Source organism: Leucobacter iarius (assembly GCF_039530105.1).
Classification (GTDB): domain Bacteria; phylum Actinomycetota; class Actinomycetes; order Actinomycetales; family Microbacteriaceae; genus Leucobacter; species Leucobacter iarius.
The window spans coordinates 1477193-1532960 of record NZ_BAAAOB010000001.1 but is presented as its reverse complement, the minus strand read 5'-3'; the positions used below and the strand labels follow the sequence as shown (position 1 = coordinate 1532960).

Annotated in this window: 54 protein-coding genes (2 of these 54 cut by a window edge); 29 read left to right on the top strand and 25 right to left on the bottom strand. The window is 70.0% G+C overall.

Translation table 11 applies throughout. The annotated features are described in order from the left end of the window. On the top strand, positions 1-719 hold the 3' portion of the coding sequence (gene pdxT / locus ABD169_RS06780) for a pyridoxal 5'-phosphate synthase glutaminase subunit PdxT (RefSeq protein WP_344030852.1). 22 nt of this gene lie to the left of the window's left edge; 719 of the gene's 741 nt are visible here — the last part of the coding sequence; its start codon lies beyond the left edge, outside the window; it ends in the stop codon at positions 717-719. Here pdxT and ABD169_RS06775 read toward each other — a convergent pair. Then, positions 716-1651 carry a DNA-methyltransferase gene (locus ABD169_RS06775; RefSeq protein WP_046455272.1) on the bottom strand — a complete coding sequence of 312 codons (936 nt, stop codon included), beginning with the start codon at positions 1649-1651 and terminating at the stop codon, positions 716-718. The two genes, pdxT and ABD169_RS06775, sit on opposite strands and share 4 nt — an antisense overlap. A gap of 109 nt (positions 1652-1760) precedes the next feature. Between ABD169_RS06775 and ABD169_RS06770 the strand changes: the two genes are divergently transcribed. Then, positions 1761-2114, top strand: coding sequence for a VOC family protein (locus ABD169_RS06770; protein ID WP_046455271.1), 354 nt, complete (start codon positions 1761-1763; stop codon positions 2112-2114). Between the two features lie 51 nt (positions 2115-2165). Here the strand turns inward: ABD169_RS06770 and ABD169_RS06765 are convergent, their stop codons facing one another. From ABD169_RS06765 to ABD169_RS06750, 4 genes are read right to left on the bottom strand one after another with little or no spacing between them, the layout of a single operon-like run. Then, on the bottom strand, positions 2166-3074 hold the full coding sequence (locus ABD169_RS06765) for an ABC transporter substrate-binding protein (RefSeq protein ID WP_344030850.1): 909 nt from the start codon (positions 3072-3074) through the stop codon (positions 2166-2168). 59 nt (positions 3075-3133) lie between these two features. Continuing rightward, entirely contained in the window at positions 3134-3880 is a 747-nt protein-coding gene (locus tag ABD169_RS06760) for an ABC transporter permease (RefSeq protein WP_344030848.1), read from the bottom strand. After that, a complete protein-coding gene (locus tag ABD169_RS06755; protein ID WP_344030846.1) occupies positions 3877-4524 on the bottom strand; it encodes an ABC transporter permease in 648 nt (215 codons plus the stop codon). The genes ABD169_RS06760 and ABD169_RS06755 overlap by 4 nt, the downstream gene beginning before the upstream one ends. Next, positions 4521-5624: an ABC transporter ATP-binding protein gene (locus ABD169_RS06750; protein WP_344030844.1), complete on the bottom strand. Its 1104-nt coding sequence runs from the start codon at positions 5622-5624 to the stop codon at positions 4521-4523. Before ABD169_RS06750 ends, ABD169_RS06755 begins: the two co-directional genes overlap by 4 nt. Before the next feature lie 162 nt (positions 5625-5786). Between ABD169_RS06750 and ABD169_RS06745 the strand changes: the two genes are divergently transcribed. Further along, entirely contained in the window at positions 5787-7190 is a 1404-nt protein-coding gene (locus tag ABD169_RS06745; protein ID WP_344030842.1) for an aromatic amino acid lyase, read from the top strand. Next, complete coding sequence (locus tag ABD169_RS06740; RefSeq protein ID WP_344030840.1) at positions 7187-7897, top strand: IclR family transcriptional regulator; 711 nt, start codon at positions 7187-7189, stop codon at positions 7895-7897. Before ABD169_RS06745 ends, ABD169_RS06740 begins: the two co-directional genes overlap by 4 nt. On the opposite strand, the gene ABD169_RS06735 is transcribed toward ABD169_RS06740, so the two are convergent. Both ABD169_RS06735 and ABD169_RS06730 read right to left on the bottom strand, forming a co-directional pair. Next, positions 7894-9039 (bottom strand): enoyl-CoA hydratase/isomerase family protein, encoded by a 1146-nt coding sequence (locus tag ABD169_RS06735; RefSeq protein WP_344030838.1) that lies wholly within the window; start codon positions 9037-9039, stop codon positions 7894-7896. The genes ABD169_RS06740 and ABD169_RS06735 overlap by 4 nt on opposite strands. 49 nt (positions 9040-9088) lie before the next feature. Further along, a complete protein-coding gene (locus tag ABD169_RS06730; protein WP_344030837.1) occupies positions 9089-10417 on the bottom strand; it encodes an MFS transporter in 1329 nt (442 codons plus the stop codon). A 241-nt stretch (positions 10418-10658) separates the two neighbouring features. Here ABD169_RS06730 and ABD169_RS06725 point away from each other — a divergent pair, with 241 nt between their 5' ends. Together ABD169_RS06725 and ABD169_RS06720 are read left to right on the top strand one after the other, a co-directional pair. Continuing rightward, positions 10659-11192, top strand: a complete 534-nt coding sequence (locus ABD169_RS06725; protein WP_344030835.1) for a carboxymuconolactone decarboxylase family protein — start codon at positions 10659-10661, stop codon at positions 11190-11192. Between the two features lie 17 nt (positions 11193-11209). After that, positions 11210-12049: a sigma-70 family RNA polymerase sigma factor gene (locus ABD169_RS06720; protein WP_344030833.1), complete on the top strand. Its 840-nt coding sequence runs from the start codon at positions 11210-11212 to the stop codon at positions 12047-12049. A gap of 55 nt (positions 12050-12104) precedes the next feature. Here ABD169_RS06720 and ABD169_RS06715 read toward each other — a convergent pair whose 3' ends face one another. From ABD169_RS06715 to ABD169_RS06680, 8 genes are all read right to left on the bottom strand, one after another. Next, the gene (locus ABD169_RS06715) at positions 12105-12683 is read right to left on the bottom strand and encodes a DUF805 domain-containing protein (RefSeq protein ID WP_344030831.1); all 579 of its coding nucleotides are present in this window, start codon (positions 12681-12683) and stop codon (positions 12105-12107) included. A gap of 200 nt (positions 12684-12883) precedes the next feature. Beyond that, entirely contained in the window at positions 12884-13294 is a 411-nt protein-coding gene (locus ABD169_RS06710) for a hypothetical protein (protein WP_344030829.1), read from the bottom strand. 205 nt (positions 13295-13499) lie between these two features. Next, complete coding sequence (locus tag ABD169_RS06705) at positions 13500-13883, bottom strand: hypothetical protein (RefSeq protein ID WP_344030827.1); 384 nt, start codon at positions 13881-13883, stop codon at positions 13500-13502. Between the two features lie 11 nt (positions 13884-13894). Further along, on the bottom strand, positions 13895-14233 hold the full coding sequence (locus ABD169_RS06700) for a hypothetical protein (RefSeq protein ID WP_344030825.1): 339 nt from the start codon (positions 14231-14233) through the stop codon (positions 13895-13897). 597 nt (positions 14234-14830) lie between these two features. Further along, positions 14831-15403, bottom strand: coding sequence for a hypothetical protein (locus tag ABD169_RS06695; RefSeq protein WP_344030823.1), 573 nt, complete (start codon positions 15401-15403; stop codon positions 14831-14833). Between the two features lie 113 nt (positions 15404-15516). Then, complete coding sequence (locus ABD169_RS06690; RefSeq protein WP_344030821.1) at positions 15517-17217, bottom strand: alpha/beta hydrolase; 1701 nt, start codon at positions 17215-17217, stop codon at positions 15517-15519. A gap of 80 nt (positions 17218-17297) precedes the next feature. Then, on the bottom strand, positions 17298-17573 hold the full coding sequence (locus ABD169_RS06685; protein WP_344030819.1) for a hypothetical protein: 276 nt from the start codon (positions 17571-17573) through the stop codon (positions 17298-17300). Positions 17574-17586: 13 nt separating this feature from the next. Beyond that, entirely contained in the window at positions 17587-17880 is a 294-nt protein-coding gene (locus ABD169_RS06680; protein WP_344030817.1) for a WXG100 family type VII secretion target, read from the bottom strand. Positions 17881-18117: 237 nt separating this feature from the next. On the opposite strand from ABD169_RS06680, the gene ABD169_RS06675 reads away from it, so the two are divergent. The 10 genes from ABD169_RS06675 (at position 18118) to ABD169_RS06630 (ending at position 31145) form a co-directional block, all read left to right on the top strand. Continuing rightward, positions 18118-22713: a type VII secretion EssC family protein gene (locus ABD169_RS06675; protein WP_344030815.1), complete on the top strand. Its 4596-nt coding sequence runs from the start codon at positions 18118-18120 to the stop codon at positions 22711-22713. A 10-nt stretch (positions 22714-22723) separates the two neighbouring features. Next, positions 22724-23569, top strand: a complete 846-nt coding sequence (locus ABD169_RS06670; RefSeq protein WP_344030813.1) for a DUF3097 domain-containing protein — start codon at positions 22724-22726, stop codon at positions 23567-23569. A gap of 149 nt (positions 23570-23718) precedes the next feature. Continuing rightward, positions 23719-24615 (top strand): arginase family protein, encoded by an 897-nt coding sequence (locus ABD169_RS06665; RefSeq protein ID WP_344030811.1) that lies wholly within the window; start codon positions 23719-23721, stop codon positions 24613-24615. Further along, positions 24612-24962, top strand: a complete 351-nt coding sequence (locus ABD169_RS06660) for a Fe-S oxidoreductase (protein WP_231580839.1) — start codon at positions 24612-24614, stop codon at positions 24960-24962. Before ABD169_RS06665 ends, ABD169_RS06660 begins: the two co-directional genes overlap by 4 nt. A gap of 48 nt (positions 24963-25010) precedes the next feature. After that, the gene (locus ABD169_RS06655) at positions 25011-25973 is read left to right on the top strand and encodes an alpha/beta fold hydrolase (RefSeq protein ID WP_344030809.1); all 963 of its coding nucleotides are present in this window, start codon (positions 25011-25013) and stop codon (positions 25971-25973) included. 235 nt (positions 25974-26208) lie between these two features. After that, a complete protein-coding gene (locus ABD169_RS06650; protein WP_344030807.1) occupies positions 26209-27744 on the top strand; it encodes an ABC transporter substrate-binding protein in 1536 nt (511 codons plus the stop codon). Beyond that, positions 27741-28694 carry an ABC transporter permease gene (locus ABD169_RS06645; RefSeq protein WP_344030805.1) on the top strand — a complete coding sequence of 318 codons (954 nt, stop codon included), beginning with the start codon at positions 27741-27743 and terminating at the stop codon, positions 28692-28694. The genes ABD169_RS06650 and ABD169_RS06645 overlap by 4 nt, the downstream gene beginning before the upstream one ends. Continuing rightward, complete coding sequence (locus tag ABD169_RS06640) at positions 28691-29563, top strand: ABC transporter permease (RefSeq protein ID WP_344030803.1); 873 nt, start codon at positions 28691-28693, stop codon at positions 29561-29563. Before ABD169_RS06645 ends, ABD169_RS06640 begins: the two co-directional genes overlap by 4 nt. After that, a complete protein-coding gene (locus ABD169_RS06635; RefSeq protein WP_344030801.1) occupies positions 29560-30342 on the top strand; it encodes an ATP-binding cassette domain-containing protein in 783 nt (260 codons plus the stop codon). The genes ABD169_RS06640 and ABD169_RS06635 overlap by 4 nt, the downstream gene beginning before the upstream one ends. Continuing rightward, entirely contained in the window at positions 30339-31145 is an 807-nt protein-coding gene (locus tag ABD169_RS06630; protein WP_344030800.1) for an ABC transporter ATP-binding protein, read from the top strand. The genes ABD169_RS06635 and ABD169_RS06630 overlap by 4 nt, the downstream gene beginning before the upstream one ends. A gap of 65 nt (positions 31146-31210) precedes the next feature. On the opposite strand, the gene ABD169_RS06625 is transcribed toward ABD169_RS06630, so the two are convergent. Then, positions 31211-31453, bottom strand: a complete 243-nt coding sequence (locus ABD169_RS06625; RefSeq protein WP_046455260.1) for a zf-HC2 domain-containing protein — start codon at positions 31451-31453, stop codon at positions 31211-31213. Beyond that, positions 31450-32067, bottom strand: coding sequence for a sigma-70 family RNA polymerase sigma factor (locus ABD169_RS06620; protein ID WP_344030797.1), 618 nt, complete (start codon positions 32065-32067; stop codon positions 31450-31452). Before ABD169_RS06620 ends, ABD169_RS06625 begins: the two co-directional genes overlap by 4 nt. A gap of 250 nt (positions 32068-32317) precedes the next feature. Here ABD169_RS06620 and aroA point away from each other — a divergent pair, with 250 nt between their 5' ends. Genes aroA through bcp form a run of 3 tightly spaced genes read left to right on the top strand, consistent with a single transcriptional unit; the run spans position 32318 to position 35365 of the window. Further along, positions 32318-33802: a 3-phosphoshikimate 1-carboxyvinyltransferase gene (gene aroA / locus ABD169_RS06615; protein WP_344030796.1), complete on the top strand. Its 1485-nt coding sequence runs from the start codon at positions 32318-32320 to the stop codon at positions 33800-33802. Beyond that, a complete protein-coding gene (rsgA, locus tag ABD169_RS06610) occupies positions 33799-34881 on the top strand; it encodes a ribosome small subunit-dependent GTPase A (protein ID WP_344030795.1) in 1083 nt (360 codons plus the stop codon). The genes aroA and rsgA overlap by 4 nt, the downstream gene beginning before the upstream one ends. Positions 34882-34891: 10 nt before the next feature. Then, positions 34892-35365: a thioredoxin-dependent thiol peroxidase gene (gene bcp / locus ABD169_RS06605; protein ID WP_046455257.1), complete on the top strand. Its 474-nt coding sequence runs from the start codon at positions 34892-34894 to the stop codon at positions 35363-35365. A 60-nt stretch (positions 35366-35425) separates the two neighbouring features. Here the strand turns inward: bcp and ABD169_RS06600 are convergent, their stop codons facing one another. Next, positions 35426-35842 carry a hypothetical protein gene (locus ABD169_RS06600; protein ID WP_344030793.1) on the bottom strand — a complete coding sequence of 139 codons (417 nt, stop codon included), beginning with the start codon at positions 35840-35842 and terminating at the stop codon, positions 35426-35428. Positions 35843-36033: 191 nt separating this feature from the next. Between ABD169_RS06600 and ABD169_RS06595 the strand changes: the two genes are divergently transcribed. Continuing rightward, positions 36034-36282 (top strand): WhiB family transcriptional regulator, encoded by a 249-nt coding sequence (locus ABD169_RS06595; RefSeq protein ID WP_046455255.1) that lies wholly within the window; start codon positions 36034-36036, stop codon positions 36280-36282. 148 nt (positions 36283-36430) lie between these two features. Here the strand turns inward: ABD169_RS06595 and argG are convergent, their stop codons facing one another. Genes argG through ABD169_RS06580 form a run of 3 tightly spaced genes read right to left on the bottom strand, consistent with a single transcriptional unit; the run spans position 36431 to position 39750 of the window. Further along, positions 36431-37852 carry an argininosuccinate synthase gene (gene argG / locus ABD169_RS06590; RefSeq protein WP_046455254.1) on the bottom strand — a complete coding sequence of 474 codons (1422 nt, stop codon included), beginning with the start codon at positions 37850-37852 and terminating at the stop codon, positions 36431-36433. Positions 37853-37905: 53 nt separating this feature from the next. Beyond that, positions 37906-38889 carry a malate dehydrogenase gene (locus tag ABD169_RS06585; protein ID WP_344030790.1) on the bottom strand — a complete coding sequence of 328 codons (984 nt, stop codon included), beginning with the start codon at positions 38887-38889 and terminating at the stop codon, positions 37906-37908. A 24-nt stretch (positions 38890-38913) separates the two neighbouring features. Further along, a complete protein-coding gene (locus ABD169_RS06580; protein WP_344030789.1) occupies positions 38914-39750 on the bottom strand; it encodes an aldo/keto reductase in 837 nt (278 codons plus the stop codon). A 217-nt stretch (positions 39751-39967) separates the two neighbouring features. Here ABD169_RS06580 and ABD169_RS06575 point away from each other — a divergent pair, with 217 nt between their 5' ends. Continuing rightward, complete coding sequence (locus ABD169_RS06575) at positions 39968-40594, top strand: ankyrin repeat domain-containing protein (RefSeq protein ID WP_344030787.1); 627 nt, start codon at positions 39968-39970, stop codon at positions 40592-40594. Positions 40595-40648: 54 nt separating this feature from the next. Then, positions 40649-44701 carry an ATP-dependent RNA helicase HrpA gene (gene hrpA / locus ABD169_RS06570; RefSeq protein WP_344030785.1) on the top strand — a complete coding sequence of 1351 codons (4053 nt, stop codon included), beginning with the start codon at positions 40649-40651 and terminating at the stop codon, positions 44699-44701. Positions 44702-44720: 19 nt separating this feature from the next. On the opposite strand, the gene ABD169_RS06565 is transcribed toward hrpA, so the two are convergent. Then, positions 44721-45770: a hypothetical protein gene (locus ABD169_RS06565; protein ID WP_344030783.1), complete on the bottom strand. Its 1050-nt coding sequence runs from the start codon at positions 45768-45770 to the stop codon at positions 44721-44723. Positions 45771-46161: 391 nt separating this feature from the next. Between ABD169_RS06565 and ppgK the strand changes: the two genes are divergently transcribed. Together ppgK and ABD169_RS06555 are read left to right on the top strand one after the other, a co-directional pair. Continuing rightward, a complete protein-coding gene (ppgK, locus tag ABD169_RS06560) occupies positions 46162-46947 on the top strand; it encodes a polyphosphate--glucose phosphotransferase (RefSeq protein ID WP_344030781.1) in 786 nt (261 codons plus the stop codon). 62 nt (positions 46948-47009) lie between these two features. Continuing rightward, on the top strand, positions 47010-48221 hold the full coding sequence (locus tag ABD169_RS06555) for an MFS transporter (protein WP_156174976.1): 1212 nt from the start codon (positions 47010-47012) through the stop codon (positions 48219-48221). A gap of 69 nt (positions 48222-48290) precedes the next feature. Here ABD169_RS06555 and ABD169_RS06550 read toward each other — a convergent pair whose 3' ends face one another. Next, the gene (locus tag ABD169_RS06550; RefSeq protein ID WP_046455248.1) at positions 48291-48872 is read right to left on the bottom strand and encodes a helix-turn-helix domain-containing protein; all 582 of its coding nucleotides are present in this window, start codon (positions 48870-48872) and stop codon (positions 48291-48293) included. A gap of 147 nt (positions 48873-49019) precedes the next feature. Here ABD169_RS06550 and speB point away from each other — a divergent pair, with 147 nt between their 5' ends. From speB to ABD169_RS06525, 5 genes are all read left to right on the top strand, one after another. Further along, positions 49020-49970, top strand: coding sequence for an agmatinase (gene speB / locus ABD169_RS06545; protein ID WP_344030778.1), 951 nt, complete (start codon positions 49020-49022; stop codon positions 49968-49970). Positions 49971-50070: 100 nt separating this feature from the next. After that, positions 50071-50481 (top strand): YybH family protein, encoded by a 411-nt coding sequence (locus tag ABD169_RS06540; protein ID WP_046455246.1) that lies wholly within the window; start codon positions 50071-50073, stop codon positions 50479-50481. Next, positions 50478-51932 (top strand): purine-cytosine permease family protein, encoded by a 1455-nt coding sequence (locus tag ABD169_RS06535; protein WP_344030776.1) that lies wholly within the window; start codon positions 50478-50480, stop codon positions 51930-51932. The genes ABD169_RS06540 and ABD169_RS06535 overlap by 4 nt, the downstream gene beginning before the upstream one ends. A gap of 4 nt (positions 51933-51936) precedes the next feature. Further along, on the top strand, positions 51937-52617 hold the full coding sequence (locus ABD169_RS06530) for a cyclase family protein (protein ID WP_344030774.1): 681 nt from the start codon (positions 51937-51939) through the stop codon (positions 52615-52617). 108 nt (positions 52618-52725) lie between these two features. Further along, positions 52726-54081: an NAD-dependent succinate-semialdehyde dehydrogenase gene (locus tag ABD169_RS06525; RefSeq protein ID WP_344030772.1), complete on the top strand. Its 1356-nt coding sequence runs from the start codon at positions 52726-52728 to the stop codon at positions 54079-54081. A 77-nt stretch (positions 54082-54158) separates the two neighbouring features. On the opposite strand, the gene ABD169_RS06520 is transcribed toward ABD169_RS06525, so the two are convergent. Next, on the bottom strand, positions 54159-55289 hold the full coding sequence (locus ABD169_RS06520) for a bifunctional 2-methylcitrate synthase/citrate synthase (protein WP_344030770.1): 1131 nt from the start codon (positions 55287-55289) through the stop codon (positions 54159-54161). Between the two features lie 108 nt (positions 55290-55397). Further along, positions 55398-55768: the 3' end of a methylisocitrate lyase gene (gene prpB / locus ABD169_RS06515; protein WP_344030768.1), read on the bottom strand. It continues 541 nt past the right edge of the window; only the last 371 of its 912 coding nucleotides appear in the window; its start codon lies off the right edge, out of view — the gene reads right to left on this strand; it ends in the stop codon at positions 55398-55400.

The following is a 55768-nucleotide window of genomic DNA, read 5'->3' as shown; positions in this document are numbered from 1 at the left end:
TGCTCGCGCTCCAGGGCGGCGTCGCCGAGCACGCGCGCGTGCTCGAGCGGCTCGGCGCCGAGGTGACCCTCGTCCGCCGCGAGCGCGACCTCGCGGGGCCCGACGGCCCGCGGCTCGACGCGCTCGTGCTGCCCGGAGGCGAGTCGAGCACGCAGGATCGTCTGCTGCGCCTGCTCGACCTCGCGAGCCCCCTGCGCGCCGCGATCTCGGCGGGACTCCCGACGCTCGGCACCTGCGCCGGCCTGATCCTGCTCGCGCGCGAGGTGCTCGATCCCGCTCCGGGCCAGCGATCCCTCGGGTTCCTCGACGTCGCCGTGCGCCGCAACGCCTTCGGCGCGCAGCTGGCCTCGACGGAGGCCGAGTTCGCGGTGGACGTCGCGGGCGTCTCGGGAACCGGCGCGGAGGGGGCCGTGCGCGGAGCGCTGATCCGGGCTCCCGAGATCGTGTCAGTCGGCCCGGGCGCTCGCCCGATCGCCCGGGTCGGCGGCCGCGTGCTCGGCGCGACCTCGGCGACCGCGGGCGCATCCGGCACCGGCGCGGACGCGTCCGACGCCGGCGCCGCGGGCATCGGATCCGCGCTCAGGCTCGGCACGGTCACCGGGATCTCGTTCCATCCCGAGCTCTCGGGCGATCCCGCGGTGCACCGCGCGCTCCTCGAGCTCGCCGCCGATCCCGATCGAGCCGACGCGGACGCGGACGCGCGGCTCGCCGCGGGCTAGAGGCCGACGACCGCCCCGGTGGAGGCGAGGCGCTGCGCCATGACCGCGATCGACTCCGGATTGTCGTCCATGAGCACGAACTTGCGCTTCAGCTCCGCCGCCGCGGCGCCGGCGGTGCCGCTGCCCGCAAACGGATCGATGATCCAGTCACCCGGGCGGCTCGAGGCCTGGATCATGCGGCGCACCACGCCGACGGGCTTCTGCGTCGGATAGCCGACGCGCTCCTTGCCCGTGGGCGAGACGATCGTGTGCCACCAGGTGTCGGTGGGCAGCTTGCCCTTCGCGGCCTTCTCGGCGGTCACGAGGCCGGGAGCCATGTAGGGCTCGCGGTCGACGGCCTCGGCGTCGAAGTAGTAGCGGTCCGGATCCTTCACGTACATGAGGATCGTGTCGTGCTTCGTCGGCCAGCGCCGCTTGGTGCGGGCGCCGAAGTCGTAGGCCCAGATGATCTCGTTGATGAAGCAGTCGCGCCCGAACAGCCCGTCGAGCAGCACCTTCGCGTAGTGCGCCTCGCGATAGTCGAGGTGGAGGTAGAGTGTGCCGTCGGGCGCGAGCAGGCGCCAGGTCTCGGCGAGGCGGGGTTCGAGGAACTCCCAGTACTCGACGAAGCGGTCGTCGAAGCGCAGCGTGCGCTCCCGGACCACCTCGTAGGAGAGCCCGCGGAAGCCCAGGCGACCGCCCTCCTCCGCTTCGGGGCTCTCGCCCGCGTTCGCACCCGCGGCGTCGGGATCGGCCTTCGGCTCGATGCGCGTGCCGCGCACCCGCTCGTACTGGCGCGCACGCCCGGTGTTGAAGGGCGGGTCGCAGTAGGCCACGGTGAAGGACTCGCGGGGCAGCGCCCGCATCAGCGGCAGATTGTCGCCCGCGAGCACGAGATCGGGACTCGCAGGGGTCCAGTCGATCACCTGGCGCATGCTGTTCCCGATCTCCATCCGGATCAGCCTACCGGCGTCCGCGCGCGAATGCCGCGGCGGCAACCCGGATGTCGGCGGCACCCGCTAGCGTGAGCCCCATCGCATCCCCGACGAACGGAGTACGAAGATGACCTCTCTCGGCATGGTGACCATCGACACCGGCAGGCCCCGCGAACTGGCCGCGTGGTGGGCCGAACGCCTCGGCGGCGAGATCGTGCAGGACCACGAGGGCTACTTCTGCGTCGTGCGGGCCCCCGAGGTCCCCGTGGCGCTCGGTTTCCAGCTGGTCGAAGATCCGACGCCGGGCAAGAACCGCCTGCACCTCGACTTCGACCGGGGCACCGCGAGCCGCGATGAGGTCATCACGGCCTACGTCTCGGGGGGCGCCGAGCACCTCGGCACCCGCGGCGAGGCCGGGTTCCAGTGGGACACCTTCGCCGACATCGACGGCAACGAGTTCTGCATCGGCGACCCGCACTAGGCAGCCGGGTTCCGGGGCCGTGCCGTTCATCGGCGCGGCCCCGGAATCCGACTAGAGGGAATCGACGAATGCCCTCGCGACCTTCTGCGGGTCCTGCTTCTCGATCTCGATCTTGGCGTTCATCTCGATCAGCTTCTCGGTGGTGAGTGCCGCCGAGACCGTGTCGAGCGCCTTCACGAGCTTGGGGTCCTCGCGGTCCGAACGCAGCACCGGCACGATGTTCTCGGCGAGCGCCATGTGTTCGGGATCCTCGAGAGCGACGAAGCCGTTCTCCGAGATCGCCGATTGCGTGGTGAACATGAACGCCACGTCGAGGTCGCCGTTCTTGAGACCCGCGATGGTCAGCGGTCCGCCGAGATCCACCGCTTTGAACTCCTTGAAGTCGAGCCCGTAGAGCTCCTTCAAACCGGTCACCCCGGCACGGCGATCCTTGTTCTCGGGCGGCCCGCCGAGCACCATGCCGCTCGCGATCGACTTCAGATCACCGATCGCGGAGAGACCGTGCTTCTTCGCGGTCTCCTTCGTCACGACGAGGGTGTCCTTGTCCTCGGCCGGGGACGCGGTGAGCATCGCCAGATCCTTCGGCAGCGCCTGCTGTAGCGCCGCAGTGACGTCTTCCGACGAGAACACCTGCGACTTCGGATCCAGATACGAGAGCAGGGCTCCGCTGTACTCGGGTACGAGGTCGATCGAGCCGTCCTTGAGCGCCGGGATCACGACCTCGCGGCTGCCGATGTTCGGCTTCACCGTGGCCGAGAACCCCGCGTCCGAGAGCGCCTCGGCATAGATGTTCGCCAGCAGCACGTTCTCCGAGAAGTTCGCCGAGCCCACGGTGATGGAGTTCGAGTCGGTCGAACCGCCGGAACTCCCGGAGCCGCCGAGCGAGTCCCCGCTCGCGCACCCGCTGAGGGCGAGGAGCGCCGCTGCTCCCGCCGCGAGGATGAGGTGTCGTTTCTTCATCGCTTTCCCTTTCTTCGCCGCCAGAGGCGGTCGTTCGGTCCGTTCGCGCAAGCACCGCTTCACGAGTCCTCCTCCGTGACGCCGACCCGGATCACCCGGGTCGTCGTCACGTCCGCCGCGGCCGCCTGCCGCACCGACCGCCGCGGTACCGCGCGCCGCTGATGCCGTCCGACGAACCGACCGGCGACGGCGAAGATCCCGTCCGCGACGAGCGCGAGCAGCGCCACGAGGATCGCACCGGCGGCCATCTGGCCGTAGTCGCGCAGCGCCAGGCCGTCGAGCAGGAACCGCCCGAGCCCGCCGAGCGCGATGTACGCCGCGACCGTGGCGGTCGCGATGATCTGCAGCACGGCCGAACGGAACCCGCCGAGGATCACCTTCGCAGCGATCGGCAGCTCGACGGTCAGGAGGATCCGCCACTCGGGCATCCCGATCCCACGCGCCGCGTCCACGACACCGGGGTCGACGCCCTTCACACCGGCGTAGGCCGCGGTGAGGATCGACGGGATCGCGAGGATGACGAGCACGATCGCGGCGGGCGTGAAGCCGAGCCCGAGCAGCAGCACCATCAGGGTCAGGAGACCCAGCGTCGGGAGCGCGCGCGATGCGTTCGCGATGTTGATGACGATCCAGGATCCCTTGCGGGTGTGCCCGATGATCGCGCCGGCCGGCAGCGCGATGACCGCCGCGATCGCGATGACGACGAGGGTGTAGAGCAGGTGCTCGCCGACGCGCACCGGGATCCCGTCGGGCCCCGACCAGTTGGCCGGGTCCGAGAAGAAGGCCAGGATCTGCTGGAAGATCATCGTCGTTCCCCCGCTCGGATCCAGGGCGTGGCGGCGCGTTCGCCCCACACGATGCAGAGATCGACGACGAGTGCGAGCAGCACGCTCAGTAGGATCCCCCAGACGATCGGCACGAGGTAGTTGCGCTGGAATCCCTCGGTGAAGAGATCGCCGAGTCCGCCGACCCCGATCAGCGCTCCGACCGAGACCAGGCTGACGTTCGATACAGCGGCGACGCGGAGCGTCGCACCGATCACGGGGATCGCGAGCGGGAGCTCGACCGTGAACAGCATGCGGACCCGGCCGATCCCCATCGCTTCGGCGGCCTGCCGAGTCTCGATCGGCACTGCCCGCAACGCCTCGACCACACCGCCGAAGATCAGTGCGAACGCATAGACCGAGAGCGCGATCACGATGTTCACCGGATCGAGGATCCTGGTGCCGAAGAGGATCGGGATGAAGATGAAGAGCGTCAGCGACGGGATCGTGAAGAGGATCCCGCTGATGGCGAGCGCCGGTCCGGAGACCCTCGGCGCCCGAGCCACGAGCATGCCCGCGAGCAGGGCGACGAGCAGGCCGAGCAGCGTGGATGCGAGCGCGAGCACCACGTGGAGCCCGGCGAGGCCGAGCACCCTCGTGCCGTTGTCGAGGAGCCAGTCGATCACGGTCGCGCTCCGGCTCCGCCGCGCTGCCCGCCGACGCCGGCCTCGGCGAGCTCGGCCAGTCCGATCGTCCCCAGCACCCGGTCGCCATCGCCCAGGACCGCCGCGCGCGCGGTCGGGCTCGTCAGCACCGCGTCCATCGCGCTGCGCATGCTGTCGCCCGGCCGGACGGCACCCGCACGGGAGCGGATCGAAGCCGCGTCGCCGCGACCGTCGTCGATCCAGCCGAGGAAGGCGCCGGCGGCATCGACGAGTCCGCTCCACCTGCCGGCGAGGCCCGGATCCCGGTCGCCGACCGCGACGAGATCGAGGGAGCCCAGCGCGTCGAAGGCGTCCACGTCGAACGTCTCGAAGGAGAGCGCCCGGTATCCTCGATCGCGTCCGACGAACTGGGCCACGAACTCGCTCGCCGGCGCCTCCAGCAGTTCTTCCGGTGCGGCGTACTGGGCGAGCACGCCGCCCGGTTCGAACACCGCGATGCGGTCGCCGAGACGGATCGCCTCGTCGATGTCGTGGGTCACGAACACGATCGTGGTGCCGAGCTCCGGCCCGAGCCGCGAGAACTCCTCCTGCAGTTCGGCGCGGACGACGGGGTCGAGCGCGGAGAAGGGCTCGTCCATGAGGATCACCCGGGGCTCTGCGGCGAGCGCCCGGGCGACGCCGACGCGCTGCTGCTGGCCGCCCGAGAGCTGCGAGGGGTACCGGCCCGCGAACTCCGCAGGGAGGCCGACGAGTTCGAGCAGCTGCATCGCGCGGTCGCGCGCCTTCGCCGCGGGAACACCGTTCAGCCGGGGCACGGTCGCGATGTTCTGCGCAACCGTGCGGTGCGGGAACAGGCCGGCGTTCTGGATCACGTAGCCGATGCCGCGCCGGAGCTCGGCCTTCGCGAGCGTGGCCGCGTCGATTCCATCGATGCTGATGCGGCCCGCGGTCGGCTCGATCATGCGGTTGATCATGCGCAGGCTGGTCGTCTTGCCGCAGCCGCTCGGGCCGACGAACACGGTGGTCTGCCCTTCGGCGACGTCGAGCGAGAGCGAGCGGACCGCGACGGTGCCGTCGGGGTAGCGCTTCTCGACGTCCCGGAATTCGATCATGTTGCTCATCGCGTCGCCACCTGGCGTTCGTCTTCGATTCGCCGTTCCATCCCGCGCTCCTTTGCCATAGAATGAAATTCAAGATGTTCATGCAATGAAACACGAGGAACATCGCACCTGTCAAGACCTGCACGGCCCCGGCGCAGAGGCGCGCCGCTTGGAGGGAGCCCCATGAACGACGCGCAGCCACTACTCCTCGGCGACCGCCCGATCACCATCGACGACATCGGGACCTTCGCGCGAGGCCGAGGCCGGATCGCGTATTCCTCGGCCGGGGTCCGAACCATCGCCGATGCGCACGAGACCCTGCTGCGCCTCGCCGCCGCACGTCCCGTATACGGGCTCTCCACCGGGGTGGGCGCCCGGCGCTCGGTCCCGGTCGAGCGCACCCGCGATTCGTGCCTCCGCCTCTGGCGCAGTCACGCACTGCAGCTCGGAGAGGAGGTCGACGCTGCGAGAGTCCGGGCGATGCTCCTCGTCCGCGCCCACCAGATCACCCGGGGAGGTTCCGGTGTGAGCCCGGCCCTGGCTGAAGCCCTGGTCCGGGCGAGCGAACCGGGTCGACTCCCCCGGGTCCGTTTCGGCGGGGCGCTGGGCACGGGCGATCTCGGAGCCCTCGCTTCGACCGCGCTGCAGCTCACCGGCGATGGGGCGTACGGCGGTTTCGCGCCTTCCGACGGCCTTCCGTTCATGAGCAGCAGCGCACTCACCCTCGCCGATGCGGCGCTCACCCTCGACGACCTCGATCGCGCCCTCGACGCCGCGACGGTGTTGGGGGCGGCGACCGCCCGCGCACTCGGGACCACGGTCGAGCACTTCGCCGCCGAGGCGTTCGCGCATCGCCAGCCCCCGGTCCGGAGAGCCGCGTCACGCCTCGCGCCGCCCGCTTCCGAGTCCGGTACGCGCGTGCAGGATCCGTTCTCCATGCGGTTGCTCCCGCAATCGCTCGGCGCACTGCGTCTCGTCTGGGAACGCTGCCGCGACGCGGTCCTGCAGGACGTGAACGGAGCTCACGAGAACCCGAGGGTCTTCATCGAAGAGCAGCGGATCGCGCACACCGGCAACTTCTATACCGTCGAGATCGAACTGGCCATCGGCACCATGATCCGGGCGCTCGCCCAGGACGCGAGTCTGCTGCTCGCCCGCCTCGGACTCCTCATGGATCCCCGATACACGGGAGCGGCCGAATTCCTCGGCGACGGCAGCGCCGATTCGACGGGGGCGATGATGCTCGAGTACGCGGCAGCCGATGCCCTCGCGCAGATCCGGGATCTCGCGAGCGCGCACGGCGGGCACGGTGTCCATCTTTCGCTGGGGGCCGAGGAACACGCCCCGTTCACCCCGCAGGCGGTGCGTCGGCTGGATCGCGCCGTCCGCAGCTATCGGACCATGCTCGCCTGCTTCGCGATCGCGCTCCGCAGGCTCCCCGGCGCGTTCGACGGCGTCGTCGGGCTTCCGTCGGCACGCGGAGGGCTCGAGGATCGAGACCTGAGCGTCGAACTGCTCGACGCCGTGGACGCTCTCGATAGGATTCGGTTCGAGCAGCCGCCGCAGAGCACGAAGGAGTCCCGATGACCCCGAGCACCCCCGAGACCTCCACCGAAGGGGCCGACGGGATCGACTCCGGAGCCGGACCCCGCGCGGTGCATCGGGCGCTGGAACTCCTCACGCTCATCGTCGACTCTGGCCCTCAACCGCTGAGCGATCTCGCCCGCTCGAGCGGCCTGCCGACCAGCACGACGCTCCGGTCGCTCCGCGCGCTCGAGCACTGGGGGTACATCGCGCGGACCGACGACGGCGGCTACGTGGCGGGGCACCGATTCGCCCGCTCACGCTTCGACGCCGAGCCGAGCTCCGCCGAGCATCTTTTCGAGCGATCTGCCGACGTCCTGCAGCGACTCACCGAGCTCAGCGGAGAGTCCAGCTATCTCGCGGTCCGCGGCCCTGGACGCACCTGCATCTACCTGCGCGAAGTGCAGAGCGACCAGCCCATCCGGCACGTCGGTTTCTCCGGCTGGGCCGGACGGACCGCGCCGATGGACGGTTCGGCGGTCGGGGCGGTGTTCGACGGGCGGACGCCGAGCTCCGGGTTCCTCGTGCTCGAAGCGCTGTCCGCCCCCGATGCCACGGTCGTCGCGGCTCCGGTGCTCGACCCCGCGGGCGACATCGTCGCCTCGATCAGCATCGTCGGGCCCAGCTTCCGCATGGGTTCCGAACACGTCGCTGAGCTCGGCCCGCTGGTCGCGAACGCCTCGATCGATCTCACTGCGGCGCTGCGCTAGTCGAGGTCGAGCGGGTCCTCGCCCTCCGCGTGCGGGGCGAGGATCCGGGCGATCTCGGCGCGGTCGAGCCCCTCGATCGAGTCCGGCGCCCATCGCGGGTCGCCGTCCTTGTCGATGAGCTGCGCCCGCACGCCCTCGGCGAAGTCGGGGCGCGCGAGCAGCCGCCCGAGCACGCGGTAGTCGTCCGCCAGCACCTCGGCGAGACCGAGCCCGTCGCGGCGGGTGCGCGCGAGCTGGGCCAGCGTCACGGCGACGGAGGTCGGGCAGAGCTCGCGCACCTCGGCTCCCAGCGCACGGGCGCGCGGGTGCTCCGAGGTCTCGAGGCCGCGCAGCAACCGCTCCGCGGCGCCCACGGGATCCGCGAGCACGCCGTCGGCGCCCGCGCGATCGGCCCGGCCCAGCGCGGCATCGGCGATCGGGTCGAACCAGACCCGGGCGTCGAGCACGGGGGTCTCCACGACGGGGGCGGCTCCGGTCGAACCGTCGAGGCTCTCGGCGGCGATCGCCCGGGCGGCTCCCTCGGGATCCTCGCCCGCGGCGATCCGCTCGGCGAGGTCGGCCAGCCGATCGCTCGGCACGAAGTGGTCGGCGAAGCCCAGCATCAGCGCGTCCCCCGCGCCCATCGATCCCGACGAGATCGCGAGCATCTCGCCGAGTCGACCCGGTGCCCGCGAAAGCAGGAGGTGCCCGCCCACGTCCGGCACGATCCCGATCCGCGTCTCGGGCATCGCCAGTCGGCTGCGCTCGGTCACGATCCGCAGCGCGCTGTGCCCCGTCAGGCCGATCCCGCCGCCCATCGTGATCCCGTCCATGACGCCGATCACCGGCAGTTCGGACCGCGCGGTCGCGAGATCCGCCCGGTACTCGGCCGCGAGGAACGCGAGCGCACCCGTGAGCCCGTCGCTCGACATCGCCTTCACGTCGCCGCCGCCGCAGAACCCGCGGTCGCCGGCGCCGTCGAGCCAGATCGCGGTGACACCGGGCGTCTCGGCCGCACCTCGGATCGCGGCGCGCACCAGTTCGGCCATCCGCCGGGTCAGCGCATTGATCGCCCGCGGCCGATTCAGGGTGATGCGCAGCAGGGCGCCGTCCTGCCGGACGATCACGAGCGGTTCGGCTTCGGTGCGGAGGTCCTCGGTCACGTGCGATCCCTTCGGGGCTCGATGCTGATCCGGCGCTCCGCGATCCCGGTCAGGGGGTCGGATGCACCGCGTCGTACTGCTGGAACCCACGGTACACGCGCAGGAAGGCCAGCATGATGGCCATGATCACGAGCCCGCCGACCAGGGCCGGCGCCCAGAGCGCGAGCGCGGTCGCGATCAGTCCCGCGACCAGGTCGCCGACACGGGGGCCGCCCGCGACGACCACCGAGAAGAGGCCCTGCATGCGCCCACGCACCTCGTCCGGTGCGGCGGCCTGCAGGATTGTGGTGCGGAACACCGCGCTGACGTTGTCGCTCGCCCCGGCCCCCGCCAGCGCGATCCCGCCGAGCACGATCGCCGGCACGATGGGCCCGCGCCCCGGCTCGGTGCCGTGCGTGATCGCCGTGACGAGCAGCACGACGCCGAAGAGCGCGGTGCTCGCCCCGAACGCGAGGATCGCGAGCGTGACCGCGCGGCCCTGGCGGCGCACCTGGCCGAGCGGGCCCGAGAGCAGCCCGCTGAGCAATGCCCCGACGGCGAAGGACGCCGTAAGCGCGCCCACCGTCACCGATCCCCCGCCCAGCAGCACGGCGCCCGCGGCCGGATAGACGACGCGCGGCGTGCCGAAGATCATCGCGACGAGGTCGAACACGAAGGTCGCGCGGATGTTCGGCGCGCGACGCAGGAACCGCAGGCTGTCCGCGACCGACGACAGGCCGAACCCGGTCACCGCGACGTCGGGGCGGAGCTGCGGCAGGCCGAAGATCCCCACGAACGCGGCGGTGAACAGCACCGCGTCGAGCAGGTAGGTCCACGGGTACCCCCACGCGGCGACGGTGATACCGGCGACCGCCGGACCGACGGTGACCGCGAGGCCCATGGTGATGCCGCCGAGCGCGGCGGCGGCCGGCAGCAGGTGGTTCGGCAGGAGCTTCGGCAGGATCGCGCCGCGCGCGGCGCCCATGATCGTCGCGGCAGCCGCGTTGCCCGCCGCGAGCGCGTAGTAGAGCCAGAGGGTCTCGACGTCGAGGAAGGCGATCGTGGTGAGCGCGCCGATGCAGATCCAGGCGATGATCGCGGTGACGAGCGCGACGAGCCTCCGGTCGTAGCGGTCGGCGAGGGCGCCGCCGAAGAGCCCCGCGAGGATCATGGGGCCGAGCGCCCAGACGGCGACCATGGAGACGGCGAGCGTCGAGTGGGTCAGCGCGTAGACGTGCAATCCGACGGCGACGATGGTGACCTGTGCCCCGATCTGGGCGACGGAGGTGCCGATCCAGAGCCGCGCGAAGGCGGGGCTCTCGCGCAGGGGCGAGATGTCGACGAGAAGGCCCCGCAACCGCCGGCTCGATCTGCTGCCGGGTTCGTCTGCGTCGCTCACTCGTGCACGCTATCACGCGGCTTCGGCGGCATCCGGACCGCTGATCCGAGCCGGTCACGCAGCGTCAGATAGTCCGCGTCCTCCGGCGATCGACGGCGCCGATCCGTGCGTTCGGGCACGCCCGTTCCCGGCGGGCGCGAGAAGTTTCGCCGATCCGGTCACACTCCCGGCCGCTCGTTCGTCTTCTCCATGCGGCCGATTTCCTCGGCCGCATGATCCGAATCCGAAGGAGCACCCCGACATGAGCATCGACAGCGTCACCGGCACCACTGCCGTCGCACCCGCACCCATTCCCGCGCCCGCTGCGGAGGAGCTCGTCACGCACAAGGCGCGGATGCCCCACCCCGGCTTCCTGCTCGAAGGCGGCATCGACGCGCTCGCCGGAGTGAACGGCATCGCGCACGCGTCCGGGCTGCCGGAATCGCTGCTGCACCTGGTCTCGCTGCGCGCGAGCCAGATCAACGGCTGCAGCTGGTGCGTCGTCGATCACTCGCGCCAGGTCGTCGAGGACGGCGGGCATCCGCAGCGCGTGTTCGCCGTCGCCGCGTGGCGCGAAGCACCGTACTTCACCGCCGCGGAGCGGGCGGCGCTCGAGTTCACCGAGGTCCTCACGCGCCTCGCCGACCACCACGATCCGGTGTCCGATGCGCTCTGGGCGGAACTGTTGCAGCACTTCACCCACCGCCAGATCTCGGGGCTGCTGTTCGAGATCAGCGCGATCAACGCGTGGAATCGCATCAACGCGGCGATCCGTCAGCCGGCCGGCGCACGCTGACCGCTAGGTTGCGGATCATGCAGACGACGCCGTTGAGCGAAGCGTTCGAGTCGCATCGGGCCTATCTGACGACCGTCGCGTATCGGATGCTCGGCTCGCACGCCGATGCCGAGGACGCGGTCCAGGAGGCCTGGTTGCGTGCGGCGCGCACCGATCCCGATGTCGAGGATCTCCGCGCCTGGTTGACGCGAGTCGTGAGCCGGATCTGCCTCGATCAGCTGCGCGGTCGCACCCGACGGCGCGAGAACCCCCTGGACCTGCTCCCCGACCCGGAACCGGTGCCGGAGCAGGACGGGCCGGTCGCGCGGGCGGAGACCGCCGATCGCGTGGGCTACGCGCTGATGCTGGTGCTGGAGCAGCTGTCCCCGGACGAGCGGCTCGCGTACGTGCTGCACGACGTGTTCGGGCTGTCGTTCGGCGAGATCGCACCGGTGGTGGATCGGACGGTCCCCGCGGCGCGCAAGCTCGCGAGCCGCGCACGGGACCGGGTGCGGGGCACCTCACCGGAGGACCCCCGACGTGCGGTCGCACGCGCGCAGGAGCGCGCGGTCGTCGAGGCGTTCCTCGCGGCCGCGCGGGGCGGCGACTTCGAGGGTCTGCTGGCGGTGCTGCATCCCGATGTCGAGTTCCGGCAGGATCTGGGTGCCGAGGGTGTGCGGATCGTCCGCGGCGCGGAGCGGGTCGCGAGCAGCGCTGCCGCGTACCACCGCTACGCGCGGGGGTTCGACTTCGAGATCGTCGAGCTGGGCGACGGCTTCGCGGTCGTGGCGATCGACGGCGGCGTCCCCGCATCGCTGCTCGCGTTCACCTCGGAAGCCGATCGGATCGTCGCGATGGAGACCCGCGAGATCGGGTGAGGCACGGAACGACCGGCGTGCGCCGCCCGACGGTGCGCGAGTCCCGGGTCCGCCGTCACCGGGTGGTTTGCACGGGCGGGGCACCCGCGAAGACCGCCCGGTCGAAGCGGCGACCGGCCGGATTCGATGACGTCAGCACCATGACGAGCACGGCGATCTGTCCGAGCACCGGGAGCAGCATGAGCAGCGCCAGCGGCCCAGCAAGGTTTGCATCCTGCAGGCGCCGCCAGGTGATCGAAAGCAGCGGGATCAGCGAACCGAGGGCGACGGCGAGCATGAGCAGGAATGCGTACATCGCAGCGATGTTCAGTCCGATGTTGACGGCTGGACTGACCGGGTCGTAGGGGTCGAGGCCGGACCCGATGAACACGATGGGGAGGAACAGCAGGTAGGGGAAGATGCGCAGGATGGCCAGCACCAGGATCCCCCACCAGAACTCGCTCGGAGAGGACCGCCCGGTGAAGCGGGCGAAACCGCGGAAGAGGCGGACGAAGGCCTGCCCGAACGTTGCACCGTAGAGCGGTCGGTCGAGCTGGTTCGGGGCCGCGGCTCCGTCGAGTCGGTCTCGTGCGTCGCCGAGGGGCAGGAGTCTGGTCGGCCCGGCCTCGGTGGTCGGAGACTGGGGGAAGGTCATCGAGAGCTTTCTTGGTCAGGTCGTTACAGCAGCGGGTTGTTCGGCTCGCACAGCTTGCCGGGATTGAGAGGCCGGCATCGGGGAGTACGGGTGTTTCGACCGCCCAACCTTGGGCCAGGCTGGAACATCCGGGATGGCTGGAGCAGCGGACAGCACGACCTGACTGAGTTGCGGAAGCAGGACAGGTGGCTGCACAGCAGTCAGGACCTTTTCGCAGCAAGTCTTTTCAAGCCGCGCGCAAAAGGAATGATCGCGGTCTGGTCGGTTTCGAAAGAGATCCAGGCACGATCTCCTTCGACGTTCCCCAGCCAGACGCTCACGTTGAAGTGCCCGATCAGATTCGTGCACTCGATAGAGATGGCGCCCTCGCCGTCGATGTCCCAAAGCGTAGCCTTGCTGCCGTTCTCGATCCCTTGCACGAACTCCTCAACGTGCACATCAGCCGCCGCAAAATTCCCTGATGCGGAGATCCTGGGTCCTGCCGCCCGAACCCAAAACCTCAGATAGCAAAACACGGCATCTCGATCTTCAGATTCGCGGAGAATCTCGAGAACCTTTTGATTATCATGCGTGTCCAGGGAGAGCACTCGCCCCGCATCGGCGTTGTCCAATGGGTACCTCCTACGAAAATTTGAGATCTTCGGTACACGCAGCTCCACATTTGACTCCCATCGACCTGTCGCCTTCTCGGCGCCTGCGCCCCAACGTGCGCTACCAATCAAGGAACTCCGATCCACTTCGCTGAGGGTCCAGCCACGCCAATCTCCTACCCGAGCGAGGCCCCGCTGCTGGCGTCAAAGAATCCCGGGAGCACGATCATCCTTGCCTACCCGCGCGGGCATACGCCTCCAGGAACTTGTCAGTGAGGCGAAGCCTGGAGTATTCATGGATCCGCTCGAGGGCGATCGAAAAATCCTCTTCTGGATTTTCAATGAACGCAAAATCCCTGCCAGCAAATTCGGTCACAGTCACACCTTCATTGATCTGCAAGAATTCTCCAATCGAAGAGTACGGTGCCCCAGAAAAGCCGAACCCGAAGACCACCGAGTCGTAGAACGCAAACCTCACATACCCGCCTTCCGGATCTCGCTCACGATCAAGACGGACTGTATCTACATACCGAGCTACACCCGGAAGCGCTCTTTCAATATACATTCTTACGCCAGCAAGCTTAAATAGGCCAGTTTCACTCAACCTCATAGCGCAACCTTTCAGTAGAGTTCGTCACACACTGCAAGATACTTTTCAGGAAGACGAAGCCTGCAATACCAGTCAACTACATTGAGGGCTTCTTCGACTCCGCGTTCGCTGTTCTCAATAAACACCAACTCTCTTCCCAGGAGAGAATTAGTAACTCGATTCGAGGCGAGCTCAAGAGCAACTTGAAGCGTATCATATGGCTCCTCGGATACGAAAAATCTAAATCCAAACACCCCATACAAATCAAACAACACGTAACCCTGGCTCAAGTAGCTGCACTGGTACTTTGCCCGTGCACCAAATTTCGACTGGACCCTCTGCCGAAACCCCTCCACACCATCTACATACACGCCGCGCCTCCTGCCATTTTGGGAAAACCATTAGGCTATCTGAATCAAATACACAATCGGCCTTGCCGAGAATCGCAAGCCCCCTTCAGTCTCCAGATGGGTGAGAACGAATTGCAGGGAGGACTCGTTTAGATCAGTTCGAACTTAGAAATCGCCGCCAAGATACAGATTCTCCAAAATTTGCCCTATCGACGCTTGTGGCGAGGTTGTGGTTTTCTAGGAGCGTTGAGAACATCTCGGGCGCCCCCTGATGAGCTTGTCGTTCGGTCCCTGATATGACGGCAGTGTCGTGAGCCCGGGATTGCTGCGCGGATTATTGCCCTTCCACACGCACCGCCGCGATCAAGACACCCCAGCTCCGTGTCGGGTGCGGACCTGCACGCCAAGCGTCCGTTCATGAAGTCGATGGTGACTGTCGATTTCACAATCGACTCGATCCCAGTACCAGGCTCCACCGTGATCATTGCAGCTCCCGCCCAAACGACAACGCCTTAAGGTCGTGGAGCACCTTCTCCGTTTGCGACGAGGTTGCGGTTCTCCAAGGGCGTCGAGAGCATATCTATCGGATTCCCTTCCGTGAACGGCGCCCGCTATTCCTCATTTCACCGCATCCCAGGCCGGGAACGGCCGGTACACACCCGGCAGCAGCGTCATTCGCCCCTCCACCATCGGGTGGTCCGAGTACCAGGCGAGACCGCCCTCCCGTTCGGCATCCCGACGGGCACCGATCGCCATACTGATCTTCAGCTCATCACCCCAATAGACCGGGGAGAACCCGGTCAGGCTGATTTCGCTCCCCTGCTCGGCAAGCTCGAACCAGTACCCCTCGGGAGTGGTCGTAGTGATCCGCTCCTCGCCGTTGTAGGACGACCTCTCCCGGCCGACGTCCCAACTCTTGGCTGACCAGTTATCCGCCACACGCGTCAGCAGCGTTTTCGCTTCCCTTTCTGCTTGATGCCAACGAGACACCGAGAAGTAGTAACTCTCGCCCCGCTCATCACCCTCGAGTTCCCCTCCATGGGTGTATCCAGATCCGGGTATCACCTCTGAGCTCGCGCCGCCATCCTTCCAGGCGTCCTCGAATACCTCGCGTTGTAGCGCCGCCACACGGTCGTTCAGACTCATGTACCGCTCGCCGGCTAGCACGTACTGCTCGTGCAAGCTCATCATCTGCGTCTCCTCCCGTGTCACACCTGATGCGTCTTTCGCGCTCTCGGAGGCCGCGCATCCGGCGAGCAATGCGACTAGAACGGCACTGACTGCCGCGACTCGTCCTGTTCGCCTCATCCGTGTCCTCGCATGATTTTCCCGAGCCCGTCGACCGTGCTGGACTTGTCATTGAGGTACCCGACCTCGTCCGCCGCGGCGGTCCCGTCAAAGGTGTCGGCCGCCCACTGCAGCGCGGGCCCGACCAACCAAGTGTCCTTCCAGTTGATCGGATTCACCAGGTTGTGCATGGTGACCCGTTTGCCGTCCGGCGTCTTCTCCGACGAGAAGGTCTTGGCCCCGTCGAGGTTTCTCGGATCGACCCGGGCCTCATAGAGACCACCACCGTCCTCGGCGATGAAACGGAAGTGGAAGCGCTGCCCGACGGCCTCGGCGATGTTGTCGCCGTTTGCATGGGTCGCGTGGATCTCGGGCACTCCCAAGTCTTTAGCCGTCGTGCCGTATTTGAGCCCGGCGGAGCCGAGCGTGACGAAGGCGTCGACCCTGGCGTTCGTGATCTTCAACGCTTCCGCGAGGACGTTCGTACCGTAGGAGTGCCCCATGGTCACGAAGCGCTCGATCGGGTTTCCGTTCCGCTGCACGGCAATGCCGTCGAGGAATCCGGCAAGCGCCGTGGCTCCGGCATCCGCGCGGTCTTGGAACGCTTCCTCGGCCAGGTTGGGTGAGCGATACCCGACCCAGGTCAGCATGGCAGTACTGACGTCGCCCGCCCGGATCTTCTGGAAGGCATCGAACGCGTCCGCAATACCGCGGACGTCGGAATTCATGCCGGAGACCAGCAGTCCGACCGTGCTGGCACGATCCAGATCCCCCATGGAGATTCCCGCAGTCACCACGCCGTCATGCCGACCGAACGCAACCAACTGCACCGTGCCGCCTTCGCCGATCTTCAGTTCGGCCTTCACAAGCGCCTCCTGGATCTTCTCCAGGTCGGTCTTGAACTCTTCGAGCGAGCGTTCCCCGTCGGTGAATCCCATCCGGGCGAACGCTTTCCGCAGCTGATCGGGGTACTTCGGGTCGAGCGCGTACTCAAGAGCGGTGCGCGCCGCCTGATTCATCACCGCGAACGGGAGGCCGTTCCGGCTCGCCAGTTCGAAGGCGTGCTCCTCGATGAACGCGTCGGCGTCGAAGTCTTCGCTCGCGATCAACTCCGCCCACGCCCTGGCAACCTCTTCGGGCGTCGCACCGCTCTTCAGCAGCACCCCGGTCAGCTTCCGCACGGCAGCGCTCGTATTCGCCCGCGCCCCGAACGACACTCCTGGCAGCTGCCCCAGCGCACCAAACCCCTCCGCGCTGCTCCCGGCGGGCAGTCCTTCCAGCACGGACGCGCACCCGTTCAGCATCGACGCGCACCGCGCATCCGCGGCCCGGCGCTCCTCGTCCAGCGCCGCGAGTTGTCGTTCGATCTCGCCCAGTTCGGTCTCCTCCCCGATGAGGCTTGACCGCACTTTCGACTGCAGGGCGTCCATTCCCGGCCCGGTCGAGGGGTTCGCGGCGAGCGTGTTCATCAGACTCACCCGGCGGGCCTCGGCTTCTCCCCGGCGCACCCTCAGTCGACGCGCCCGCTGCTGCAGCTCATCCACCCGACCCGCATACGAAGCGAGGGCCTGGCCGGCCTTCTGCCTCGACTGCGCGATCTGCTGGGCCTGCCGCTCGACCGGTCGACACGCAGCACGCAGCCGGGACAGTGCGACCGAATCGCCCGAGGCTTGCACCTGCGCGATTCCGGTACGCAACTGGTGCATCGCCTGCTGCATGCCACCCAGATCCGACAGCCTGCGGGCCGCGGACCGTACCGCGCTCATCTCGCCCCGCAGCACCGCATCGCCAGCACCCACTACGACACCGCCCGAGCAAGCCTCGCGTCCAGATTCTGGAAGGCCTGCTGCGTTTGAGCAGCGGTGCGGCCGTGCGCCTCGGTACGCTCGCCCGACACGCTCGCCGCGCGCCGAAGCGCGCGCCCGACCCGGTCGAGCGCGCTCGATACCGTGTCGGCCCCGGTATCGGGACCTGCCGGCACGTTCCCAGCGCTCTGAAACATGCGGCCAGCGGTCGATAGCGAGCCCGATGCCTGCACCAGCGCCGCACCGGTGACCCGCACCTGCCCGGTCATACCCGTTCCCGGACTAGTTGATCTTGGATGCGATCTGCGAATCCAGCTCACGCATCGCGTTCGCTGTCCCCGTCAGGAACTGCTGAATCTCGTTCAACTGCGCGATCAACGTGTTCGCGGACTGCGTGTACTTCGTGTACGCGTCGTTGAACTTGCCCGACGCCTGATCCGTGACGAACCCCGACGACACCAGGTTCGCGATCTGCGACTGCATGTTCTGCAGCTTCGACGTGATCTCCTCACGCCCCGAACCCAGCTGCGACGCAGCCTGCTCGATCTCCGCGTAACTGACCTTGATATTCGACATGTGAGAACCCGCTCTCGCTTCGCTCGCCTTGCTTCAGGGGGAGGCTCCGGGTCGCAAGGCGAACGCCGCCGGAACTGCGATTCACAGTACGATATGCGCATACCGAACGCAAATCCGGTATTGAAATACACGGATCCGCGGATATCACTCACCGAGAACCCGCGCCCGAACCGACTACCGATAGATCCGGCCCGCTGAACGGCCGCGATCCGAACTGCCCCGAGGACCCCTCCCCCCATGAAGCTCCGCGTCACGATCCCCCGTCATGTCGACGGCGCGCACCGCAGAACCCACGACGTCAGCCTGACCGTCGCGGTCACGGCGACGGTCGGCGAAGTCGCACGCGGCCTCGTCCGCGCCGGCGTCGGCGATCCGCGGCTCCTGCCGTTCGCCGAGCACCGGCAGGCCCCGCTCACGCTGCGCGTCGGCTATCCCGACGGATCCGCCCTGATCCTCGACGCGGGCCAGACGGTCGCCGAGTCGGGTCTGCTCTCGGGAAGCCTCGTCGAGCCGGTGTTCGAGGCGGCACCGGGTCCAGGCCCGCGCGCCAGGCGTCCGATCGCGAAGCTGACGGTGCTCGACGGAGCACAGAAGGGCGTCTCGTTCCTCGCTGTGCAGGGCGAGAACCTCATCGGCCGCGAGCGCGGCAGCCGCGTGGAGCTGCACGACCGGAGCGTCTCGCGCCAGCATGCGATCCTCCGGAGCACCGGGTCCGGGGTCGAGATCGCCGACCTGGGCTCGGCGAACGGCATCATCCTGATCGCCGAGGACGGCAAGCGGCGGGAGCTCCGCTCGGCTGCCAGCCCCCTACCGATGGCCTCCACCATCGAGGTCGGAACGGTGCCCATCCAGGTCGAGCTCGGGCCGCCGTCAGAACCCGACCCCGTCAGATCGAGCACGGTTCCGCACCCGCAGTCCCCCCGAGTCGATCCGGTGTTCGCGCCCGAACCGCTGGATCTCCCGGCGCCGCCCGACCGCGGCGAACCGGCCCGGTTCCCGCTCATCGCGTTGGTCGCGCCGCTGATCATGGGGACGGTGCTGTACCTGACGACCAAATCAATGATGAGCCTCATCTTCGTCGCGCTCTCCCCGCTCATCATGCTCGGCACCTGGCTCGATAGCCGTCTCTCGAAGCGTAAGAGCACCAAGCAGGCTCAGCGCGAGTTCGAGCAGGGCATCAAACAGGCCCGCGAAGAGCTCGTCGAGAACGCAGAGGCTGAGCGCCTCGCCCGCGCGGAGGAGACTCCGCCTCCCGAGAACCTGCTGGAGCTGCCCGCCAGCCGGTCCGCCGAGCTCTGGACCCGCCGTGCGGAGCACCGGGCCTTCCTCGAGCTGCGACTGGGAACCGCCACGCAGCCCAGCCGCAAGCGGATCGTCCTGCCCCCGCGGGGAAAGATCAGCGCGAAGGACTGGGCGTCCCTCAGCGAGCTGGCGGGCGAGTTCCGGACGCTGCCCGAGGTGCCGGTGCTCGAGCGGCTCGACCGATCCGGCTCGCTCGGTATCGCCGGGCCGAAGCCGGGGTCGGGCGACGTCGCCCGAGGGCTCCTGGTCCAGCTCCTGGCCCTGCACTCGCCGGCGGACCTGGTGCTCACCGCGTTCGCCGACGCGGAACAGGCCGAAGCCGAGTGGGCCTGGCTGAAGTGGGTGCCGCACATCGATTCCGCGTTCAGCCCGGTCCCGGCCCCGCACCTCGCCGCGGACGACCGGGGATCGAACCGTCTGCTGACCGCGCTCGAGGGCCTGATCGGGCTGCGCTCCGCGGGGACGACCGGCCGTGGCGTTCGGTCCCGCTCCGAAGGCAGCGCCTCGGACGCGCAGGAGCGCCTGCGCCCCGCCGAGGCGAATGCCGCGGTCCCCGCGGTGGTCGTGCTCGTACTCTCCGACGCCCTGGTCGACCGGACCAGGCTCGTCGGCCTGGCCGAGGACGGCGCCGATGTCGGCGTGCACCTCATCTGGGTGGCCGACGAGATGCGCGGGATCCCCGCAGCCTGCCGCACCGTCGTCGAGGTCGCCGATGGCGAGCCGAAGGTGCACTTCGTCCGGCAGGGAGAAGTGGTGCGTCTCACCGAGCCCGACGCGATCCGGGTCCCGTTCGCGGAGACCTTCGCACGCGCGCTCTCGCCCATCGTCGACACCGGAGCCAGGATGCTCGACGAGAGCGACCTCCCCCGGAGCGTCTCGCTCGGCCAGATCGCCGAAGGCGAGATCCTCGCCTCGGGCCACGCGATTCTGCAGCGCTGGCTCAGGAACGACAGCATCGCCGCGCGCTGGACCCCGGGCACCGAACGCGAGCCCGGACCGCTCACCGCGATCGTCGGCCAGGGTAGCGACGGCCCCGTCGAGATCGATCTCCGCACGCACGGACCGCACGCTCTGGTCGGCGGCACGACCGGGTCGGGCAAGTCGGAGTTCCTGCAGACCTGGATCCTGTCCCTCGCCGCGAACTACTCGCCGGATCGCCTCACGTTCCTCCTCGTCGACTACAAGGGCGGCGCCGCGTTCGCCGACTGCGTCGCACTCCCGCACACCGTCGGCCTCGTCACGGACCTCACCCCGCACCTCGTGCGGCGCGCACTCGCCTCGCTCCGCGCCGAGCTCAGATATCGCGAGGAGCTGCTGAACGAGAAGGGCGCGAAGGATCTGATCGCGCTCGAGCGCCGGGGCGACCCCGAGGCGCCGCCGACGCTCGTGATCGTCATCGACGAGTTCGCCGCTCTCGTAAGCGAGATCCCCGAGTTCGTCGACGGCGTCATCGACGTGGCGCAGCGCGGCCGTTCCCTCGGCCTCCACCTCGTCATGGCGACGCAACGCCCGGCCGGCGTGATCAAGGACAATCTGCGCGCCAACACCAACCTCCGCATCGGACTGCGCATGGCCGACCCCGCGGACAGCAGCGACGTGCTCGGCGTTCCCGACGCCGCCGACTTCGCCGCAGAGATCCCCGGCCGCGCGGCCGTCAAGATCGGTGCCGCGCGCCTGCGCCACTTCCAGACCGGCTACCTGGGCGGCCGCGCCGACTCCGACCGCCAGGAGGTCGTCGAGGTACGCGACCTCGGCTTCGCGGAACGCGCACCGTGGGCGCTCGCGCCCGAGATCCGCTCCGAACCCGGACGGCGGGGCAGGGGTCCGCGCGACATCGAGGTGCTCGCGGGCAATATCCGCACGGCGGCGAAGATCGCGGAGGTCCGTCAGCCGCGGAAACCCTGGGTCGACCAGCTCCCGACCGCGCTGCCCCTCGAGCGGGTTCTCGCGCACTCGCGCCCCTCGGCACGGAGCAGCACCGCCCTCCCCCTCGGACTCGCCGACGAGCCGGAAGCCCAGCGGCAGTCGAGCTACGCCTGCGATTTCGGAGGCGCCGGAAACCTCGTGGTCTACGGCGGTCCGGGCTCCGGGAAGAGCACCTCCTTGCTCACCATCGGGGTCTCCGCCGTCCTGCAGAACCGAGCGACCCGGATCTACGGGATCGACGCGGCCGGTGGCCGCCTCGGAGCGCTTGGCTCACTGCCCAACGTCGGCGACATCGTCTCGTCGGACGACCGGGACCGCGTGCAGCGGCTCCTGGGCCTGCTGCGCGCCGAGATCACCGAACGGCTCGAGACCCGGCAGGACTCGCCCCCGACGTTCCTCCTCCTCGACGGATTCGCAGCGTTCCGCGACGCCTACGAGCACCAGACGGGCAGCTCGGCACCCTTCGCAGACCTGATCGAGATCGCCCGAGCGGGACGCACCGTCGGGATCCACCTGGCTCTCACTTCGGAGCGGGCGATGGCGCTCCCGGCCGCGCTCGCCGCCAGCGTGACCGAACGGCTCGCGCTCCGCCTTCCGTCGGAGGCGGACGCGCAGCTCCTCGGAGTACCGACGGGCGTGCTCGACGAGGCGGATCCCGGCCGTGCGCTGCGCATCGGCGATGCGCGCGAGATCCAGTTCGGCGTGCCCGGCGGGGACGCCGACCCCGCCGAGATCGACGCCTCGATCGCCGCGCTCGCGTCGGATCAGGTCGCGCACGTGGCTGAACGGCCCGTCGGCGTGCCAGAGATCCCGACCCGGCTCGCGCGGGCGGAACTGCCCAGCGCGGACGAAGGAGCTCCCGCGTTCGCCATCGACACCGTCGGCATGGAGCCCGTGGCTGCACCGGCCGACGGCCTGATGCTCGTCACGGGTCCCGCGGGATCCGGCCGCACCACGGCGGTGCGCTCCCTGCTCGACGCGCTGGCCGAGCGGGCCGCGGGTTCCGGACGCGAGCTCGACGCCGTACTGATCGCGCCGCGCCGCTCGTCGCTCGGGTCGCTCCCGTTCTGGAGCGAGGTCGCCGATACCCCGGAGCTCCGCGAGCGCCAGATCGAACGGCTCACCCGCTCGCTGGGCGGATCGACGAGCAAGCCCGCCGGGCTGCCGCTGCTGCCGTTGATCGGCTCGGACGCGCCGATGCACGAGGAGCGCACGATGCCGGTGGCCGAGGCCGCGCCGTTCCCCGCGCCGGAACGCATCGGCGTCGTCGTGATCGAGGACATCGGCGGATTCGACGGCACGGGCGATGAATCCGCGCTCGCGTCCCTGCTGAAGCTGCTGCGGCGCAGCGAGCTCGCAGTGATCGTCGAGGGTGAGAACGCGACGATCGGCACCGTCTGGGAGCTCGCGAGCCCCCTGCGCGGCGCACGTTGGGCACTCGCGCTGCAGCCGGACGCGAACGACGTCCCGAGCCTCTTCACGGTGTCCTTCGCACACGCCAAGCGCACGGACTTCCCGCCGGGCCGCGGATTCCTCATCCGCTCCGGAGCGCAGACCGGGGTGCACGTCGGCACGCCCACGGGCGATGTCCCCGCGACGCACTAGGCTCGCAGGCATGTTCGACGACCGTTACGACCGCGACGTCCTCGCCGATATGAAGCCCCGGCGCGGCCCCGTGCAGCGCACCCCGGTGACGCTCGCGCGCGGGCTCGTGGTCGAGCACACCGAGTCCGAGTGGTGCGGCGCCGTGGTGGGCCTGCGCGAGGGCCTCGTGCAGCTCGAGGATTTCCGCGGCAAGGTCCGGTCCTTCCCGCTGAACGACGCCTTCCTCATCGACGGCAAGCCGGTCACCCTCGTGCTGCCGCAGAAGCAGGCGGCGCGGCGGCGCACCGCGTCGGGCTCGTTCGCGGTCGCCCAGGAACGGGCGAAGGTGGCCATGCCGAGCCGGATCTTCGTGGAGGGCAAGCACGACGCCGAACTCGTCGAGCAGGTCTGGGGCGACGACCTGCGGGTCGAGGGCGTCGTCGTCGAGCTGCTGCAGGGCGCCGACAATCTGGACGACGTGCTGCGGGACTTCGGGCCGGGCCCCGAACGGCGCGCGGGCGTGCTGCTCGACCACCTCGTCGCGGGAAGCAAGGAATCGCGCATCGCGCAGGCGATCGAGCGCGGCCCGCACGGTTCGCACGTGCTGATCGTCGGTCACCCGTTCGTCGACATCTGGGCCGCGGTGAAGGCCGAACGCGTCGGCCTCTCGGCCTGGCCCGAGATCCCCCGCAGCATCGAGTGGAAGACCGGCATCTGCCGTGCGCTCGGCTGGCCGGGCGACGAACCGGCGGACATCGCCGAGGCCTGGTCGCGGATCCGCGGGCGCGTGCGCAGTTTCCGCGACCTCGATCCCGCGCTCGTCGGCCGGGTCGAGCAGCTCATCGACTTCGTGACGATCGGGCACGACGCGCACTGAGCGCACGACGCGCGCCCGCACTGGGAACGCGCTGCGAGCACCCCGAACGGCGGGTCCGCCCGCCGCATCGGCGGACCGCTCCGGGCGTACCATTGGGGCATGGGCGTTCGAACCGAGCGCGTGAAGTGCACAGAGTCGGAGGGACCGCGATGACCGGACCCGTGTTCCTGGTGATGCCGCAGTGGCAGGGGTCGCCGTCGTCGCGCGCGATGCAGCTGATCGACGGGGCCGCCGCGATCAAGGAGGACCTGCCCGAGTCGGCCAGGCGCGAGGTCCCGGTGCCGCTCGAGGCCGGCGACGCGCTCGGCACTCCGGCCGCCCGCCTGAGCAGCCTGCTCCGCGCTCGCGCCTCGGCGCTCGAGATCCTGCGCGAGCTCGAGGGGCCCGCGATCACGCTCGGCGGCGACTGCGCCTCGACCCTCCCCGGACTCGAGCGCGTCGTGGAGCGGCACGGCGCCGAGCGCGTCGCCGTGCTCTGGTTCGACGCACACCCCGACCTGCAGCACCCGAGCACCTCGCCGTCGGGCGCCGTCTCGGGGATGGCGCTGCGGCACGCGCTCGGCGACGGCATCGACGACCTCGCGTTCCCGGATCCCGTCGGGGCGACCCACGTGACGCTGGTGGGTTCGCGCGCGATCGACGACGAGGAGGACCTCGAGCTGGAGCGGCGCGAGCTGCACCGCATCGGCCATATCTTCGACGCGACGGTCGACGTCGAGCCCGATCCCGCACCCCTCGCGGCCGCCGTGCGCGACCGGCTCGAGGATCTCGTGCGCGACCACGGGGTCTCGCACGTCTACGTCCACGTCGACCTCGACGTGCTCGACCCCTCGGAGTTCGCCGCGGTGCACGCCCCGGTCCCCTTCGGCCTCAGCGTCGCTCAGCTCACCGCGGCGATCCGCGCCGCGACCGAGACCGTCCCGCTCGCGGGCGCTGCGGTGTGCGAGTTCGCACCGGCCGACCGGGCCGCGGCGGACGAGGATCTCCCGACCGTGCTGCGCGTGCTCGCGGCGCTGACGGCGCGCAGCCGGAACGACGGCGCGTGATCCGCCGTCCGCTCCCCCTGGCACGCTTCGGATACGCCTACGCCACCGCCGTCGGCTTCGCGTGGGGCGCGCTCTGGAGCACGGGGCGGATCGAACGCGTCGACGGCCTCTGGGTGTTCCGCGGCATGCCGAAGTGGACCTTCGGTCGCGGCGGGAGCTGCGTCGGCGGCTGCTACCTGACCGACCGCAACGACGGCCCGCGGGTGCTGAAACACGAGCGCGTGCACCAGGAGCAGTGGCGCCGGTACGGGCTCGCCATGCCGTTCCTCTACCTCCTCGCCGGACGCGATCCGCTGCGCAACCGGTTCGAGATCGAGGCCGGCCTCGAAGACGGCGGCTACCGCTAGTTTCAGCACCCCGGCTGCCGCCCGGCGATTCCCCCTAGACTCCTGCGCATGCGAACGTTGCAGGAGCCCCCGATCGACGACGAGTTCCGCTTCCTCGCGGGCGACGCTGCGCGGGTGTCCCGCACCGCACCGCTGCCCGAGGTGCGGCGGGTCGATGCGCCGGTATCGCAGGGCCGCCGCATCAGCGGGCTGTGGTTCGAGCCGGACCGCGCGCCCGAGCCGGTGCTGCTGCACGGCGCCGGCCTGAACGCGCACGGCTTCGATCCGACGCTGCTGGCGCTCGGTCGGCCGGCGCTGGCACTCGACCTGCCGGGGCACGGCCGGAGCGACTGGCGGGAGGACGCCGACTACCGCCCCGACCTGCTGGCGCCCGACGTCGCCCTCGCGCTCGACGCGCTCGCCCCCGGATCGACGGCGCTCGTCGGCCACTCCCTCGGCGGTCTCACGGCGATCCTGACCGCCTCCGCTCGGGCCGACCGCACCCGTGCGCTCGTCCTCGTCGACATCACCCCCGGGGTGGTCCCGGCGCGAGACGCCGGATCGGTGGCCGAGTTCATCACGGGGCAGCGCAGCTACGCCGACCACGAGGAGATCATCGATCGCGCGATCGCGTTCGGCATCGGGTCGAGCCGGGAGTCGCTCGCCCGCGGGATCGCGCTGAACACGCGCCGCCGGCCCGACGGCCGCTGGGAGTGGACGCACCACCTGGCGCACCTCGACGGCCTCCCCGCGGGCGGCCCGGATCCCGCGGACGCGGCCGCCGGCGCAGCCGTCGGTACCGAGTCACCGCTCGCCCCGCTGTGGCGGCCGCTGGAGGCGCTGCACAATGCGGGGCTCCCGGTCGCGCTGATCCGCGCGGACGCCGGGATGGTCGATGCGCGGCTGGCGGACGAGTGGCGGGATCGTCTGCCGGGTTCTCCAGTGCGCACGATCGCGGGCCCGCACAACCTGCACGAGGCCGCACCGCGGGAGCTCGCGTCAGTGCTCGGGGAGCTCATCGGCTCGGTCTGAACCGGCGCGCGGCGCGCCGCTGCCGCCCGTTCCGGTTCGCGGCGCGGAACCGAACCAAAATCGTATCTTACAACTGATCACAAGAGGTTAACAACCCGGCCTCGAAGGCGTGGGTCGCGCCCGCCGGAGCGTAGCCTCTCCTATCGACGTCCGTGCACCGCCGCGCGCACGCTCACAGCAGTGAGACACCGACCCGCGGCCGCCGTCCCGGCCCCGCACGACCCTGGGAGACCCCGTGACCGTTCCCGTGATCGACGCACCGGCACCCGCGTATCGCAAGCGCAAGCGCTCCAAGATGCCGTTCGTCATCGGCGGCATCGTGCTGGTCGTCGCGATCGTCGCGACCGCGATCGCCCTCTCGGTGTCGAGCACCGCCTCCGCTGCGAAGGAGGAGATCTCGATCGGCCTGGTGAACGAGCCGCAGAACCTCGATATCCGCAGCACCGCGGGCGTCGCCCTCGACCAGATCCTCATCGACAACGTCTACCAGGGCCTCGTCGGCCTGAAGCCCGGCACCGTCGACCAGATCGTCCCCGTGCTCGCCGAGCGGATGCCCGAGGTGTCGTCCGACGGCCGGACCTACGATTTCGCACTGCGCGACGGGGTCGCGTTCCACGACGGCGCGAAGCTGGCCGCGCAGGACGTCGTCGCCTCGCTCACCGCCGCGCTGACCCCCGAGGTCGTCGGAGGCGCCGCGACCGTGACGGCGCCCGACGCGCGCTCCGTCCGCGTGGTGCTCGCGGAACCGAACAGTCAGCTGCTGTGGCTGCTCGCGAACCGCCCCGGCCTGATCCTCGAGGCGAAGGCCAAGAACCGGCTCAGCAACTCCGCGAACGGCACCGGCCCCTTCCGCTTCGAGCAGTGGAAACAGGGCGACAGCCTCACCCTCGTGCGCAACGACGACTACTGGGGCGATGCCGCGAACCTCAAGACGGTCGTGTTCCGCTTCATCCCCGACGGCCGGGCCGCCGTGAGCGCGCTCAAGGAGGGCGACCTCGACGTGCACGCCGCGCTGCTGCCCTCGCTGCGCTCCGAGTTCGACGGCAACCGCGACTTCCGCCTCGAGCGCGCCGACGGCACCGACGTCTTCACGCTCGCGTTCAACTCGGCGAAGCCGCCGCTGAACGACCTGCGCGTGCGCGAGGCGCTGAGCCGCGCCATCGATACGAAGGCCCTCATCGAGACGCAGCACGGCGACGGCAAGCAGATCGGCGGACCGATCACCCGGCTCGAGCCCGGCTATCAGGACCTCAGCGCGGTCAACGCCTACGACCCCGCGGCCGCGCGGAAGCTGCTCGCCGAGGCCGGGCAGCAGAACCTCAGTCTGACGCTCACCGCGCCGAACTTCTACGACCAGTCCACGATCGACCTCATCTCGACCCAGCTCGCCGACGTCGGCGTGAGCGTGAAGGTCAAGCGGGTCGAGTTCGCGACCTGGCTCGAGCAGGTGTACACGAACCACGACTACCAGCTCAGCTACGTCGACCACGCGGAGGCGCGCGACTTCGGCAACTACGCGAACCCCGGGTACTACTTCGGCTACGACAGCGCGAAGGTGCAGCAGCTCTACGCAGAGTCGCTGCGCGCGACGGATCCCACGACCGCGAACGAGCTGCTCTCCGCCGCCGAGAAGCAGGTCGCCGCCGACGCTCCCGCGAAGTGGCTGTACAACTACACCCCGACCAACGTGATCAGCACGAAGGTCACCGGATTTCCCCGCGCGAACACCAACTCGCGCCTGAACCTCGAAGGTGTCAGTATTCACGGGTGACCCGTTTCGTCCTGACGCGCCTCGGGCTGCTCGTCATCGCGTGGATCGCGGCGAGCCTGCTCGTCTTCGCGACGCTCCGGCTGCTGCCCGGCGACGTCGCGCAGGTGATCGGCGGCGTCCAGGCCTCCCCCGCCCGGCTCGCCGAACTCCGCGAGCAGCTCGGGCTGGATCGTCCCGTCGCGGTCCAGTATCTCGACTGGATCGGCGGCTTCTTCACCGGCGACCTCGGCACGTCCGCGCTGACCGGCACCCCCGTCGCGGCGGAGCTCGCGCAGAAGGCGCAGGTGACGATCCCGCTCACCCTGATGTCTCTGCTCGTGCTGCTGGCCGTCGCGGTGCCGACCGGCGTCTTCGCGGCGTACCGCAGCGGCCGGGCCTCCAGCCGGGCGATCTCGGCGGGCGCGCTGCTCACCGCGGCGGTGCCGACGGTCGCCGTCGGCCTGCTCGCGATCCTCGTCGGTGCCGGCTGGCTCGGCTGGCTCCCAGCGCAGGGATTCCCCCGCGACGGCTGGCAGGATCCGCTCCGCGCGCTGCGCGCCCTCGTGCTGCCCGCGCTCACCATCGGGCTCGTCGAGGGCGCCGTGCTGTTCCGCTTCGTGCGGAGCGCCACCCTGACCGCCCTCGACGCCGATCACGTGCGCACCGCCCGCGCGCAGGGGCTGACCCGCCCGCGCGCGCTGCTCGAGCACGGCCTTCCCGGGGTCGGTCTCTCGATCGTCTCGGTGCTCGGCCTGCAGATCGCGGCACTGATCGTCGGCGCCGTCGTGGTCGAGCAGCTGTTCTCGCTGCCCGGGCTGGGCCGCATGCTCGTCGGCGACGTCGGGAACCGCGACCTGCCGAAGGTGCAGAGCACCCTGCTCGTGCTCACGGGGGTCATCCTGCTGATCGGCGCGCTCGTCGACGTGATCCACCGAGCGATCGATCCCCGACTCCGGAGCGCCGCATCGTGAGCGCGCGGATCCCGAGCCGACTCGCGCCGGGCGGCATCGCCGCCGCGGCGATCCTCGTCGCGCTCGTGCTCGTCGCCCTGCTGAGCCTCGCGTGGCTGCCCGCGGATCCGAACGCGGCGAGCGCGCAACGGCTGTGGCTCGATCCCTCGCCCGCGCACCCGCTCGGCACCGACGGCAGCGGCCGCGACGTCGCGGCCCGACTCATGGCGGGGACGCGCGTGACGCTGGCCGTACTGCTCGGCACCGGGGCCCTCGCCGCGGTCATCGGGCTCGCCCTCGCGCTGATCGGCGGGCTCGGTCCGCGCCGCCTGCGCGAGACGGTCGCGGTCGCGATCGATGTGCTGGTGGCGTTCCCCACCGTGCTGCTCGCCATGATGCTCGCGGCGGTGTTCGGCAGCGGGATCCCCATCGTGATCGCGGCGCTGGGCGTCGCGTTCGGCGTCGGAATCGGTCGGGTGCTGCGCGCCGAGCTCCGGCAGGTCGCCGAGCTCGACTACATCCTCGCGGCGCGGGCGGTCGGCCTCCCGCGGGCGACGATCCTGCGCCGGCACCTGCTGCCCGGTGTCCGCCCGGTGCTCCTCGTGCAGCTCTCCCTCGCCATAGGTCTGTCGGTGCTCGCCGAGGCGAGCCTCAGCTACCTGGGGTTCGGGGCTCCGCCCGAGGTGCCCTCCTGGGGGCTCATGCTCGCGGAGGCGCAACGGGTGATCCAGGTGCACCCCCTCGCGGCGCTGTGGCCGGGACTCGCGATCACGCTGGTCGCTCTCGCCTGCTATCTGCTGGGCGACGCCCTGCGCGACGCCCTCGACCCGGGGGTCGGGCGCCGCGTGACGGGCGCCCGCCCCGTCCACGGATCGGAGGTCCGCCCGTGACCGCTCTGCCGCTCGTCGTCTCGGATCTGCGCGTCGCGATCCGCGGGACGGAACTGCTGCGCGGCGTCTCGTTCGCGCTCGCTCCCGGCGACCGGCTCGGTCTGATCGGCGGCTCTGGATCGGGCAAGACGTTGACCGCCCTCGCGATCGCGGGGCTCCTCCCCGACGACGCCGAGACGAGCGGATCGATCCGACTCGGCGAACGGGAGCTCATCGGTGCGTCGGATCGGGACCTGTCGGAGATCCGCGGCGACCTGATCGGGATGGTGTTCCAGGAGCCGAGGACCGCGCTCAACCCGGTCCGGCGCCTCGGACGGCAGATGACCGAGGCCCTCGCGCAGCACTACGACCTGGATCGTTCAGAGCGGCGCGACGCCGCGCTGCGGCTCGCCCGTCGCGTGGGGCTCGACGATCCCGAGCGCATCGTGCGCGCCTACCCGCACGAGGTGTCGGGCGGTCAGCGGCAGCGCGCCGCCATCGCCGCGGCGCTGTCGGCCGGCCCCGGGCTGCTGCTCGCGGACGAGCCGACCACGGCGCTCGATGTCACGGTGCAGCGCGGGATCCTGGAGCTGTTCCGGGCCGTGACCGCCGACGACGCCTGCTCGCTCGTCTTCATCACGCACGATCTCGCGGTGCTCGCCTCCGTCGCCGACCGGGTCGTCGTGCTCGACGACGGGCTCGTGGTCGAGCACGGTCCCGTGGGCCGGATCCTCACGGCGCCCGAGCACCGGGTCACCCGCGCGCTCATCGAGGCGCTTCCCGAGGGGAGCCGCGCATGACCGCCGCGCTCATCGAGGCCGAGGGCCTCGTCACCCGCTTCCGCACCCCGCCCCGACGGCTGTTCGAGCGCGCGGGCAGCGTCGCGGCGATCGACGGGATCGAGCTGCGCATCGAGGCCGGCGAGAGCGTCGCGATCGTGGGCGAGTCCGGCTCGGGGAAGTCGACGCTGCTGCGCGCGCTCCTCGGCCTCGGGCACCTCGACGCGGGCACGGTGCGGTTCGACGGGCGCCCCGTCGTGGCGGACCCGCGCGACCGGATGCTCTGGCTGCGTCGCCGCACCGGCCTCGTCTTCCAGGACCCCTACGCCTCGTTCAATCCGAGGCGCACGATCAGGCAGACCGTCGCCGAGCCGCTCGAGGCGATCGGCGAGACCGCCGACGCCGAGGCCCGCGTCGACGCGATCCTCGACCGGCTCGGACTGCCCGCGGACGCGGCGCAGCGCCTCCCGCGTGAATTCTCGGGCGGCCAACGCCAGCGCATCGCAATCGCACGGGCGCTGGTGCACGGCCCCGAGCTGCTCGTCGGGGACGAGCCGGTGAGCGCGCTCGACGTACTGGTGCGCCGCCGGATCCTCGAGCTGCTCGCCGAGCTGCGACGGGACCTCGGGCTCACGATGCTCACGGTCACGCACGATCTCGCGATCGTGCCGACCATCGCCGAGCGGGTCGTCGTGATGCGCCGCGGCCGGATCGTGGAATCGGGGCCGGTCGCGCGGATCCTCGAGGATCCGCGCGAGCCGTACACCCGCGAGCTCGTCGCGTCGCGTCCCACGCTGCCTCCGGGCACGTGGATCGGACGCTGACGAGCCTGCCGCAGCGGCGATGCGCAGGACGGGCCGAAAGGTCGGTGCTGCCGGGTCGCGCCCCCCTAGGCGTGCTGGTCGAGCTCGCGCAGCCCGCGCAGCACGGCGTCGCGCAGGCTCGGCGGCGCTTCCTCTTCGCAAGCCCGCTTCACCGCGATCGTGAGGTGCTCGAAGACCTGCTGCTCGTCGCGGCAGTCCGGGCAGTTCGCCAGGTGCTCGCGGATCGGGCCGCAGGCGCCCTCGCTCAGTTCGCCGCGCAGCAGCTCCTCGAGGTTGTCGCGCGCGGTCTGGCAATCGCATCCGCTCATCGTCGTTCACCTCCCGCCGTCTGATCGGGGGCCTCGGCCCCGCCGATCCCCTGTTCGCGCGCGTAGCTGCCCAGCGACTGGCGCAGCCGCGCACGGCCCCGGTGCAGCCGGCTCATGACCGTGCCGATCGGGGTCTCCATGATGTCCGCGATCTCCTGGTACGCGAATCCCTCGACGTCGGCGAGGTACACGACCATCCGGAAGTCCTCGGGAAGCGCGTTCAGCGCCTCGGTCACCACCGTCGAGGGCGTGCGATCGATCGCCTCCGCCTCGGCCGAGCGCGAGGAGGCCGCGGTGGTCGACTCGGCGCCGCCCATCTGCCAGTCCTCGAGATCCTCGACCGCGCCCATCAGCGGCTGGCGCTGACGCTTGCGGTAGGTGTTGATGTAGCTGTTGGTCATGATCCGGTACAGCCACGCCTTGAGGTTCGTGCCCTCGGTGAACGTGTGGAACGCCTGGAAGGCCTTCAGGAAGGTCTCCTGGACCAGGTCCTGGGCGTCCGCCGGATTGCGGGTCATCTTCATCGCCGCGCCGTACAGCTGGTCGAGGTACGGGAGTGCGTCTCGCGTGAAGCGCTGCTCCAGCTCGTTCGCGGTCGTCTCGGTGGGGGTCACAGTCTCCGATCCTACGCGGGCGCGCTGGTCGCGGGCTGCGCGGGCCGCGCGCCGAACCGCGGCGCGACCGGTCCCGACCGCGGATCCGAAGCGCGGCAAGCGGAGCGTCGGCGCCTCGTGCACTGCGATCGAGCTCACTGCGGCCTTCCTCTCGAACGGGTTCCGCGGACGCCCTCGACACCGCCGCCTCGGCGGCGCCGGAAGGCGATCCCACCGGATCGCGGGGTTGCGCCGGTAGAGTGAGTAACCGATGTTCATCGCAAAACATTCCCGAGGCAATGACGACCCGACCGGCATCGGCGAGGTCGACGACGACGCTGCCGTGGCGTGGGAGGCTCCGGTGCCCGATGGGGCGCTCGACGCCACCGTGCCGCTGCCCGGCTCCAAGTCGCTCACCGGCCGAGAACTGATCCTCTCGGCGCTCGCCGACGGACCGGGCGTGCTGCGCGCCCCGCTCCGCTCGCGCGACGCCGAGCTCATGACCGAGGCGCTCCGTTCGCTCGGCACCGGCATCACGGCCGAGCCGCGCGGCGACGGTCGCGACGACGACCTGCGGATCGTCCCCGCGACCGAGCTGTCCGGCTCCACCACGATCGACTGCGGGCTCGCCGGCACCGTGATGCGTTTCGTCCCGCCCGTCGCCGCGCTCGCGCTCGGACCCACCGCCTTCGACGGCGACCCCTACGCCCGCAAGCGCCCCATGCGCCCCGTGCTCGACGCGCTGCGCGCGCTCGGCGCCGACATCGCCGACGACGGCCGCGGTGCGCTGCCCTTCACCGTGCACGGCACCGGATCGCTGCGCGGCGGCCGGGTCGAGCTCGACGCCTCGCTGTCGAGCCAGTTCGTCTCGGGCCTGCTGCTCTCGGCGGCCCGCTTCGACGAGGGCGTGCACGTGGTGCACACCGGCGACCGCCTGCCGAGCGTGCCGCACATCGAGATGACCCTCGACGTGCTCCGGGCGCGCGGCGTCGAGGCGGACTCCCCCGCACCCGGCGAGTGGCGGGTCGCCCCCGGGCCCATCGCCGCGCGAGAGGTCGAGATCGAGCCCGACCTCTCGAACGCCGCTCCGTTCCTCGCGGCGGCGCTCGCGGTCGGCGGCCGCGTGACCGTGCCCGGCTGGCCCGCATCGACCACGCAGGTCGGCGACCAGCTGCGCGAGCTGCTGCCCGCGTTCGGCGGCGAGGTCTCGCTCGACGGCGACCGGCTCACCGTCTCGGGCGATGGCGTCCTGCGCGGCGTCGAACTGCACGTTCCCGAGGCCGGGGAACTCGCCCCGACCCTCGTCGGCCTCGCGGCGCTCGCGGCGCTGCCCCGACCCGACGGTACCCCCGGCGAATCCAGCACCATCACCGGCATCGGCCACATCCGGCACCACGAGACCGACCGTATCGCGGCGCTCGTCGCCGAGATCCGCGGACTCGGCGGCGACGCCGACGAGCTCGAGGACGGCATCGTCGTGCGCCCGGCCGCGCTGCACGCGGGCCTCTGGCACGCCTACGCCGACCACCGCATGGCCACCACCGGCGCCCTGATCGGGCTCCTCGTGCCCGGCGTCCAGGTCGACGACATCGGATCCACGTCGAAGACCCTGCCGCAGTTCACACGCCTCTGGGACCGCATGCTCGGCAGCGGAACCTCGGACGAGAAGCTCGACGGCTCCGACGTCGCCGGCAACGGTCTGACCGCGGCTGCCGACATCCTCTCCGGCCTGCTCGGCGGCTTCGGGCGCGCATGAGCTGGCTGATCCCCGACGACGAGGACGACGACGTCCCCTACGGCGAATACGCCGACCACGCGGTCCGGCAACGCCCGAATCCCAAGGCGAACCGGCCGCGCACCAAGCGGCGCCCCGAGCACTCCGACGCGGTGATCGGCATGGTGACGGGCGTGGATCGCGGCCGCTACGCGGCGCTCATCGCCGCGGGCGCCGACCCCGAGGATCCCGACGAGCGCGAGATCACCGCAGCCCGCGCCCGCGAGCTGCGCAACACACCGATCGTGATCGGCGACCGGGCGCAGCTCGTCGGCGACACGAGCGGGGCCGAGGGATCCCTCGCCCGCATCGTGGGCATCGAGGATCGCCGCACCCTGCTGCGCCGCAGCGCCGACGACAGCGACCGCGTCGAGCGCGTCATGGTCGCCAACGCGGACCAGATGCTGATCGTCGTCGCGGCCGCGAACCCCGAACCCCGCGTCCGTCTCGTCGACCGCTACCTGGTCGCCGCCTACGACGCGGGCATCTCGCCCCTCATCTGCATCACGAAGACCGACCTCGCGGACCCCGAGCCGTTCCTCGCGAACTTCGCCGCGCTCGAGGTTCCGGTGTTCCGGTCGCAGCCGGGCGACTGGGAGGACGACTCCCCCGGCGGCGTGCTGGCCCGCATCCGCGCGGCGCTCGCCGGCAAGACCACCGTGTTCGTCGGCCACTCGGGCGTCGGCAAGTCGACCCTCATCAACGCGCTCGTGCCCGAGGCCGAGCGCGCGACCGGGCACGTAAACGCCGTGACCGGGCGCGGCCGCCACACCTCGTCGTCCTCGGTCGCGCTGCGCGCCCGCACGCCGGGCTCCGCGAGCGGTGATTCCGGCTGGGTCATCGATACGCCGGGCGTGCGCTCCTTCGGTCTCGGACACGTCACGAGCGAGGGGATCCTGCGCGGATTCACCGACCTCGCGCCGCTGCTCGACGAGTGCCCGCGCGGCTGCACCCACCTCGACGATGCGCCGGACTGCGAGCTCGACGCCGCGATCGCCGACGGCCGGCTCGACGCCACGGGCGCCGGCCGCGTCGAGTCGCTGCGACGCCTGCTTCACTAGGCTGGAGGGCATGACCGAACGCGTGATCCTCGAACCCGGAATGCCCGCCCCCAGCTTCACCCTGCCCGATCAGGACGGGGTCGAGCGCTCGCTCGCCGACTACCGCGGCCAGAAGGTCGTGCTGTTCTTCTACCCCGAGGCGATGACCCCGGCCTGCACCAAGGAGGCCTGCGAGTTCCAGGAGTCGTCGGCGCCCCTCGAGGCCGCCGGCTACCGCGTGCTCGGCGTCTCCCGCGATGCCGTGGAGCGCCTGCGCCGCTTCGCCGACCGCGACTCCCTGGAGTACCCGCTGCTCAGCGACCCCGACACCGCCGTGCACCGCGCCTACGGGGCGTTCGGCACGAAGAACAGCTACGGCCGGATCATCGAGGGCGTCATCCGGTCCACCTTCGTGATCGACGCCGAGGGCAAGATCGAGCACGCGCTCTACAACATCAAGGCGACCGGCCACGTGGCGCGCGTCACCAAGCTCCTCGGGGTCTAGCGACCGCCGTGCCGTGTGCGCGGGGCGGGTGATGCGCCCGCCCCGCGCACACGCTTCGGATCAGTCCTCTTCGCCCTCGAGCGTCGGACGGTCCGCCGGGCGCGCCAGCATCGCGGCGACGAAGCCGACCACGCCGACCGCGACGATGGCGAACCCGAACTGCCAGGCGAGGAGCTGCAGCTGCAGGATCCCCGTGCCCGCTGCGAACAGCAGCACGTGGATCGTGAGCGCGGAGCCGCGCGCCCAGCTCGGACGCCCGCGCAGGGCGCCGACGAGGGTCACGACCACCCAGATCCAGGAGATCGCGGCGGCGAGGACGAGGCTGAGGTTCTGCCCGAGCGTGCCCGCGGAGTTCATGGCTCCGAGGATCGAGAAGAACACCACCACGATCCCGAAGAACGCCTCGATGAGGAGCAGGCCGGTCAGCACCGCCCATCCGCCTCGAGAGCGCGGGTGAACGGCAGGTGAGCTGGGCATCACGGGATCCCTTCGAAAAGTTTGCCAGCAGACTATTGATTTGCGTCTGCGTCCATGAAACTATATATTCCGTCGAGTTTCGCGCACACCGACGTGAGCATTCTCAAGCCACGTATTCAGGACACGCGCGAGAGCAACACCACCCGAACCCATGGGTGTTTCGCGTGTGCGCAGCACCAAGGAGGACACCCATGGATTGGCGCGAACAGGCGGCCTGCCTCACCGTAGACCCCGAGCTCTTCTTCCCGGTCGGCAACACCGGCCCGGCCGTCGACCAGATCGAGCGAGCCAAGGCCGTGTGCGCCCGCTGCACCGTCACCGAGATGTGCCTCCAGTACGCGATGGACACCAGCCAGGACTCCGGCGTCTGGGGTGGCCTCAGCGAGGACGAGCGCCGCGCTCTGAAGCGCCGCGCCGCTCGCGCGCGCCGCGCCTCCTAAAGACTTTTCCACGAACGGCCCCGGGGTACTCCCCCGGGGCCGTTCGCGTGTCTGCGGGGGTGTGCGGGCGCCTGCGGGGTGCTGCAACGCGCGAGGGCGCCCATCCTGACCGGATGGGCGCCCTCGCGCGTTCGGGTGAGTCCCCGGGTCAGTCGGTGCCGGCGTCGAACGCGGCCGACAGGCCGAGCTCGTCGGCGTCCTCGTCGATGCCGGTGACGGCGTCGGCGATCTGCTCGGCGCCGCCGGCCTCGAGCTGGCCCACGACGTCGGCGGTGGTGACGCCGACCAGGCCCATCGCCGCGTACTGCTCGAGCCGCTGACGCGAGTCGGCGATGTCGAGGTTGCGCATGGTCAGCTGACCGATGCGGTCCTCGGGGCCGAAGGCCGCGCCCACGGTGCGCTCCATGGAGAGCTTCTCGGGGTGGTAGCTGAGGTTCGGGCCGGTGGTGTTCAGGATCGTGTAGTCGTCGCCGCGACGCAGGCGCAGAGTGACCTCGCCGGTGATCGCGGATCCGACCCAGCGCTGCAGCGATTCGCTGAGCATGAGCGCCTGCGGGTCGAACCAGCGGCCCTCGTACATGAGGCGGCCGAGCTTGCGGCCCTCGTTGTGGTAGCTCGCGACCGTGTCCTCGTTGTGGATCGCGTTGACGAGCCGTTCGTAGGTGATGTGCAGCAGCGCCATGCCCGGCGCCTCGTAGATGCCGCGCGACTTCGCCTCGATGATGCGGTTCTCGATCTGGTCGGAGACGCCGAGGCCGTGACGGCCGCCGATCTCGTTCGCCGCGTAGACGAGCGCCACCGGGTCGTCGAACTCGACGCCGTTGATGGCGACGGGACGGCCGGCTTCGAAGCGCACCGAGACCTCTTCGGTGGCGACCTCGACATCGTCGCGCCACGCGGCGACGCCCATGATCGGCTCGACGATGTCGAGGCCGGTGTCGAGGAACTCGAGGCGCTTGGCCTCGTGGGTCGCGCCCCAGATGTTCGCGTCGGTCGAGTAGGCCTTCTCGGCGGAGTCGCGGTAGGGGTAGCCGTGGGCGACGAGCCATTCGCTCATCTCCTGGCGACCGCCGAGCTCTTCGACGAACTGCTTGTCGAGCCAGGGCTTGTAGATGCGCAGTGCCGGGTTGGCCATGAGGCCGTAGCGGTAGAAGCGCTCGATGTCGTTGCCCTTGTAGGTGGAGCCGTCGCCCCAAATGTCGACGCCGTCCTCCTTCATGGCGCGCACGAGCAGCGTGCCGGTGACGGCGCGGCCGAGCGGCGTGGTGTTGAAGTAGGTCTTGCCGCCCGAGCGGACGTTGAACGCGCCGGTGGCGAGGGCGATGAAGCCCTGCTCGACGAGGGGGCGCTTCGCGTCGACGAAGCGGGCGATCTCCGCGCCGTACTCCTTCGCACGGCCGGCGACGCCGTCGATGTCGGGCTCGTCGTACTGGCCGATGTCGGCGGTGTAGGTGCAGGGCACTGCGCCCTTGTCTCGCATCCATGCGACCGCGCACGAAGTATCGAGACCGCCGGAGAAGGCGATGCCGACGCGCTCGCCCACGGGAAGAGAAGACAGGACCTTAGACATGCTTCCCATACTAGGGCGCTCGGGGGCGCCTGTTCGACGCGGGCGGGCTCTCGTTACGGGATCAGTCCGAGCTCGCGCACCGCGTCGCGCTCGGCGACCAGCTCGGCGACCGAGGCGTCGATGCGCTGTCGCGAGAAGTCGTCGACGCCGAGTCCCTCGACCACGCGCCATCCGTCACCGTCCGAGCGCACCGGGAACGAGGAGATGAGTCCCTCGGGAACGCCGTACTCGCCCCGGGAGACGACCGCGGCGCTGGTGCGCCGATCCCCCGTGCCGAGCACCCAGTCGCGCACGTGCTCGATCGCGGCGTTCGCTGCGGACGCGACGGAGGATCCACCGCGCACCTCGATGATCTCCGCGCCGCGCTTCGCGACCCGCTCGATGTAGGGGCCGCGCGCCCATGCGGCGTCGACCGTTTCGAGCGCGGGTCGGCCGTCGATGGTCGCGTGGCTCAGGTCGGGGTACTGCGTGGCGGAGTGGTTGCCCCAGATCGTGATGCCGTCGACGGCGCGCACCGAGGCGCCGGCCTCGGCGGCGAGCAGGCCGACGGCCCGGTTGTGGTCGAGGCGGGTGAGCGCGCTGAACCGTTCGGCGGGCACTCCCGCCGCGTGCTGCTGGGCGATGAGCGCGTTGGTGTTGGCGGGGTTGCCGACGACGGCCACGCGCACGTCGTCGGCCGCGTGCTCGCCGATCGCGCGTCCCTGGGGTCCGAAGATCGCGCCGTTGGCTGCGAGCAGGTCACCGCGCTCCATGCCCGCGGTGCGCGGCCGCGAGCCGATGAGTAGGGCGATGTTCGCACCGTCGAACGCGACGTTCGGGTCGTCGCTGATCTCGACGCTCTCGAGCAGCGGGAAGGCGCAGTCGAGCAGTTCCATCGCCGCGCCCTCGGCCCCGCGCATCCCCTGCGGGATCTCGAGCAGGCGCAGTGCGATCAGGCGGTCGGGGCCGAGCATGTCGCCCGCGGCGATGCGGAAGAGGGCGGCGTAGCCGATCTGCCCGCCGGCGCCCGTCAGCGTGATGGTGGTGGTCTGCGCCATGGTCGATCCTCTTCCCGGGTCCGGTCAGCGCACGTCGAAGGTGCGGGGGTCCGGGCCGAAGTTGTGCTGTTCGTCGAGGGCGTCGATCGCCGCCATCTCGTCGTCGCTGAGCACGAAGTCGAAGATCGCCGCGTTCTCGACCATGCGCTCGCGGCGCGTGGTCTTGGGGAACACGATCGTGCCGTGCTGCACGTGCCATCGGAGCACGATCTGCGCGGGGCTCTTGCCGTGCGCCGCGGCGGCCGCGGTGATCGCGTCGCGTTCGAACAGGTCGCTCTTGCCCTGCGCGAGCGGCCCCCAAGCCTCGATCGCGATGCCGTGGGCGGCGCAGAACTCGCGAAGTTCCCGACGCTGGTGCAGCGGGTGGAGCTCGATCTGATTGACGGCCGGCACTACGCCGGTCTCGTCGAGCAGTTCGCGCAGGTGCTCGATCTCGAAGTTCGACACACCGATGGAGCGGGCGCGACCCGATCCGATGATCTCGATGAGTCCGCGCCAGGCGCCGACCGCGGTGCCCGCTGCCGGTACCGGCCAGTGCACGAGGTAGAGGTCGACCGCATCGAGCCCAAGGCGTTCGAGGCTCTGCTCGAACGCGGCGACGGGGTTCTCCTGATCGGAGTTCCACAGCTTGGTCGTGATGAACAGTTCGTCGCGCGGGATCCCGCTGGCGGCGAGCGCTCGGCCGGTCTCGGCCTCGTTGTCGTAGATCCGCGCGGTGTCGATGTGGCGGTAGCCGACCTCGAGCGCGTCGGTGACGATCCGCTCCGTCTCGCCGGGATCCACCTTGAACACGCCGAGTCCGAGCTGCGGGATCAGATTCCCGTCGTTCAGCTTGATCTCGGGGATCTGCAGAGCGGTCATCGCTGGGTCTCCTTCGGTCGCACGGCGCGGAGCGAGGCGAGCTGGGCCCCGCCGTTCCGCAGTCTACGCCGACAGGATCGGCGGACCGACGGATGCGCGGTGTCGGGGTGTCGCGATGGCCGCACAGCTCGCATCGTGGCCCCCGCTCGGGTGACTTACGCGTGAATGCCGCGCGTCGCAATACCGCAAAACGCGCAGAACCCCCACAATATGCACCATGAGCAGGTCTCGTGAAGCGGCGGTACCCGGCCAAGCGCCGGATCTCTACCGTGCCGCGAAGCAGGAGGATCTCCCGGCGGTGCGGCGACTCATCGCGGCCGGGGCCGAGGTGGACGTGCGCAATCACCACGATCGCACGCCCCTGTTCGCGGCCGCGACCCGGGGCTACGCCGAGATCGCGCGCGCATTGCTCGCGGCGGGCGCCGATCCCAACGCGTTTGACGAACGCCACGACTCGCCGTTCCTGGAAGCGGGCGCGGGGGGCTTCGTCGAGGTGCTCTCGGCATGTCTCGATCACGGGGCCGACGTGCGCAGCACGAATCGTTTCGGCGGTACCGCGTTGATCCCCGCGTGCGAGCGGGCGCATCTGCCGGCGATCCGGCTGCTGCTCTCCGCGGGGGTCGACCCGAACCACGTCAATCGGCTCGGCTGGACCGGTCTGCACGAGGCGATCATCCTGGGCGACGGTTCGGGGCGGTACCTCGAGGTGGTGCGCACGCTCCTCTCGGGCGGGGCGGATCCGACGCTGCCCGACGGCGACGGCACGACGCCGCTGCGGCTCGCACTGGATCGCGGCTACGTGCAGATCGCGGATCTGCTCGAGGACGCCGCGGTCCGTTCCTGATTCGCCCGATCGTTCGTGCGGGATCCGCGCTGCGCACGGGATAATGGGAACGCTATGTCTGAACCTCGCATCGAGTTCCCCGCCGATCTCCCCGTCTCGCAGATGCGCGACGAGATCCAGTCGGCGATCCGCGACCACCAGGTGGTGATCGTCGCGGGTGAGACCGGCTCTGGCAAGACGACGCAGCTGCCGAAGATCGCGCTGGCGCTCGGCCGCGAGCGCATCGCGCATACGCAGCCGCGACGGATCGCAGCACGCACCATCGCCGAGCGCATCGCGGAGGAGCTCGGTTCGGAGCTCGGCGGCCTGGTCGGCTACCAGGTGCGGTTCACCGATCAGGTCTCGGCCGAGACCCGCATCCGCCTGATGACGGACGGCATCCTGCTGAACGCGATCCATCGCGATCGCGACCTGCGCGCGTACGACACGATCATCATCGATGAGGCGCACGAGCGCTCCCTCAACATCGACTTCCTGCTCGGGTACCTGAAGACGCTGCTGCCCCGCCGCCCGGACCTGAAGGTGATCATCACCTCGGCGACCATCGATCCGGAATCCTTCGCGGAGCACTTCGCTTCGGCGGACGGGAAGCCGGCCCCGATCATCGAGGTGTCGGGGCGCACCTATCCGGTGGAGCTGCGCTACCGGCCCCTGGTCGAGGAGATCGAGACGCCCGATCCGAAGGGCGGGGCACCCAGGATTCGAAAGGTCGAGCGGGACCTGTTCGACGCGATCGGCGATGCGGTCGACGAGCTGGGACGCGAGGCTCCGGGCGATGTGCTCGTGTTCCTCTCGGGCGAAGCCGAGATCCGGGATGCTGCCGATGCGTTGAACGGCAGGCTCCGTTCTTCCTCCCGGACGAAGCCGACCGAGATCCTGCCGCTCTACGGCCGCCTGAGCGCGGCGGAGCAGCATCGCGTCTTCGAGCGGCGTCCCGGTGCCGTCTCGCGGCGGGTGGTGCTCGCGACGAACGTCGCCGAGACCTCGCTGACGGTGCCCGGAATCCGGTACGTGGTCGATGCCGGCACTGCGCGAATCTCGCGCTACTCGGCGCGCAGCAAGGTGCAGCGGCTGCCGATCGAGGCGATCTCGCAGGCGAGCGCGAATCAGCGATCCGGTCGGTCCGGTCGTACGAGCGCGGGCATCGCGATCCGGCTCTATTCGCAGGACGACTTCGAGTCGCGTCCCGAGTTCACCGAGCCCGAGGTCCGCCGCACGGGCCTGGCCTCGGTGATCCTGCAGATGCTCGCCCTCGGGCTCGGCGATATCGCGAAGTTCCCCTTCCTCACGCCCCCGGATCAGCGCGGCATCACCGACGGTCTCGGCCTGCTGACCGAGCTGGGCGCGGTCGAGGCGGTCTCGGCGCGGGACGCTGCACGCGGTTCGCGACGCGGTGGCGAGTCCGTCCGCGGGGCCGGTCGCGCGAAGGGGTCGCACCGCATCACCCGGATCGGACGGGAGCTCTCCCGGCTGCCCATCGAACCGCGCTTCGCGCGCATGGTGGTCGAGGCCCGCACGCACGACGTGGTCCCGGAGGTCCTCGCGATCGTGGCGGGGCTCACGATCCAGGACGTGCGCGAGCGTCCGACCGAGCAGCGCGGCCGCGCGGACCAGCTGCATGCCCGCTTCGCGGACCCGCAGGGCGATCTGATGACGCTGCTCAATCTGTGGAACTACGTGCGCGAGCAGCAGCAGGAGCTGTCGTCGAGCGCGTTCCGCAGGCTCTGCCGCGACGAGTTCCTGAACTTCCTGCGCGTGCGGGAGTGGATGGATCTCTTCCGTCAGCTCTCGCGCATCGCGAAGGCGCCGAAGCAGGAATCGGGCACGCACCGGGCGAAGGCCGCGGTCGCCGCCGACCCCGCGCGCTCGGACGACACGGCGTTCGCGTCTTCCGCCCCGTTCGAGCCGATCCACCGGTCGATCCTCGCGGGTCTGCTGTCGCAGCTCGGTGTGCGCGACGATCGTCAGGACCGCAGTGCGCCCGCCCGCGGGCGCGGCGCTGCGGGACCTGCGAAGCGCAAGCCTGCGCAGGAGTACGTGGGTTCCCGGGGTACTCGGTTCGTTCTGTATCCCGGGTCGGTGCTTGCGAAGAAGCCGCCGGAGGTGGTGATGAGCGTCGAGCTCGTCGAGACCTCTCGCTTGTTCGCACGGTCGAACGCCGTGGTGGATCCCGCGTGGGCGGAGGAGCTCGCGGGGCCGCTGGCGAAGCGGCAGCTCTCCGAACCGCACTGGGAGCGCAAGCAGGGGGCGGCGGTCGCCTACGAGCGGGTCACGCTGTTTGGTGTGCCGATCGTGGATCGCCGACGGGTCGCGCTCGAGCGGTTCGATCCGGTTCACGCGCGCGAGCTGTTCATCCGGCACGCGCTCGTCGAAGGCGATTGGGATTCGCCGCAGGCCTTCGATCGCGCGAACCGGCAGCTGCGCCGCGAACTCGAGCAGCTTGAGGAGCGCACGCGACGCCGCGACATCGTGAGCGACGACGAGGCGATCTTCGAGTTCTACGACGCCCGGATTCCCGCCGAAGTGGCCTCCACCCGCGGATTCGAGGGCTGGTGGAAGCGCGCGCAGCGGGATCAGCCGAAGCTGCTCAACCTGCGCCGCGAGGACCTGCTCGACGATTCCGATGCCGCGGGCGTGGACGAACGCGAGTTCCCGCGCGAGTGGCGCAGCGGGGATCAGACGCTGCGCCTCCGCTATCGCTTCGACCCGACGGCCGAGGACGACGGTGTGACGGTGACCGTGCCGCTTCCCCTGCTGCCGCGACTCGACGGCGGAGAATTCGAACGGCTCGTGCCCGGCCTGCGCGAAGAGCTCACGACGGCGCTGATCAAGACGCTGCCGAAGGCGATCCGCAAGCACGTCGTGCCCGCGGCCGACTGGGCTCGCACGCTGCTGGCCGCGATCGGCCCCCGACTCGACGGAACGGCGACGGGAGTCGGTCAGAACGGCACGGGTGCGTCCGGTGCCGACGCCGGTTCGCTGACCGAGCTGCTCGCCTCCGAGATCCAGCGGCGCACGAGCGTGCGGGTATCCGCCGACGACTTCGATCCCGCCCGCCTGCCCGCGCACCTCACGCCGACCTTCCGCGTGGTCGATGGAAGAGGCCGCACGATCGGCAGCAGCAAGGACCTCGCCGCGCTGCAGCACGCGCACCGCTCGCGCGCGGAATCCGGAGTCGCCCGCGTCGCGCAGGCCGCGCTGCCGAAGAGCGAACTGGAGCGCAGCGGTGCGACGACGTGGGCGTTCGGCGAGATCCCGAAGCACGTCGATACGGCCTTCGCCGCGGGACGCGGCTCCGGGCGAGGAGCGGGCGTGGTGCGCGCCTACCCCGCGCTCGTGGATCGCCGCACCGCGGTCGATCTCAAGCTCGTCGCGGACCCCGCGGAACAGGCCCGGCTCTCGCGACGCGGCATTCGCCGACTGCTCGCGCTGAGTTCGCCGTCGCCCGCCAGCTATGTGCGGGAGCACCTCTCGAACCAGGAGAAGCTCCTGCTCGGAGCGGGCCCGTACCGAACGCTCGATCAGGCCATCGCCGATGTCTCGCTTGCGGTGGCCGACCGCGTGATCCGCAGGCATGCCCCCGACGGACTCGTCTGGAGCGCCGCTGCGTTCGAAGCGATCGCCGACGACTACTCGCGCGCGCTGATCGACGAGATCTACCGAGCCATCGCCCTGACCGCACGGGTGCTCGATGGGGCCCGGCTCGCGCGCAAGGCGATCGACGGAGCGAAGTCGATCCAGGTGCTCGGGCAGGTCGCCGGGGCGGCCGCTCAGGTGGATGCGCTCGTGTTCGACGGTTTCGTCTCGCGCACCGGGCTCACGCAGCTCGAGCGCCTCCCCGTCTATCTCGAAGCGGTCGTGCTGCGCATGCAGGGCCTCACCGAGAACGCGGGGCGCGACCGGGCCTGGCAGAACGACGTCGACCGCGTCTCCGCTGCGTATGCCGAGGCCGGTGGAGTGCTGCCCCTGCCGGTCGACGCTCCGGAACGCATGGAGCGGGTGCGCTGGATGATCGAGGAATTGCGCGTCAGTCTCTTCGCGCAGCGGCTGCGCACCTCGGAACCGGTCTCCGCCCAACGGATTCTGAAGGTGCTGCGGGACGGCTAGGCCGCGCAGGGTCGTTCGCTCAGACCGACCCGGCACGACCACCGCTTCCTCCGCAGAACGAGAATCGCTGCCGTAAGCGAAGCGGCGGAGGCGAGACGCCGAACGCGCGAAGCCGACGTTCAAAGGTCGGAAGAGAGACGGTGTCGCTCGGGCTCCAGCGGATGAGTCGCTTAGCCGTGCGGCCGCGGATCCAGTCCTCGCGGCGCTTCTCGTCGTAGAGCGCCTCATCTGCGCTCCGGCCGTCACGCAGATCCGGGTTCGTGTACTTCTGCCTTCCGTCGACCTCCCCGAGCACCCCGACATCGAGCAGTTCGAAATCGACCCGGTAGTCGCCCCCGCCCGGCGCCGCGACCCGGATCTGGGTGCGGACGTCGTATCCCAGGGTGATCAGGCGGTACCGGCTCACGCTCTCCGCCACCGATTCGGCACCGCAGTCGGTGATCCGCAGGAGCTTCGCAGCACGATCGACGCCCCTGCGGTCGGTGCTGTCTGAGAGCCGCGCCAACCACCGATCCCTGCATTCGTGAGCGTGCGGTCCCGACTCGGCCGCCGAATAGGACGCGGCGGGGATGAGAGCGCGCAGTGCGGCGTCGGCCGCGGCGAGCGCCAGTTCCGGTCGGTGCAGGCGAGCCAGGTCGGTGACGGTGCGGTCGAGAGTCGTCACCCGGATCCCCTCGACCTCGGTGATCTCGAAGGAGTGGATCCGTGCACGGCTGCGCCGCACGAGCGCCGAGTTCTCCGCGCTGCGAGCGCCCACGAGGATGATCTCGGCTCGGGGGTCGTGAGGTCGATAGAGCGGAAGACCGTGGAGGACCGCCGCAGACGTCCCCGACCAGACGGCGTTCGGTCCCTGCCTCGGTGCGAGCGCCAGCACACGTGCCAGCAGTTGCCGTTCCGGCACCCAGCTGTTCCAGGTGTCGAGTCGGGTGTAGACGCCGTGCGACACCCGGAAAAGACGCCCGGCGATCCGTTCGCGACGCAACGATGCGAAGGTCCATCCCTCGTGCAGCAGACGCTCCGTCGATCTGAGCTCCGCCAGGGTCTCGGCGAGATGATTGCGAGGTTTCATGACAGCAGCGTCTCAGCCGTCGAACAGTACTGGCCGCTCGTCCACAGGCTCTCGTGCGCTGAGGCGTCCGACCCCGCTTGAACACTCGGTGTGAGCGGCAAACCCGCCCTTCCCTGTCGGACCTCGAGGAACCGTCAGACTCTCGAAGAAGGGTGCGGCTCTCGAGAGTGCCCTCGGCTCAGCCGATTCTGCCGAGGCTCCCGCCAGCGGCACCGCGTCTCGAAAGCAGCACCGCTCCTCGACAGTCCCCACCGACTGTCCGACCCCGGACTTCCACCCCGACGTCCACACCGGCGCCGGCACCCGCCCCCGCGCCAACCACACCAGCCCGCCCCGACACCCGCCCGCGCCCGCGCCGAACACCCCTCCGAACCGGGCTAAGCTGTTCTGCATGCAGCAGGCCCCAGCGATCGGCATCGACATCGGCGGCACCGGCATCAAGGGCGCCGCGATCGACACGGCCACCGGCGAGATGCTGACCGGCCGCCACCGCGTCCCCACCCCCGAGGGCGGACACCCGGGCGACATCGCGGCGGCCGTCGCGGTCATGGTCTCGGGGATCCGCGACGAGCTCGCCGAGAACGGCGCGCTCCCCCGCGAAACGGTACCCGCGGTCGGCATCACGCTGCCCGTGGTCGTGCAGCACGGCATCGCGCGCACCGCCGCCAACATCGACAAGAGCTGGATCGGCACCGACGCCGTCCGCCTCTTCTCGGACGCGACCGGACTCCCCTGCCTCGTGGTCAACGACGCGGATGCGGCGGGCATCGCCGAGACCGCGTTCGGTGCGGCGCACGGCGTCGACGGTGTGACCATGGTGCTGACCTTCGGCACCGGCATCGGCGTGGCGCTGATCCACGACGGCTGCCTCGTGCCGAACTTCGAGCTCGGCCACATCGAGCTCGACGGGCATCACCCGTACGAGCGCTTCGCGTCCCCCAAGACGATCGAGCGCGAGGGCATCACGATCCAGGAGTGGGCGAAGCGCGCGGAGCGTCTGCTCGAGCACCTCGAGTTCATCACCCGCCCCGACCGCTTCGTGATCGGCGGCAGCATCTCCAAGTCGTCCGACGAGTACCTGCCGTTCGCGAAGGTGAACGTCCCCGTCGTGCCCGCGCACTTCCGCAACAACGCGGGCATCGTCGGCGCTGCCGGGCTCGCCGCCCAGGCCCACTGAATCGGCTTCTCGGGCGCGTCGCCCCTGGCGCCGCCCCCTCCCTCCACCACTAGAATCTGCTGGTGGGCATCTATCGTGATCTGAGTCGCAGCCCCGGAGTCTTCCGCATCCTCATGGCGCAGCTGACCGCTCGCTTCCCGTTCGGGATGCTGTCGATCACCATGCTGCTGCATATTCAACTGGGCTACGGCAATTACACGTCGGCCGGCGTCATCCTCGCCGCCGAGAGCGTCGGGCAGGCCGTCTCCGGCCCGCTGACGAGCCGTCTCATGGGCCGCTGGGGCATGCGCCCGGTGCTCACCGTCACGACGCTCGCCTGCGCGACGTTCCTCACGGTGATCGCGCTGACCCACATGCCGCTCGGCGTGGTCACCGTGCTGTCGCTCCTCGTCGGCCTCACCACGCCCCCGGTGACCCCCGCTGTCCGCACCATCTACCCGAAGATGGTGCCGGGCAAGCAGCTGACCGCGCTGTTCTCGCTCGACGCGTCCGCGCAGGAGATCATCTGGATCATCGGCCCGGTGGTCGCCGTGTTCGTGTCGACGCAGCTGAACACCACGCTCGGCCTGCTCACAGCCGCGGCGTTCATGCTCGGCGGCGGCCTCTGGTTCATCATGAGCCCGGAGGTCGGCCGCGTGCGGATCCCGCGTGCACGACGACGCTTCGGCGCGATCCTGTTCCGCCCGACCGTGATCGTGGCGACCGTCACCGGGTTCTTCTTCGTCGCGTCGTTCGCCGCGATCGAGGCCGGGATCGTGGCCGCGTTCGGGCACGAGGGCGTTGAGGCCGGCGTGCTGCTCGCGATCTTCTCGGCCGGATCGATCGTGGGTGGCCTGCTCATCGGTCACCGCAGCATCTCGAAGTGGTCGCTGTTCTGGCGCGTACTGATCGTGGCGCTCGGCACCGCGCTCTGCCTCGTCGCCCTGAATCCGTGGTGGCTCGCCGCAGTGCTCTTCGTCGGCGGCCTCGGCACGGCACCGACGTTCACCGCGATCTTCTCGATCGTGAGCTCGACCGTGAAGTTCTCGGAGTCGGCGGAGGCCTACGGCTGGGTCGGCACCGGGCAGCTCGTCGGCGTCGCCCTCGGTTCCGCGTTCGCGGGCATCGCGATCGACCAGGCGGGACCGAACGGCGCGATCCTCGTGTCGGCGATCCTGCTGATGCTGACCGCCGTCACCGCGGCGATCAGCGTGCCCTGGATCCCCGATCTGCGCGGTCGCGACGCGAGCCCGCTGCCCGACACCGAGCCGGTGCAGCTTCCCGACGCGAGCTGATCGCCGCTCGGTGCCCGGCAGGAGCCGGGTACCGAGCGATACGCGCCGAGTACCGGGCCCCGGGCCGGGTCAGTTCGATCCGCTCCACGCGGCCGGGATCAGGGCCCACAGCACCTCCGCGCCGTCGGCGCCGGTGGTCCAGGTGTGCGGCGAGCGCCCGGGGAACGTTAGCGTGTCGCCCGCGACGAGCCGTTCTTCGCGGTCCGACAGCCGCAGGTGCAGCGAACCCGCGACGACATGCAGCACCTCGAGGTCGCAGTTGACGGTGTAGAGGGCCTCGCCCCCGCTGGCGTTCGGCGCGAGCGATGAGCGGATCAGCTGCACCCTCGATTCCGAGCGGGGCGTGACCTGCCGCTCGAGCGCGCCCTGCCCGCCCATGTTGATGCGCGGGGCGTCGTCGAGGGCGATCCGCTGCACCTCCGGCGGCTCGAACAGGCTGCCGATCGAGATCGAGAGCGCCTCGCAGATCTGCAGCAGCGTCGCGAGGCTCGGCGAGGTGGCGTCGCGCTCCAGCCGACTGAGGAACCCGCGGGTGACACCGGTCGCCTCGGCGAGCTGTTCGAGCGTGAGGTTCTGGGCGAGCCGGCAGGCGCGCAGCTGGGCTCCGATCCTGATGTCGCCGGACCCGGCTTCGGGATTCACCGCTCGCATGGCGCCTCGTTTCGTGTCTCGATCGCAATCGACTCGCGTTGACCGTTCGCCGGTCGCGGACCTATAGTCGAGGTGGAGTTCACCTCCACGCTTCACATGTTTACCACAGGTAAACACAGAAACACAGATTTCACGAAAGGACCCGACGTGACCGATCACACGCCGCAGGGTCCCGTCGACGCGAGCCTCACGCCGCGCTACGCCGGGATCGCCACCTTCGCCAAGCTCCCCCGCATCGAGGACGTGCCTTCGGCCGACATCGCAGTGGTCGGCGTGCCCTTCGATACCGGCGTCAGCTTCCGCCCGGGCGCCCGCTTCGGCCCCTCGCACGTGCGCGAGGCCTCGCGGCTGCTCCGCCCCTACAACCCGGCTCAGGACGTGTCGCCGTTCGCGCTCAAGCAGGTCGTCGACGCCGGCGACATCGTCGCGAACCCGTTCAACCTGACCGAGGCCGTGGACCAGGTCGAGGCCGCCGCGACCGAGCTCGGCGAGAAGGTCGACAAGATCGTCACCATCGGCGGCGACCACACCATCGCGCTGCCGCTGCTGCGCGCCATCAACAAGAAGCACGGTCCCGTCGCCGTGCTGCACTTCGACGCGCACCTCGACACCTGGGACACCTACTTCGGTGCTCCCACCACGCACGGCACCCCCTTCCGCCGCGCGTCCGAGGAGGGCCTCATCGACATGACGGCTTCCATGCACGGCGGCACCCGCGGCCCCCTGTACGGCAAGCAGGACCTGGCCGACGACGCGATGCTCGGCTTCCAGATCGTCACCTCCGAGTTCATCGAAGAGAACGGCGTCCCCGCCGCGCTCGAGCGGATCCGTACCCGCGTCGGCGACAAGCCCCTCTACATCTCGATCGACATCGACGTCCTGGATCCGGCTCACGCGCCCGGCACCGGCACCCCCGAAGCCGGTGGCCTCACCAGCCGCGAGATGCTCCGCCTGATCCGCGGTCTCGCCGATCTCAACATCGTCGGCGCCGACGTGGTCGAGGTCGCTCCGGCCTACGATCACGCGCAGATCACCGCGGTCGCCGCGAGCCACGTGGTCTACGAGCTCGTCAGCGCGATGGCGGGCCGCGAGGCCTGATCCCCGACCGCCGGTCCCGCTTCGGCGGGGCCGGCGGTTCCGCTTCCCCTCCCTCCGCACCGCAGCAGCTCCCGCAGCACCCGTTCATAGGAGAACCGACATGCCCACTCCCACCGAAGCGGCCGTGCTCGACGCCGCAGACGCCATCATCGACGCGTTCGCGGCGACCGACACCACCGCCTACTTCGCGGGCTTCTCCGCCGACGCGAGCTTCATCTTCCACCCCGAGCCCGCGCGCCTGAACTCGCGCGCCGAGTACGAGGCGCTGTGGGCCGGTTGGGTCGAGAGCGGCTGGAAGGTCACTTCCTGCAGCTCGACCGACCGCCTCGTGCAGGTGTTCGACGGCGGCGCGGTCTTCAGCCACACCGTCGCCACGAGCATCGACTCCGCCGACGGCCCCGACTCCTACGTCGAGCGCGAGAGCATCATCTTCCGCGCCGAGGCCGACGGCGGCCTCGTCGCGATCCACGAGCACCTCTCGACCGTGCCCGAGACGAGCGCCGACGCATGAGCAGCCCGGAGACGATGGCCGTCAACCTCGACGGCCAGGACGAATCCGCGGGCCCGGTCCGCGGCACCCAGGGCGTGCTCCGGATCGGCATGATCTGGCTGGCCGCCAACCTGGTGGTCACGACCCTCCTCACGGGCACCCTGTTCGTCCCCGCAGTGTCGTTCGGCACCGCGAGCGCGATGATCCTCGTCGGCACCCTGCTCGGCGTGATCGTGCTCGTGCTCGTCGGCAACATGGGCACGCGCACCGGGCTCCCCACCATGGCGCTGACCCGCGGCTCGTTCGGGATCCGCGGCAGCATCATCCCCGCCGCCGCGAACCTCATCATCCTGATGGGGTGGAGCTGGGTACAGGCGATGCTGGCCGGCGTCACCGTCAATTACCTCGTGCACGAGGCCACCGGATTCTCGAACCCGGCACTGTTCTCGGCCATCTGCCAGGGCATCGTCGTGGTGCTGGCCATCTTCGGCCACACGGGCATCTCGCGGGTCGAGCCCTGGCTGGCCCTCCTGATCCTGATCGTGATGGGCTTCGTGTTCGCCGCGGCCTTCGGCGCGTTCAGCCCCTCCGAGTTCGCCGCGCTCCCCGTCGACACGAGCCTGGGCGGCACCCCGTTCATCACGCTCGACATGGTGCTCGCGACCGCCATCTCGTGGACCGTCCTCTCGGCCGACATGAACCGCCACGCGAAGAGCAGCACCGCCGGCATCGTCGGATCCGGCATCGGCTACACCCTGTCCACCTGCATCGCGATGCTGCTCGGCCTCGTGGCGTTCAGCACCGTGCTGCTGCGCGGCGGGGACGCCACCGCGTTCGACCCCGCGGTCATCGTGGGCGAGTTCGGCTGGCCGCTCGGGATCGCGATCTTCCTGTCGGTCATGGCGACCAACACGATGGTCGTCTTCGGCATGGTGACCTCGGTGGTCAACGCTCAGTCGCGCTGGCACCTGCGCTTCCTGCCGACCGCGATCGTGCTCGGCATCATCTCGATCATCGGCTCCACGTTCCTCGGCCTGCTGAACCAGTTCACCGACTTCCTCTTCGTCATCAGCGCCTTCTTCGTACCGGTGTTCGCGATCATGATCGCCGACTACTACCTGCTCAAGCGACGCGGCTACTCCCGCCAGATCCTGCACGAGCGGCGCGAGAGCCGGTACTGGTACTCGGGCGGTGTCAACTGGGTCGCCGTGATCGTCTGGGTGATCGGCGCCGCGGCGTCGTACCTCATGTCGTACGTGGTCCCGAGCCCGATCGGCGCGAACATCCCGGCCTTCATCCTGAGCTTCCTGCTCTACCTCGGCCTCATGTACGGCCTCGGCGGAGTGCGCGGCCTGGGGCTGCGCGACCCGCGCGACGCGGAGCCGACCGGGCACCTGCTCGACGGCGCGGACGCCACGAGCGCGCTGCGCCTCGAGGACCCCAGCGCGACGCGCGCCCCGCGCCCGGAGTGACGCGATGCTCGTCGACCTGAGCCACCCGCTCGAGACCGGGATGCCGGTGTTCCCCGGCGATCCCGAGGTGCGGATCGAACCGGCCCTCGCGGTGCCCGAGGACGGCGTCGCGGTCGCGCGGCTCGACCTCGGTTCGCACGCCGGCACCCACATCGACGCGCCGTCGCACTCGGTCGTCGGCGGAGCGACGGTCGACGAGCTGCCGCTGGAGTGGCTGGTCGGCGACGCGCGGGTGCTGCGCGTCGCCGATCCCCGACCCGACACCGCGTACGGGATCGAGGATCTCGCGGAGCCCCTCCCCGGGCGCTTGCCCTCGGCGGTCCTGATCGCCACCGGATGGGACACGCGCTTCGGCTCCGATGCCGCCTTCGCCCATCCGTTCGTCGATGCGGACCTCGCGGAGCGGCTCTGGGACGCCGGGGCCCGCGTGCTCGGCGTCGACACGCTGAGCCCGGACTCGACGCCGCGCGCCGTCTCCGGCGCAGGGCTGCCCGTGCACGAGCAGTGGCTGGGACGCGGCGGCGCCATCGTCGAGAATCTGCGCGGACTCGGTCAGCTCCCAGCGAACGTGCGGATTTCGCTGCTGCCGCTCCGGATCTTCGGCGGCGACGGTTCACCGATCCGCGCAATCGCAGAAACGACGGTTTCCGAAGCCGTCCAGCCCCCGGACCCCCGGGATCCGTAGCCAGAACCGGTGACCCGCGCGGGAATCCGGAGCTAGTGCTCCCCGTCCGGGTGTGCCAAACTGGCTGCAACCACGCTAACGACGAAGTTCACAAGGAGTGTGTCATCCATGGGCAAGTACGCCGTCATCAATCCCGCGACCGGTGAGACCGTCAAGGAGTACCCCGACGCCACCGCGGCGGAGATCGAGAGCGCGCTCGAGAGCACGCAGCGCACCTACCAGGAGTGGTCGCGCACCACCACGGTCGCCGAGCGCGCCGCCCTGGCACACCGCGCAGCCGAGCTCTTCGAAGAGCGCAAGGACGAGCTGGGCGCCATCATCCACCGCGAGATGGGCAAGCCGCTCGACCAGTCGATCGGCGAGGCCGAGTTCTCGGGCGCGATCACCGAGGCGTTCGCCAAGAACGCCGAGAAGTGGCTCGCCGACGAGGAGCTCGAGGTCGAGGACGGCCTGAAGAGCTTCTTCCGTTTCCAGGGCATCGGCGTGATCCTCGGCATCATGCCGTGGAACTACCCGTACTACCAGGTCGCCCGCTTCGCGGTCCCGAACCTGATCCTCGGCAACACCGTGATCCTGAAGCACGCCGAGCAGTGCCCCGAGTCGGCACTCGCGCTCGAGCAGATCTTCCTGGACGCGGGCTTCCCCAAGGGTGCCTACGTCAACGTCTTCGCGACGCACGACCAGATCTCGACCATCATCGCCGATGACCGCACCCAGGGCGTCTCGCTCACCGGGTCGGAGCGCGCGGGTTCGATCGTCGCCGAGCAGGCCGGCAAGCACCTCAAGAAGTGCGTGCTCGAGCTCGGCGGCTCGGACGTCTTCATCGTGCTCGACACCGCTGACGTCGACCACGCGGTCGAGCACGCGGTCGGCGGCCGCATGGAGAACACCGGTCAGGCCTGCAACGGCTCGAAGCGCATCGTCGTGCTCGACACGGTCTACGACGAGTTCTCGAAGAAGTTCGAGGAGGCCATCGCCGGCCAGTCGCTCGAGGCGGGCAACTACGGCCCCCTGTCGTCCGAGAAGGCCACCGAGACCCTCAAGGCTCAGGTGCAGGGCGCGATCGACCAGGGCGCGGAGGTGCTCGTGGGCAACAACGCTCCCGAGGGCAACTTCTACACCCCGACCGTCATCGGCGGCGTGACCCCCGAGATGGACGTCTACCGTCAGGAGCTCTTCGGCCCCGTCGCGCAGCTCTACAAGGTGTCCAGCGATGAAGAGGCGATCCGCCTCGCCAACTCGTCGCCGTACGGCCTCGGTTCCGTGGTCATCGCCGACGATCTCGAGCGCGCCGAGCGCGTGGGCAACCAGCTCGACGTGGGCATGGTGTTCATCGGCGGCGCCGGCCTCGAGGGCGCGGACGTGCCCTTCGGCGGCGTGAAGAAGTCGGGCTACGGCCGCGAGCTCGGCAAGGGCGGCATGCTGGAGTTCGCCAACAAGAAGCTCTTCCGCTTCGCCGAGTAATCCACTCGCACGCAGAGGGCCCGGGATCCGTCAGGATCCCGGGCCCTCTGCGTGTTCCGGGCGAGGCCGGCCGAGTGTCAGGCCCCCGGCACGTGGCGCTCGTCGACGCCGTCGTACGCCGACAGCGGGCGGATCAGCGCGTTCGACGCCGCCTGTTCCATGACGTGCGCGGTCCATCCCGTCACGCGGGCGGCGATGAAGAGCGGCGTGAAGATCTCGGTGTCGAAGCCGAGCAGGCGGTATGCGGGGCCCGACGGGTAGTCGAGGTTCGGGTAGATGCCCTTGCGCGCCACGAACTCCCGCTCGAGCGTCTCGTAGAGCCCGGCGAGCCCGGTGTCCCCCGATTCGTCGAGCAACACCCTGAGGGCGCGGTCCATGGTCGGCACGCGGGAATCGCCGTGCTTGTAGACCCGATGACCGAACCCCATGATCTTGCGCTTCTCGGCGAGCGCACGGTCGAGCCAGGCGCCGACCTCGTCGGCGGATCCGATCTCGTCGAAGATGTGCATGACCGCCTCGTTGGCGCCGCCGTGCAGCGGCCCCTTCAGCGCCCCGATCGCGCCGACCACCGCCGAGTAGAGATCGGAGGTCGTCGAGGCGATCACCCGCGCGGTGAAGGTCGATGCGTTGAAGGAGTGCTCGGCGTAGAGCACCATCGAGACGCGGAAGACGTCGACCGCCGCGTCGGACGGCAGCTCGCCGAAGGTCATCCAGAGGAAGTTGCGGGCGTAGTCGAGGTCGTCGCGCGGCGGGATCGGTTCCTGCCCGCGTCGGCGGCGCTGCACCGCGGCGACGACGGTCGGCAGCTGGGCGAAGAGGTACGCGGAGCGCCCGAGGTCGAGTTCGCGATCGGTCCAGCCGCCGGGCCGGTGGAGCGTCTCGTCGAAGGTGCCGAGCTGGCTCACGACCGTTCGCACGATGTCCATCGGGTGCGCGTCGCTCGGGATCGTGTCGAGCAGCGCGAACGTTCGTGGGTCGAGCGACCGCAGCGAGCGCTCCATCGCCTCGAACGACGCCAACTGCTCGGCGGTCGGCAGTTCGCCGTGCCAGAGCAGGTACGCGACCGCCTCGAACGGTTGGCTCGCGGCGAGCTCCTGCACCGGGTATCCGCGGTAGAGCAGGCTGTTGCTCTCGGGATTGACCTTCGAGATCGCGGTCGTATCGACCACGACCCCCGCGAGGCCCTTCTTGATCTCCGTATCGGTCATCTTCGACTCCTTCGTCGCGTCTCGGCTCGTCCTGCGCAGTCGCAGGATCTCATGCGGTGCTCGGTGGATCCTGCGACTCCGGCGATGCCGCGGAGCCGCAGGATCGCCTCAGCGCTCGACCTCGAAGTTGAACACCCCGGAATCGAACCGGTTGTAGGCCTCGTAGTCGACCAGGTCGTAGAGGTCCGCCCGGTGCTGCATCTCGTCCAGACGACCCCGCAGGTGCCCCTCGTCGTTCAGCGTGTCGAGGGCGCGACCGGTCGCGCCCATCGCGATGCGCAGCATCGACACGGGCCAGATCACGATGTTCATGCCGATGTCGGCGAGCTGCTGCGCGCTGAACAGCTCGCTCTTGCCGAACTCGGTCATGTTGGCGAGCAGCGGGACGTCGACCGCGCCCCGCATCGTCTCGAACTCCTCGAGCGTGCGCATGGCCTCCGGGAAGATCGCGTCGGCGCCCGCATCGACGAGCGCTTTCG

Excerpts from the sequence above, each read along its gene's own strand:
- ABD169_RS06525 (WP_344030772.1), top strand. The coding sequence starts at position 52,726 with ATGGGCAAGTACGCCGTCATCAATCCCGCGACCGGTGAGACCGTCAAG.
- aroA (WP_344030796.1), top strand. The coding sequence starts at position 32,318 with ATGTTCATCGCAAAACATTCCCGAGGCAATGACGACCCGACCGGCATC.
- ABD169_RS06760 (WP_344030848.1), bottom strand. The coding sequence starts at position 3,880 with ATGATCTTCCAGCAGATCCTGGCCTTCTTCTCGGACCCGGCCAACTGG.
- ABD169_RS06575 (WP_344030787.1), top strand. The coding sequence starts at position 39,968 with ATGAGCAGGTCTCGTGAAGCGGCGGTACCCGGCCAAGCGCCGGATCTC.
- ABD169_RS06520 (WP_344030770.1), bottom strand. The coding sequence starts at position 55,289 with ATGACCGATACGGAGATCAAGAAGGGCCTCGCGGGGGTCGTGGTCGAT.
- ABD169_RS06665 (WP_344030811.1), top strand. The coding sequence starts at position 23,719 with ATGACCGGACCCGTGTTCCTGGTGATGCCGCAGTGGCAGGGGTCGCCG.
- ABD169_RS06600 (WP_344030793.1), bottom strand. The coding sequence starts at position 35,842 with ATGCCCAGCTCACCTGCCGTTCACCCGCGCTCTCGAGGCGGATGGGCG.
- ABD169_RS06775 (WP_046455272.1), bottom strand. The coding sequence starts at position 1,651 with ATGGAGATCGGGAACAGCATGCGCCAGGTGATCGACTGGACCCCTGCG.
- ABD169_RS06580 (WP_344030789.1), bottom strand. The coding sequence starts at position 39,750 with ATGACCGCTCTGCAGATCCCCGAGATCAAGCTGAACGACGGGAATCTG.
- ppgK (WP_344030781.1), top strand. The coding sequence starts at position 46,162 with ATGCAGCAGGCCCCAGCGATCGGCATCGACATCGGCGGCACCGGCATC.
- ABD169_RS06535 (WP_344030776.1), top strand. The coding sequence starts at position 50,478 with ATGAGCAGCCCGGAGACGATGGCCGTCAACCTCGACGGCCAGGACGAA.
- ABD169_RS06625 (WP_046455260.1), bottom strand. The coding sequence starts at position 31,453 with ATGAGCGGATGCGATTGCCAGACCGCGCGCGACAACCTCGAGGAGCTG.
- ABD169_RS06530 (WP_344030774.1), top strand. The coding sequence starts at position 51,937 with ATGCTCGTCGACCTGAGCCACCCGCTCGAGACCGGGATGCCGGTGTTC.
- ABD169_RS06540 (WP_046455246.1), top strand. The coding sequence starts at position 50,071 with ATGCCCACTCCCACCGAAGCGGCCGTGCTCGACGCCGCAGACGCCATC.
- ABD169_RS06750 (WP_344030844.1), bottom strand. The coding sequence starts at position 5,624 with ATGAGCAACATGATCGAATTCCGGGACGTCGAGAAGCGCTACCCCGAC.
- ABD169_RS06715 (WP_344030831.1), bottom strand. The coding sequence starts at position 12,683 with ATGACCTTCCCCCAGTCTCCGACCACCGAGGCCGGGCCGACCAGACTC.
- ABD169_RS06595 (WP_046455255.1), top strand. The coding sequence starts at position 36,034 with ATGGATTGGCGCGAACAGGCGGCCTGCCTCACCGTAGACCCCGAGCTC.
- ABD169_RS06670 (WP_344030813.1), top strand. The coding sequence starts at position 22,724 with ATGTTCGACGACCGTTACGACCGCGACGTCCTCGCCGATATGAAGCCC.
- ABD169_RS06655 (WP_344030809.1), top strand. The coding sequence starts at position 25,011 with ATGCGAACGTTGCAGGAGCCCCCGATCGACGACGAGTTCCGCTTCCTC.
- ABD169_RS06720 (WP_344030833.1), top strand. The coding sequence starts at position 11,210 with ATGCAGACGACGCCGTTGAGCGAAGCGTTCGAGTCGCATCGGGCCTAT.
- ABD169_RS06565 (WP_344030783.1), bottom strand. The coding sequence starts at position 45,770 with ATGAAACCTCGCAATCATCTCGCCGAGACCCTGGCGGAGCTCAGATCG.
- ABD169_RS06765 (WP_344030850.1), bottom strand. The coding sequence starts at position 3,074 with ATGAAGAAACGACACCTCATCCTCGCGGCGGGAGCAGCGGCGCTCCTC.
- rsgA (WP_344030795.1), top strand. The coding sequence starts at position 33,799 with ATGAGCTGGCTGATCCCCGACGACGAGGACGACGACGTCCCCTACGGC.
- ABD169_RS06695 (WP_344030823.1), bottom strand. The coding sequence starts at position 15,403 with ATGATGAGCTTGCACGAGCAGTACGTGCTAGCCGGCGAGCGGTACATG.
- ABD169_RS06770 (WP_046455271.1), top strand. The coding sequence starts at position 1,761 with ATGACCTCTCTCGGCATGGTGACCATCGACACCGGCAGGCCCCGCGAA.
- argG (WP_046455254.1), bottom strand. The coding sequence starts at position 37,852 with ATGTCTAAGGTCCTGTCTTCTCTTCCCGTGGGCGAGCGCGTCGGCATC.
- bcp (WP_046455257.1), top strand. The coding sequence starts at position 34,892 with ATGACCGAACGCGTGATCCTCGAACCCGGAATGCCCGCCCCCAGCTTC.
- ABD169_RS06585 (WP_344030790.1), bottom strand. The coding sequence starts at position 38,889 with ATGGCGCAGACCACCACCATCACGCTGACGGGCGCCGGCGGGCAGATC.
- ABD169_RS06675 (WP_344030815.1), top strand. The coding sequence starts at position 18,118 with ATGAAGCTCCGCGTCACGATCCCCCGTCATGTCGACGGCGCGCACCGC.
- ABD169_RS06745 (WP_344030842.1), top strand. The coding sequence starts at position 5,787 with ATGAACGACGCGCAGCCACTACTCCTCGGCGACCGCCCGATCACCATC.
- ABD169_RS06725 (WP_344030835.1), top strand. The coding sequence starts at position 10,659 with ATGAGCATCGACAGCGTCACCGGCACCACTGCCGTCGCACCCGCACCC.
- ABD169_RS06690 (WP_344030821.1), bottom strand. The coding sequence starts at position 17,217 with ATGCAGCAGGCGATGCACCAGTTGCGTACCGGAATCGCGCAGGTGCAA.
- ABD169_RS06680 (WP_344030817.1), bottom strand. The coding sequence starts at position 17,880 with ATGTCGAATATCAAGGTCAGTTACGCGGAGATCGAGCAGGCTGCGTCG.
- ABD169_RS06630 (WP_344030800.1), top strand. The coding sequence starts at position 30,339 with ATGACCGCCGCGCTCATCGAGGCCGAGGGCCTCGTCACCCGCTTCCGC.
- ABD169_RS06740 (WP_344030840.1), top strand. The coding sequence starts at position 7,187 with ATGACCCCGAGCACCCCCGAGACCTCCACCGAAGGGGCCGACGGGATC.
- hrpA (WP_344030785.1), top strand. The coding sequence starts at position 40,649 with ATGTCTGAACCTCGCATCGAGTTCCCCGCCGATCTCCCCGTCTCGCAG.
- ABD169_RS06685 (WP_344030819.1), bottom strand. The coding sequence starts at position 17,573 with ATGACCGGGCAGGTGCGGGTCACCGGTGCGGCGCTGGTGCAGGCATCG.
- ABD169_RS06550 (WP_046455248.1), bottom strand. The coding sequence starts at position 48,872 with ATGCGAGCGGTGAATCCCGAAGCCGGGTCCGGCGACATCAGGATCGGA.
- ABD169_RS06705 (WP_344030827.1), bottom strand. The coding sequence starts at position 13,883 with ATGAGGTTGAGTGAAACTGGCCTATTTAAGCTTGCTGGCGTAAGAATG.